The organism is Clostridium lacusfryxellense, assembly GCF_018861735.1.
Classification (GTDB): domain Bacteria; phylum Bacillota; class Clostridia; order Clostridiales; family Clostridiaceae; genus Clostridium_AD; species Clostridium_AD lacusfryxellense.
In genome coordinates this window covers 173,015-230,685 of the sequence record NZ_JAHLEB010000002.1, presented here as the reverse complement: position 1 = coordinate 230,685, position 57,671 = coordinate 173,015, and the positions used below count along the sequence as shown (strand labels likewise).

The 57,671-nt window shown below is 31.0% G+C and carries 62 protein-coding genes (1 of these 62 cut by a window edge); 3 read left to right on the top strand and 59 right to left on the bottom strand.

The window, feature by feature from the left end:
- Positions 1 to 111: 111 nt before the first annotated feature.
- The 18 genes from KPL55_RS02780 to gpr all read right to left on the bottom strand — a co-directional run bounded on the left by KPL55_RS02780 (position 112) and on the right by gpr (position 18,939).
- On the bottom strand, positions 112 to 810 hold the full coding sequence (locus KPL55_RS02780) for a diacylglycerol kinase (RefSeq protein ID WP_216305186.1): 699 nt from the start codon (positions 808 to 810) through the stop codon (positions 112 to 114).
- Between the two features lie 63 nt (positions 811 to 873).
- On the bottom strand, positions 874 to 1,374 hold the full coding sequence (gene ybeY / locus KPL55_RS02775) for an rRNA maturation RNase YbeY (protein WP_216305185.1): 501 nt from the start codon (positions 1,372 to 1,374) through the stop codon (positions 874 to 876).
- 47 nt (positions 1,375 to 1,421) lie between these two features.
- Positions 1,422 to 3,545, bottom strand: coding sequence for an HD family phosphohydrolase (locus tag KPL55_RS02770; RefSeq protein WP_216305184.1), 2,124 nt, complete (start codon positions 3,543 to 3,545; stop codon positions 1,422 to 1,424).
- A 70-nt stretch (positions 3,546 to 3,615) separates the two neighbouring features.
- The gene (yqfD, locus tag KPL55_RS02765) at positions 3,616 to 4,767 is read right to left on the bottom strand and encodes a sporulation protein YqfD (protein ID WP_216305183.1); all 1,152 of its coding nucleotides are present in this window, start codon (positions 4,765 to 4,767) and stop codon (positions 3,616 to 3,618) included.
- Positions 4,760 to 5,044: a sporulation protein YqfC gene (gene yqfC, locus KPL55_RS02760; protein ID WP_216305182.1), complete on the bottom strand. Its 285-nt coding sequence runs from the start codon at positions 5,042 to 5,044 to the stop codon at positions 4,760 to 4,762. Before yqfC ends, yqfD begins: the two co-directional genes overlap by 8 nt.
- 346 nt (positions 5,045 to 5,390) lie before the next feature.
- The gene (gene rpsU, locus KPL55_RS02755) at positions 5,391 to 5,567 is read right to left on the bottom strand and encodes a 30S ribosomal protein S21 (protein WP_216305181.1); all 177 of its coding nucleotides are present in this window, start codon (positions 5,565 to 5,567) and stop codon (positions 5,391 to 5,393) included.
- 170 nt (positions 5,568 to 5,737) lie between these two features.
- Positions 5,738 to 6,088: a histidine triad nucleotide-binding protein gene (locus KPL55_RS02750; protein ID WP_216305180.1), complete on the bottom strand. Its 351-nt coding sequence runs from the start codon at positions 6,086 to 6,088 to the stop codon at positions 5,738 to 5,740.
- Between the two features lie 143 nt (positions 6,089 to 6,231).
- Entirely contained in the window at positions 6,232 to 6,984 is a 753-nt protein-coding gene (locus KPL55_RS02745; RefSeq protein WP_216305179.1) for a 16S rRNA (uracil(1498)-N(3))-methyltransferase, read from the bottom strand.
- 29 nt (positions 6,985 to 7,013) lie between these two features.
- Positions 7,014 to 7,949, bottom strand: a complete 936-nt coding sequence (gene prmA, locus KPL55_RS02740) for a 50S ribosomal protein L11 methyltransferase (RefSeq protein ID WP_216305178.1) — start codon at positions 7,947 to 7,949, stop codon at positions 7,014 to 7,016.
- Positions 7,950 to 8,007: 58 nt separating this feature from the next.
- Complete coding sequence (gene dnaJ / locus KPL55_RS02735) at positions 8,008 to 9,132, bottom strand: molecular chaperone DnaJ (protein ID WP_216305177.1); 1,125 nt, start codon at positions 9,130 to 9,132, stop codon at positions 8,008 to 8,010.
- 100 nt (positions 9,133 to 9,232) lie between these two features.
- Positions 9,233 to 11,086 (bottom strand): molecular chaperone DnaK, encoded by a 1,854-nt coding sequence (gene dnaK / locus KPL55_RS02730; RefSeq protein ID WP_216305176.1) that lies wholly within the window; start codon positions 11,084 to 11,086, stop codon positions 9,233 to 9,235.
- Between the two features lie 68 nt (positions 11,087 to 11,154).
- Positions 11,155 to 11,781: a nucleotide exchange factor GrpE gene (grpE, locus tag KPL55_RS02725; RefSeq protein WP_281418795.1), complete on the bottom strand. Its 627-nt coding sequence runs from the start codon at positions 11,779 to 11,781 to the stop codon at positions 11,155 to 11,157.
- A 122-nt stretch (positions 11,782 to 11,903) separates the two neighbouring features.
- Positions 11,904 to 12,947, bottom strand: a complete 1,044-nt coding sequence (gene hrcA / locus KPL55_RS02720; protein ID WP_216305174.1) for a heat-inducible transcriptional repressor HrcA — start codon at positions 12,945 to 12,947, stop codon at positions 11,904 to 11,906.
- A 247-nt stretch (positions 12,948 to 13,194) separates the two neighbouring features.
- Complete coding sequence (gene hemW, locus KPL55_RS02715; RefSeq protein ID WP_216305173.1) at positions 13,195 to 14,316, bottom strand: radical SAM family heme chaperone HemW; 1,122 nt, start codon at positions 14,314 to 14,316, stop codon at positions 13,195 to 13,197.
- 18 nt (positions 14,317 to 14,334) lie between these two features.
- Positions 14,335 to 16,140 (bottom strand): translation elongation factor 4, encoded by a 1,806-nt coding sequence (lepA, locus tag KPL55_RS02710; protein ID WP_216305172.1) that lies wholly within the window; start codon positions 16,138 to 16,140, stop codon positions 14,335 to 14,337.
- A gap of 182 nt (positions 16,141 to 16,322) precedes the next feature.
- Positions 16,323 to 16,601, bottom strand: coding sequence for a hypothetical protein (locus KPL55_RS02705; RefSeq protein WP_216305171.1), 279 nt, complete (start codon positions 16,599 to 16,601; stop codon positions 16,323 to 16,325).
- A gap of 90 nt (positions 16,602 to 16,691) precedes the next feature.
- Positions 16,692 to 17,858, bottom strand: coding sequence for a stage II sporulation protein P (locus KPL55_RS02700; RefSeq protein ID WP_216305170.1), 1,167 nt, complete (start codon positions 17,856 to 17,858; stop codon positions 16,692 to 16,694).
- A 106-nt stretch (positions 17,859 to 17,964) separates the two neighbouring features.
- Positions 17,965 to 18,939, bottom strand: a complete 975-nt coding sequence (gene gpr, locus KPL55_RS02695) for a GPR endopeptidase (protein WP_216305169.1) — start codon at positions 18,937 to 18,939, stop codon at positions 17,965 to 17,967.
- Between the two features lie 215 nt (positions 18,940 to 19,154).
- On the opposite strand from gpr, the gene rpsT reads away from it, so the two are divergent.
- Positions 19,155 to 19,427 carry a 30S ribosomal protein S20 gene (gene rpsT, locus KPL55_RS02690; RefSeq protein ID WP_216305168.1) on the top strand — a complete coding sequence of 91 codons (273 nt, stop codon included), beginning with the start codon at positions 19,155 to 19,157 and terminating at the stop codon, positions 19,425 to 19,427.
- A 58-nt stretch (positions 19,428 to 19,485) separates the two neighbouring features.
- On the opposite strand, the gene holA is transcribed toward rpsT, so the two are convergent.
- From holA to KPL55_RS02615, 15 genes are all read right to left on the bottom strand, one after another.
- Positions 19,486 to 20,520 (bottom strand): DNA polymerase III subunit delta, encoded by a 1,035-nt coding sequence (gene holA / locus KPL55_RS02685; protein ID WP_216305167.1) that lies wholly within the window; start codon positions 20,518 to 20,520, stop codon positions 19,486 to 19,488.
- On the bottom strand, positions 20,517 to 22,304 hold the full coding sequence (locus KPL55_RS02680) for a ComEC/Rec2 family competence protein (RefSeq protein ID WP_216305166.1): 1,788 nt from the start codon (positions 22,302 to 22,304) through the stop codon (positions 20,517 to 20,519). Before KPL55_RS02680 ends, holA begins: the two co-directional genes overlap by 4 nt.
- Before the next feature lie 154 nt (positions 22,305 to 22,458).
- On the bottom strand, positions 22,459 to 22,611 hold the full coding sequence (locus KPL55_RS02675; protein WP_216305165.1) for a hypothetical protein: 153 nt from the start codon (positions 22,609 to 22,611) through the stop codon (positions 22,459 to 22,461).
- A gap of 213 nt (positions 22,612 to 22,824) precedes the next feature.
- Positions 22,825 to 23,397, bottom strand: coding sequence for an MORN repeat-containing protein (locus tag KPL55_RS02670; protein ID WP_216305164.1), 573 nt, complete (start codon positions 23,395 to 23,397; stop codon positions 22,825 to 22,827).
- A gap of 163 nt (positions 23,398 to 23,560) precedes the next feature.
- On the bottom strand, positions 23,561 to 23,725 hold the full coding sequence (locus tag KPL55_RS02665; RefSeq protein ID WP_165413721.1) for a zinc-ribbon domain-containing protein: 165 nt from the start codon (positions 23,723 to 23,725) through the stop codon (positions 23,561 to 23,563).
- Positions 23,726 to 23,915: 190 nt separating this feature from the next.
- Positions 23,916 to 24,098 (bottom strand): hypothetical protein, encoded by a 183-nt coding sequence (locus KPL55_RS02660; RefSeq protein WP_216305163.1) that lies wholly within the window; start codon positions 24,096 to 24,098, stop codon positions 23,916 to 23,918.
- Between the two features lie 206 nt (positions 24,099 to 24,304).
- Positions 24,305 to 24,925 (bottom strand): V-type ATP synthase subunit D, encoded by a 621-nt coding sequence (locus KPL55_RS02655; protein WP_216305162.1) that lies wholly within the window; start codon positions 24,923 to 24,925, stop codon positions 24,305 to 24,307.
- A 1-nt stretch (position 24,926) separates the two neighbouring features.
- On the bottom strand, positions 24,927 to 26,309 hold the full coding sequence (locus KPL55_RS02650; protein WP_216305161.1) for a V-type ATP synthase subunit B: 1,383 nt from the start codon (positions 26,307 to 26,309) through the stop codon (positions 24,927 to 24,929).
- Between the two features lie 42 nt (positions 26,310 to 26,351).
- Positions 26,352 to 28,118, bottom strand: coding sequence for a V-type ATP synthase subunit A (locus tag KPL55_RS02645; RefSeq protein WP_216305160.1), 1,767 nt, complete (start codon positions 28,116 to 28,118; stop codon positions 26,352 to 26,354).
- 47 nt (positions 28,119 to 28,165) lie between these two features.
- On the bottom strand, positions 28,166 to 28,777 hold the full coding sequence (locus KPL55_RS02640) for a V-type ATP synthase subunit E (RefSeq protein WP_216305159.1): 612 nt from the start codon (positions 28,775 to 28,777) through the stop codon (positions 28,166 to 28,168).
- A gap of 39 nt (positions 28,778 to 28,816) precedes the next feature.
- Entirely contained in the window at positions 28,817 to 29,125 is a 309-nt protein-coding gene (locus KPL55_RS02635) for a V-type ATP synthase subunit F (RefSeq protein ID WP_216305158.1), read from the bottom strand.
- A gap of 19 nt (positions 29,126 to 29,144) precedes the next feature.
- Positions 29,145 to 29,570: an ATP synthase subunit C gene (locus KPL55_RS02630; protein ID WP_216305157.1), complete on the bottom strand. Its 426-nt coding sequence runs from the start codon at positions 29,568 to 29,570 to the stop codon at positions 29,145 to 29,147.
- A 41-nt stretch (positions 29,571 to 29,611) separates the two neighbouring features.
- Positions 29,612 to 31,579 carry a V-type ATP synthase subunit I gene (locus KPL55_RS02625; RefSeq protein WP_216305156.1) on the bottom strand — a complete coding sequence of 656 codons (1,968 nt, stop codon included), beginning with the start codon at positions 31,577 to 31,579 and terminating at the stop codon, positions 29,612 to 29,614.
- 36 nt (positions 31,580 to 31,615) lie between these two features.
- A complete protein-coding gene (locus tag KPL55_RS02620) occupies positions 31,616 to 32,656 on the bottom strand; it encodes a V-type ATPase subunit (protein ID WP_216305155.1) in 1,041 nt (346 codons plus the stop codon).
- Between the two features lie 11 nt (positions 32,657 to 32,667).
- Positions 32,668 to 32,982 (bottom strand): hypothetical protein, encoded by a 315-nt coding sequence (locus KPL55_RS02615; RefSeq protein WP_216305154.1) that lies wholly within the window; start codon positions 32,980 to 32,982, stop codon positions 32,668 to 32,670.
- Between the two features lie 221 nt (positions 32,983 to 33,203).
- On the opposite strand from KPL55_RS02615, the gene KPL55_RS02610 reads away from it, so the two are divergent.
- On the top strand, positions 33,204 to 33,464 hold the full coding sequence (locus tag KPL55_RS02610) for a hypothetical protein (RefSeq protein ID WP_216305153.1): 261 nt from the start codon (positions 33,204 to 33,206) through the stop codon (positions 33,462 to 33,464).
- Positions 33,465 to 33,840: 376 nt separating this feature from the next.
- Here KPL55_RS02610 and KPL55_RS02605 read toward each other — a convergent pair whose 3' ends face one another.
- On the bottom strand, positions 33,841 to 34,542 hold the full coding sequence (locus tag KPL55_RS02605; protein WP_216305152.1) for a helix-hairpin-helix domain-containing protein: 702 nt from the start codon (positions 34,540 to 34,542) through the stop codon (positions 33,841 to 33,843).
- Positions 34,543 to 34,691: 149 nt separating this feature from the next.
- Here KPL55_RS02605 and KPL55_RS02600 point away from each other — a divergent pair, with 149 nt between their 5' ends.
- Positions 34,692 to 35,972 carry a D-alanyl-D-alanine carboxypeptidase family protein gene (locus KPL55_RS02600; RefSeq protein WP_216305151.1) on the top strand — a complete coding sequence of 427 codons (1,281 nt, stop codon included), beginning with the start codon at positions 34,692 to 34,694 and terminating at the stop codon, positions 35,970 to 35,972.
- 57 nt (positions 35,973 to 36,029) lie between these two features.
- Here KPL55_RS02600 and KPL55_RS02595 read toward each other — a convergent pair whose 3' ends face one another.
- From KPL55_RS02595 to KPL55_RS02475, 25 genes are all read right to left on the bottom strand, one after another.
- The gene (locus KPL55_RS02595; RefSeq protein WP_216305150.1) at positions 36,030 to 36,986 is read right to left on the bottom strand and encodes an RluA family pseudouridine synthase; all 957 of its coding nucleotides are present in this window, start codon (positions 36,984 to 36,986) and stop codon (positions 36,030 to 36,032) included.
- Complete coding sequence (locus KPL55_RS02590) at positions 36,979 to 37,359, bottom strand: RidA family protein (protein WP_216305149.1); 381 nt, start codon at positions 37,357 to 37,359, stop codon at positions 36,979 to 36,981. The genes KPL55_RS02595 and KPL55_RS02590 overlap by 8 nt, the downstream gene beginning before the upstream one ends.
- Before the next feature lie 41 nt (positions 37,360 to 37,400).
- Positions 37,401 to 38,681 (bottom strand): LCP family protein, encoded by a 1,281-nt coding sequence (locus KPL55_RS02585; RefSeq protein WP_216305148.1) that lies wholly within the window; start codon positions 38,679 to 38,681, stop codon positions 37,401 to 37,403.
- A gap of 4 nt (positions 38,682 to 38,685) precedes the next feature.
- Positions 38,686 to 39,264 (bottom strand): bis(5'-nucleosyl)-tetraphosphatase (symmetrical) YqeK, encoded by a 579-nt coding sequence (gene yqeK, locus KPL55_RS02580; RefSeq protein ID WP_216305147.1) that lies wholly within the window; start codon positions 39,262 to 39,264, stop codon positions 38,686 to 38,688.
- A 54-nt stretch (positions 39,265 to 39,318) separates the two neighbouring features.
- Positions 39,319 to 39,921 carry a nicotinate-nucleotide adenylyltransferase gene (gene nadD / locus KPL55_RS02575; protein WP_216305202.1) on the bottom strand — a complete coding sequence of 201 codons (603 nt, stop codon included), beginning with the start codon at positions 39,919 to 39,921 and terminating at the stop codon, positions 39,319 to 39,321.
- 91 nt (positions 39,922 to 40,012) lie between these two features.
- The gene (locus KPL55_RS02570) at positions 40,013 to 40,303 is read right to left on the bottom strand and encodes a YhbY family RNA-binding protein (protein WP_216305146.1); all 291 of its coding nucleotides are present in this window, start codon (positions 40,301 to 40,303) and stop codon (positions 40,013 to 40,015) included.
- Between the two features lie 107 nt (positions 40,304 to 40,410).
- Positions 40,411 to 41,694: a GTPase ObgE gene (obgE, locus tag KPL55_RS02565; protein ID WP_216305145.1), complete on the bottom strand. Its 1,284-nt coding sequence runs from the start codon at positions 41,692 to 41,694 to the stop codon at positions 40,411 to 40,413.
- Positions 41,695 to 41,779: 85 nt separating this feature from the next.
- The gene (locus tag KPL55_RS02560) at positions 41,780 to 42,391 is read right to left on the bottom strand and encodes a Spo0B domain-containing protein (protein ID WP_216305144.1); all 612 of its coding nucleotides are present in this window, start codon (positions 42,389 to 42,391) and stop codon (positions 41,780 to 41,782) included.
- Positions 42,392 to 42,443: 52 nt separating this feature from the next.
- Entirely contained in the window at positions 42,444 to 42,746 is a 303-nt protein-coding gene (rpmA, locus tag KPL55_RS02555) for a 50S ribosomal protein L27 (RefSeq protein ID WP_216305143.1), read from the bottom strand.
- Between the two features lie 4 nt (positions 42,747 to 42,750).
- On the bottom strand, positions 42,751 to 43,083 hold the full coding sequence (locus KPL55_RS02550) for a ribosomal-processing cysteine protease Prp (protein ID WP_216305142.1): 333 nt from the start codon (positions 43,081 to 43,083) through the stop codon (positions 42,751 to 42,753).
- Positions 43,084 to 43,085: 2 nt separating this feature from the next.
- Positions 43,086 to 43,397: a 50S ribosomal protein L21 gene (rplU, locus tag KPL55_RS02545; RefSeq protein WP_216305141.1), complete on the bottom strand. Its 312-nt coding sequence runs from the start codon at positions 43,395 to 43,397 to the stop codon at positions 43,086 to 43,088.
- 141 nt (positions 43,398 to 43,538) lie between these two features.
- Positions 43,539 to 44,981: an Rne/Rng family ribonuclease gene (locus tag KPL55_RS02540; protein WP_216305140.1), complete on the bottom strand. Its 1,443-nt coding sequence runs from the start codon at positions 44,979 to 44,981 to the stop codon at positions 43,539 to 43,541.
- Between the two features lie 12 nt (positions 44,982 to 44,993).
- Positions 44,994 to 45,743, bottom strand: a complete 750-nt coding sequence (locus KPL55_RS02535) for a TIGR03936 family radical SAM-associated protein (RefSeq protein WP_216305139.1) — start codon at positions 45,741 to 45,743, stop codon at positions 44,994 to 44,996.
- Complete coding sequence (locus KPL55_RS02530) at positions 45,731 to 47,575, bottom strand: TIGR03960 family B12-binding radical SAM protein (RefSeq protein WP_216305138.1); 1,845 nt, start codon at positions 47,573 to 47,575, stop codon at positions 45,731 to 45,733. The genes KPL55_RS02535 and KPL55_RS02530 overlap by 13 nt, the downstream gene beginning before the upstream one ends.
- Before the next feature lie 183 nt (positions 47,576 to 47,758).
- On the bottom strand, positions 47,759 to 48,619 hold the full coding sequence (locus KPL55_RS02525) for a M50 family metallopeptidase (RefSeq protein ID WP_216305137.1): 861 nt from the start codon (positions 48,617 to 48,619) through the stop codon (positions 47,759 to 47,761).
- Between the two features lie 61 nt (positions 48,620 to 48,680).
- Positions 48,681 to 49,070 (bottom strand): hypothetical protein, encoded by a 390-nt coding sequence (locus KPL55_RS02520; RefSeq protein ID WP_216305136.1) that lies wholly within the window; start codon positions 49,068 to 49,070, stop codon positions 48,681 to 48,683.
- Between the two features lie 133 nt (positions 49,071 to 49,203).
- Positions 49,204 to 49,578 carry a methylglyoxal synthase gene (gene mgsA / locus KPL55_RS02515; protein WP_216305135.1) on the bottom strand — a complete coding sequence of 125 codons (375 nt, stop codon included), beginning with the start codon at positions 49,576 to 49,578 and terminating at the stop codon, positions 49,204 to 49,206.
- 69 nt (positions 49,579 to 49,647) lie between these two features.
- Positions 49,648 to 50,760 (bottom strand): rod shape-determining protein RodA, encoded by a 1,113-nt coding sequence (gene rodA / locus KPL55_RS02510; protein WP_376770422.1) that lies wholly within the window; start codon positions 50,758 to 50,760, stop codon positions 49,648 to 49,650.
- A 98-nt stretch (positions 50,761 to 50,858) separates the two neighbouring features.
- The gene (gene minE / locus KPL55_RS02505) at positions 50,859 to 51,122 is read right to left on the bottom strand and encodes a cell division topological specificity factor MinE (protein ID WP_216305134.1); all 264 of its coding nucleotides are present in this window, start codon (positions 51,120 to 51,122) and stop codon (positions 50,859 to 50,861) included.
- Positions 51,123 to 51,137: 15 nt separating this feature from the next.
- The gene (minD, locus tag KPL55_RS02500; RefSeq protein ID WP_216305133.1) at positions 51,138 to 51,944 is read right to left on the bottom strand and encodes a septum site-determining protein MinD; all 807 of its coding nucleotides are present in this window, start codon (positions 51,942 to 51,944) and stop codon (positions 51,138 to 51,140) included.
- Between the two features lie 15 nt (positions 51,945 to 51,959).
- Positions 51,960 to 52,592: a septum site-determining protein MinC gene (gene minC / locus KPL55_RS02495; RefSeq protein ID WP_216305132.1), complete on the bottom strand. Its 633-nt coding sequence runs from the start codon at positions 52,590 to 52,592 to the stop codon at positions 51,960 to 51,962.
- 288 nt (positions 52,593 to 52,880) lie between these two features.
- Complete coding sequence (locus KPL55_RS02490; RefSeq protein ID WP_312887197.1) at positions 52,881 to 55,760, bottom strand: penicillin-binding transpeptidase domain-containing protein; 2,880 nt, start codon at positions 55,758 to 55,760, stop codon at positions 52,881 to 52,883.
- Between the two features lie 40 nt (positions 55,761 to 55,800).
- On the bottom strand, positions 55,801 to 56,292 hold the full coding sequence (gene mreD, locus KPL55_RS02485) for a rod shape-determining protein MreD (RefSeq protein WP_216305131.1): 492 nt from the start codon (positions 56,290 to 56,292) through the stop codon (positions 55,801 to 55,803).
- Between the two features lie 10 nt (positions 56,293 to 56,302).
- Positions 56,303 to 57,148 (bottom strand): rod shape-determining protein MreC, encoded by an 846-nt coding sequence (gene mreC / locus KPL55_RS02480; RefSeq protein ID WP_216305130.1) that lies wholly within the window; start codon positions 57,146 to 57,148, stop codon positions 56,303 to 56,305.
- 1 nt (position 57,149) lies between these two features.
- Positions 57,150 to 57,671: the 3' portion of a rod shape-determining protein gene (locus KPL55_RS02475; protein WP_216305129.1), read on the bottom strand. It continues 486 nt past the right edge of the window; 522 of the gene's 1,008 nt are visible here — the last part of the coding sequence; its start codon lies beyond the right edge, outside the window; it ends in the stop codon at positions 57,150 to 57,152.

Genomic DNA, 57,671 nt, shown 5'->3' with positions numbered 1-57,671 from the left:
TTTCTATGTGATTTTGCGCGTATAATAATTATATCACTAAATATTAGTATTTCAATAATATTATAATTATATTTAGAATCTTAGATATCCAAAATATAAAAATGGTTTAATTTATCCCAAAACCTTGAATAATAGTAATGTTAATAAAGTTCCAAAAACAGCACCAAAGACCACTTCTAAAGTAGAATGAATCTCTGAGTCAACCCTACTTTGCGCTACAATTGCAGCTATAAAATAGGATAAAACCATAATTAAAGGCTCGTTAGATAATAATGTTATTGTTGTTGCAAGAGAAAAAGCTATTGTGCTGTGACCACTTGGCATTCCACCCCTAAGCGGCGTTCCTTCCCCATAAATCGCCTTAACCACTACGGTTGCAATACAAACTATAACTAGTATAAAAAATATCATGTCAGGATCAGATTTTTTAAGTTTTAGCATTACTGACCTATTAAATGGAGTTACTCTATCCCAAAATATAACATAAGCCACTAAAACTGAATTTATAGCAGTTACAAGCACTGCACCAGCAGCCACATTTTTAGCAATTTTAGCCAACGGATGATAAAAATTCGTCGTAGCATCTATGGCACATTCTACAGCGGTGTTTATCATCTCGGCCACAATAACCAATGTTATAGTTATTGTAATGATTAATAGCTCTATCTTTGACAAGTCATAAAAAAATGTAGCAGTAAGCACTAATAGTGTAGTAAACATATGTATCTTCATATTTCTTTGTGTTCTAATCGAATAAATAATTCCTTCAATAGCATAATTAAAACTGTCAACTAATTTCTTAACCTTCATACTTAACCACCTCTAAAAATATTACCAAGCAATGTATCGCATTGGGATGACCATAATTATATTTCATCTAGATATATTAAAATTGTTCAATATTTCTTCTTCTCTTTTTCTCATAATATTTTTGGGACCTTCCTCCATGTGGTCATACCCTAGCAGATGTAAAATTGAATGCACTGTAAGATATGCACATTCTCGAATAAACGAATGCCCAAACTCTTCACTTTGCTGCTGAGATTTTTCAAGTGATAAAGCAACATCACCAATTACTAACATATTATCATACAGATCACTTTGATCAAAATCATAATTTATATACACATCTTTAAAAACCTTATTTTCCGGATAATGTAACATAGGAAATGATAACACATCTGTCACTTTATCTATTCCCCTATGTTCTAAATTTATTTTCCTAATTTCTTCGTTGTCTATAAAAATAACACTCACTTCATTTTTTATAGTAAGTTGTTCTTCTTTTAGTGTATACTCTATGACATCTTTTATAGCGGTTTCAAGTTGCTCTGTAACTTCAATCTTATCTTGCCTATTATCAATAAAAATCATACTTACTTCACCTCTTCCTAATAACACGAAGATAAATTACAATTAAATTATTTGTTTTCGTGTTCTTTATCCTTTTGCCATTTCTCTGATGGGTATTCTATTCTCTCGTGATATATTCCTGAAAAAACTTTCAGAAATGCTTTTCTTATTTTTTCTAAATCTTTTAAAGTTAAATCACAATTATTTAATTGCCCATCATTAAGCCTAGCTTTTATTAAATTATTAACCATTTCCTCAATTTTACCTTTTGTAGGATTATGGATTGATCTTACAGCTGCTTCCACTGCATCTGAAAGCATTATAATTGCAACTTCCTTGCTTTCAGGATTTGGTCCTTGATATCTAAAATCCTCTTCTTTAATTTCATCTGGATTTTCGCTAGAGTTTTTCATAGTTACATAAAAATATTTAACTAAGGTTGTACCATGATGTTGAACAATCGCATCTTGAATAACCTTAGGTATCTTAAATTCTTTTGCAAGCTCGAGCCCATCCTTTACATGCGAAATAATTATCAATGTACTTAAATTTGGTGTTATTTTATCATGCGGATTATCGTTCCCTAATTGATTTTCTTTAAAGAAATAAGGTCTCTTTATCTTGCCAATATCATGATAATACGCAGAAGCCCTAGCAAGAACTGGATTTGCACCAACTGTTTCTGCCGCAACCTCTGCTAGGTTAGCCACAAGAACAGAGTGATGATAACTTCCCGGCGCTTCTAAAAGTAGTCGTTTTAATAATGGGTGATTTGGGTTTGATAATTCTAATAGTTTTACTGTAGTGACTATATCAAAGAAACTTTCGAAAAACGGTAAAAACCCGATAGTTAATACCCCTGATATAATACTTGCAAGTGATACAAGCCCCGCTCTTTTTAAAACGTCAATTATGCTGTTGCTTAGCAAAAAACCCATAGATAGATATACCATAAGATTTATAATTGCAATATATATAGATGAATATAGTATATCATTTCTTTGTTGCATTTTTTTGAGGAGCATAACGCCCCCAATAGAGTTCAAAACAGCAAGCATTGTAATTTCGAAATTAAAATTAACTGCAACACTGATAAGAATACAATTAAATATATTTAAAGCAATTGATACTTCTTCATTAACTAAAATTGTCATAAGCATTGGTATGCACGCTAGCGGAATTACAAACAAGGATATTATGCCAAGAGATCTAGATAATAATATAGCTATTATACTAAGGATATTAATCATAATTAACTTTTTAGTGTCATTAAATATTTCTATATGGTACTTATATAAATAATACCATTGAAGCAATATCACAAGACATACAAGAGCCGCTAAACTTAAGTATAATGACCATTCAAAATTATTTGTATTATCTAAAAGCCCTAGAGCCTCTAGAAGTTCCATTTGTTGAGGGGTTACTGGTTCCCCCTCTTTAACAATAATTTGATCCTTCTTTATCATGACAGGCTTAACATTTTTTATTGCTTTTTCAATTAATGCATCTGTACTTTCCTTGTCATAAATTGTATTAGGAATAACCTGTGAATTTGCAATAGCCATTCCTATATCCCTTTTATCCTTAGAAAAATTAGAATTATTAAAGTTTGTTACAATGAGACTCTGTGCCATCGTGATTTCTTCAGGTTTGTTTTCATTTATTGTAGCTACATCATATAAAGTCGTCATTGTTTCTTCAAGAAATTTCTCTAAGTCATTAGCTTCATTGCTTTTTAAGTTTATGAGTCCTTGATACTTCTCATATGTAAAATTAGCAATTGGATTTTTCTCTTTTAATGAGGCTATCTTTTCCTTTTCTGATAATATCTTTTCTGGAGAATCAACATTAGTATTTGTTGGAGATTCACTAGTTCCGATAATATTTAGCTGACTCACCGTTGAAAATATTCTTTTAATATTACTTACAACTTGCTCATTTACTGGAATCTTAATTGTCTTTTTTCCTACACTCTCTATTGCCTTTGCCTTATTGCTTTCTGTGGATATTTCATTTTCTACTTCTCTAGGCGATTTTATATCTACCTTTGCGATGTCGCCAAGGCTTACCGTATACTGTTTTGGAACTAGAGCCGTTACTAAAATTGAATACATTATGATTACTGTAATAATAAAAATCAAGTATGGTTTCGCTTTATTTATATTTAAAAGTTTTCTAATTTTATCCATGCCCCATCCCCGCCTTTTTTCTTGAGTAAACTAAAAAAATATATATTATTTTTCTTCATATACACTATTTTCACTTAGGTAAATCGTCTTTCTCAGGTTCAATATTACCTTCCACGGCAACATTTTCCTCAGCAACAACTACCACTCGTATTAAATACTTATCTTTCTCCTTTATCACTTCTTGAATTTTGTCAATAACCTTTATGCTTTTATCTAAATTTTTCAATATACCTAAATACATCTCTTCTTCTGCTTTAACTGAATTACCAGGTATATTTTTTTGCACGATCTCATTATAGGTTTCTTTTTTTATAAAATTATTGTTATTTTCTATTTTATCATAATTACTATATGGATTTACGCTATTTTTGAGATATATTTTTTTATTTGCAATTTTAATGTATAAATTACTTAAACTGTTTCCTGTTTTCACCTTTGATATATTATTTATCAACACTTCTTTTTTCTCCTCATAAAAAGTTTTCACTATAACCTCACCCTTAGCATGTACAGGGTAAAGACCTTCTTCCTTCCCTTGTTCTCCCTTAACTAATATGTCACCCTTTTGCACTGCGTCACCAGCAGCAACTATTGCTGTACCCTCAGTAGTAAATATTCTACTTACTATACCATCTTTAGTTGCAACTAAATTACAAGGCGTTTGGTTACTTACTATTACAGGCGGTGATTGCCTCTCTATTATATCAATTTTTAGCTTAACACCATCAATTCTTGCTTTTATCCACATTATTTCATCATTACTTCTCATAATTTTATTTTCAAGTTCGTAAACATCAATATTTTTCTTTCTAAGTCCTGGCTTTATTCCAAAAGTTTTTATTTGATTTCGCAGTTCATATGGACTTATATAATTTTCAGTATTAATTTCTATATTCCATACAAATGTGGACAAATAATATATTATGCCTACAAATAACACTACTCCAAGTATAAGTGAAGATCTACCCTTTAGTTTCATTAAAAAAAACGACATTCCACTTCTCCCTATAATTTTAACCCTAGTATTGGTTCGTTTTGCCACCTTACTAATTTCGCCATAATCACTTAAGCTCACTTCTAAAACTACAGTTGTTATGTTTATCTTTTTTATATTTTTGGCTACAATTCCATTTTTCCATAATAAATTTATAAACCTTTCTGGTATTAATGATTGAATTTCCATTGTGATAATACCCTTCTTATATTTTTTAAAATTATTCATGGCTTTCATACACAACAGACTTAAAGTTTCCACTTAAAGTTATTGTGTTACCTCCTATAAATAATATTTTGAAATTTTTACCATATATTGATATTGGACCCACATTAGAATTTATCTTTATTTCCTCTTCTTCAAAAATCACGACACCCTTATGGTTTTCTATATTTATTTCATTATTAGATAAAATAGTAATTTTAGGTAAATCTAATATGATATCTCTTGGTAATTCTAACTTACTTGCTATAACCTCTTTTGCCTTATAAAATTTATTATCCATAATACCCACCTCACAAAATACTTCATATTAAATTTATGAAAAAAAGCCATGAGAAATTACAGTTTTTATATTTTATAATTTTTAAGCATAAAAAAAAAGACCCCGCAAATGCTGAGTCTTTTATTTATTCAAATATTATTTACTTTTTCAATAACAAGCTTGCCATAATTTTATGCAATAAGGCAAACATTATTTTTTCATGTACTCAATGCCACTATTTCCCGATTCTAATGCTATTTTTCTGAATAGCTCTATAATTTCTGATCCAGTCAACTGCTGAGGAAGGTATTCTACAAGAGTTCACTTTTATAAATAAAATAAGTCTTGTCTCTTTCCATTTTAAATTCTATTTAAATTTTCTCTTTCTTGCAGCTTCTGATTTCAACTTCTTCTTAACACTTGGTTTTTCATAGTGCTCTCTTTTTCTAACTTCTCCAAGCACTCCACTTCTTGCGCATTTCTTTTTGAACCTTCTTAAGGCATTTTCTATTGTCTCATCTGATCCAACTTTAATTTCTGACATTATTATCCCTCCCTCCGCTAGCTTAATTCAATTTAAAAACAGCTAATGCGGGACCTAAATAGCACATTTTTTATTATACAACACAATTTTACATAATGTCAACATTTTCATTGCTATTTTGTTATTTATTATACCCTTCCTCGTAGAATCTGCAATATAATTATTATATGTTAACCAGGTGGCCATTTAAGCATTCTGCCTCCCAATAAATGAAAATGTAGATGGTCAACAGTTTGACCGCCTTGCTCTCCACAATTGTTAACAATCCTATATCCATTCTCAGCAATCCCTAAAGATCTTGTTATTTTTTTTGCAACTATAAATATATGTCCTATTATTTCTGATTCATCTTCCCTTAAACAATTCAAATCAGAAATATGTTGCTTCGGAATAATGACAATATGAACAGGTGCCTCTGGACTTATGTCTTTAAACCCTATAACCTTGTCATCCTCATAAACAATATCACTTGGAATTTGCTTATTAATGATTTTGCAGAAAATGCATTCATCTTTTCCCACATGATCACCCCCTTTTCAACTTAAATAAAATTTTCTCATGTAATATAGTATTCAACATTAAATCTCATTTTCCTGTGTATTTATAAAGTAACTATTAAATATTTAAATATTTTTTACAGTATACCTAGCAAATGAGACTTTCATTATTCATTTCCTCCTAGATCCCCTAGTTCATACATTATGAGGCTTAAACATACAAAACCTGCAGTCTCAGTCCTGAGTATGCGTGGTCCTAAAGTTACAATTTGCGCTCCTATTTCTTTGAGTTTTAATATTTCGCTTTCTTCGAATCCACCCTCAGGTCCTATAATAATACCAATTTTATTAATATTATTTTTCTCTATGTTTTGGATTAATTTCTTAACACCATAACCTTCCTGATTTTCATATGGAACTATAACTAAATCTAGTTTTTTTAATTCTTCTAATAATAACTCAAAATCTATAGGAACATTAATTTGAGGAACCAAACTTCTCTTGCTTTGTTTAGATGCTTCAAGAGCTATTTTATTCCATCTATCTACCTTCTTAAATTCCTTAAGTTCAGTTTTAACTATTACTCGCTTGGTAATTATAGGTGTTATTTCTTTAACTCCTAGCTCAGTATTTTTTTGTACAATCAAATCCATTTTTGTTGATTTAGGCAAACCCTGGAATAGGTATACTTCAACAGGACTTTCGTTATTTATAGGATTTTCTTCTATTAGGTTTATATGAACTTCCTTTTTATCTATAGATATTATTTCGCCTATATATTCTTCACCTTCAGAGTTGTTAACACTGACTTTATCACCAATTTGAAGCCTCAATACCCTGTATATATGTTTTACATCTTCACCATCGATTATAGCATTATTACCATCTATATTACTTTTAGGTACAAAAAATTTATGCATACTACATTCTCCTTAAGCTCTGGCATTAATTATAATTTTGCAACTATACAAACCCATTCTCCTTCTATGTTTATCTCTTCAATATTAAAACCACACTGGGTTAACTTATTTATTACTTCATCTTTTTTAGAAAGGATTATTCCTGAAGATATAAAATATCCACCGCCCTCTATAACCGATTTAACTTGATCCGTTAAAAACATAATTATATCGGCCATAATGTTTGCTACAACTATATCTGCCTTACCTTTAACAACATCTAACAAGTCTCCGTATAGAATTTCAATGTTGCTTATATCATTATAACTAACATTTTGTTTTGCAGAATCTACTGCAACTGGATCCAAATCAACACCTATAGTCTTTTTAGCCCCTAATTTAGCCGCAGCAATAGCTAATATCCCTGAGCCTGTTCCTATATCAAAAACTGTTGAACTAACGTCCACATGGCGTTCAAGTGCTTTTATACACATCCTAGTAGTCTCATGAGAACCAGTTCCAAAAGCCATACCTGGGTCTAGTTCAACAATTATTTCATTTGGCTTTTTATTATACTTTTCCCATATAGGTTTTATAACTATCTTTTCGCCAACTTTAATTGGTTTATAATATTTCTTCCAGTTATTTTCCCAATCCTCTTCATTTACCTTTTCTGCCGTAACCGAACCTACACCCTTGTCTAGCCCAAATTTAGGTAAATTATCTACCCCTTTTTTAACTTTTTCTAGGTAATCTTCAAATTTATCATCTTTTTTATAGTATCCCTTAATTACAACACCACTATTTGTATCTATAATAGTTTCATCAAAATAATCCCAGTCTGTAGTGTGATCTCTTCTAAAAATTAAATCCAAGGGATCCAAAATAGAAACACCTTCGACTCCTGTATTGTATAACATTGCTGATACCGCCTCAACTGCTTCACTGCTAGTTATTATAGTTACTTCAATCCAATCTTTATTCATTGTTATTCTCCTTATTTATAATAAAAAACTCCGTTTTACAAAACGGAGTTTTTTATTATTATTTTCCTAGTATTTTATCAACAAAAGATTTTTTAGTATCTTCAAAAGAATCTACATTTTCACCGCTTGCTTCCATAAATAATTTTAAGGCTTCCTTTTGTTTATCATTTAATGATTTTGGAATATCAACAAGAACCTTTACGTATTGATCTCCTCTTCCATGTCCGTTTACTCTAGGTATACCCTTACCCTTAAGTCTAAATACAGTTCCAGATTGTGTTCCTCCTGGCACTTTATACTTGACATCTCCATCTACTGTTGGAACTTTAATTTCAGTTCCCATAGATGCGTTTCCAAAACTTATATGTGATTCTATATGAATATCAATTCCATTCCTCTTAAAATTCTTATGAGGAGCTACTCTAATATTTATATATAAATCTCCTGCTGGACCACCTTTTTCACCTTGTTCTCCTTGACCCCTTAGAGGCATAACATTTCCAGTGTCAACTCCACCTGGAATATTAACTTTAATTTTTCTGTTTTTCCTCTGTTTTCCAGACCCATGACATGTTTTACATGGTTCAGAAATTATTTGACCGTGACCTCCACACTTATCACAAGTGCTCATGCTAGCAAAACTTCCAAAAGCAGTATTTCTCTGAACTTTTATCTGTCCACTTCCACCACACTTATCACATGTTTTAGGAGTAGTACCAGCTTTAGCACCGTTACCACCACAATCATTACATTTCTCATTTCTAGTAATAGATACTTCTTTTTCTATACCAAAAACAGCCTCTTCAAAAGTAAGATTTATATTATATTCTAAATCTGCACCTTTTTTAGGTCCATTCTGATTTCTAGAAGAAAAGCCACCACCACCAAATATGTCACCAAATATATCTCCAAAGCCACCAAAACCTGAAAAGTCAGAGCTACCACCAAATCCTGCTCCATTATCATCAGCAGATCCATATTGATCATATCTTGCCTTTTTCTCTGGGCTCGACAAAACTTGATATGCTTCATTCATTTCCTTAAACTTTTCTTCAGCTTCTTTATTATCTGGATTTCTATCAGGATGATTTTTTAATGCACCCTTTCTAAAAGCCTTCTTAATTTCTTCTTCACTAGCATCTCTTTCAATGCCTAGGGTTTCATAATAATCTTTGTTTGCCATGCTACTATCCACCACCTAAAATATATATGCTCTAATAATACTACATTACTTAAAATAAGGGAAGGGTAGTTACCCATCCCTTATTCTATAATTTTATTTATTATTTATCTTCTGTTTTCTCATCTTCATCTACTTTAAAGTCAGCATCTACTACATTGTCATCTTGTGGCTCTTTAGCATCTCCTTGAGCTGCTCCCTCGGTACCTTGTGCAGCTTCTGCTTCTGCTTGATATATTTTTGTAGTTACTGCGTAGAAAGCTTCTGTTAATTCTTCAGTAGATTTCTTTGTAGCAGCTGTATCTTCGCCATCTTTAACTTTTTTAAGAGCTTCTAATTTAGCTTCAATATCTTTTTTATCTTCTTCTGATACTTTTTCTCCAAGATCAGTTAAGCTTTTTTCTGTTTGATATATTAACTGCTCAGCATTGTTCTTAACTTCAATTTCTTCTTTTCTTGTTTTATCTTCTTCAGCAAATTTCTCTGCTTCTTTTACTGCCTTATCAATTTCATCATCACTTAAATTAGTTGATGCTGTAATTGTAATCTTAGCTTCTTTTCCTGTTCCTTTATCTTTAGCTGATACATTTACAATACCGTTAGCATCTATATCAAAAGTAACCTCTATTTGAGGGATTCCTCTTGGTGCTGCAGCAATTCCTGAAAGAGTAACTCTTCCTAAGCTCTTGTTTCCTGCTGCCATTTGACGTTCACCTTGTACAATGTTAATTTCAACTGATGTTTGACCATCTGCAGCTGTTGAGAATACTTGACTCTTTTTAGCAGGAATAGTAGTATTTCTCTCAATTAGAGGAGTAGCTATTCCACCTAAAGTTTCAATTCCAAGGGTTAATGGAGTTACATCAAGAAGTAAAACATCCTTAACTTCTCCACTTAATACTCCGGCTTGAATTGCAGCACCAAGTGCAACACATTCATCTGGGTTAACGCCCTTTGAAGGTTCTTTTCCAGTAAAGTTTTTAACTGCATCTTGTACTGCTGGTGTTCTAGTTGATCCACCTACAAGTACAACTTTATCTATTTCACTAAGTGATAATCCTGCATCTGCAAGTGCTTTTTTCATTGGTTCTATTGTAGAAGCAACTAAATCGTGAGTCAATTCGTTAAATTTAGCTCTTGTTAAATTCATTTCTATATGCTTAGGGCCTGTTGCATCAGCAGTAATAAATGGAAGATTAATAGTTGTTTGCATTGATGATGATAATTCTATTTTAGCTTTTTCAGCAGCTTCTTTTAATCTTTGAAGTGCCATTTTATCATTTCTTAAATCTATTCCATTGTCTGATTTAAAAGTTTCAGCTATGTGATTAACAACTTTTTCATCAAAGTCATCTCCACCTAGTTTAGTGTTACCATTAGTTGATTTAACTTCGAATAATCCATCACCAAGTTCTAATATAGATACATCAAATGTACCGCCACCTAAATCATATACTAATATCTTTTGGTTAACGTCCATTTTGTCGAGTCCATAAGCAAGTGCTGCTGCTGTTGGCTCATTTATTATTCTCTTAACTTCAAGTCCTGCTATCTTTCCTGCGTCTTTTGTTGCTTGTCTTTGACTATCATTGAAGTATGCAGGCACTGTTATTACAGCTTCGGTAACTGCTTCTCCTAAGTAAGCCTCAGCATCAGCTTTGATTTTCTGTAATATATAAGCTGAAATTTCTTGTGGAGTATGTGATTTTCCATCAACATTTACTTTATGATCAGTACCCATTTCTCTTTTGATTGACATTATTGTTTTGTCTGGATTTGTGATTGCTTGTCTCTTAGCTACTTGACCCACTAGTCTTTCTCCGTTTGCTTGGAATGAAACTACAGATGGTGTAGTTCTTGCACCTTCTGAATTAGAAATTACTACTGGTTCTCCACCCTCCATAACTGCTACACATGAATTTGTTGTACCTAAATCTATTCCTATAATTTTTCCCATTATTATTTTCCTCCTATATTCCTTTTTATTATAATAATTATTATTTTATATTTTATATATATTAATTATTAATTTGCAACCTTAACCATGCTGTGTCTTAATACCTTATTCGCTCTTTTGTACCCCTTTTGGAATACCTCGACTATTTCATTAGGTCCATACTGTTCATCTTCAACATGCATTACTGCATTATGAAGATTTGGGTCAAATGCGCCATCTAAAGCTAATTCTTCCACGCCTAATTTATTAAATGCATCATTAAATAGTCTTACTGTCATTTCAACGCCAGTTCTTAACTCATCCCCGCATCCTTCAACAGAAAGTGCTCTTTCTAAGTTATCTAAGACCGGCAGAACCTCTTTTAGTACATCTGCGCAGGCATCGGTATATATGCCTTCTTTTTCTTTTATCGTTCTTTTTCTAAAGTTCTCATATTCAGCAGCTGTCCTTAGATATTTGTCTTTAAAATCATCTATCTCACTGCGTAATTTCGTATTTTCTTCTACTAGTTTTTTCGTTTTTTTATTCATCTTTTTCTCTTTTTCACTTTCTAAAAGTTCTTCAGACTGTTCGCCCGTTAACTCTTCTTCTACTATCTGAGCATCAACCGTTTCAGTTTCTTCCACTTCATTTCCTTTTATACAACCTTCTGCCATGTCTATTTCTACCTCAGTTTCATTGGTTTCATCGTCCAAATTTAAAGTCTCATTATTAGGTATTGATGCATTTTCGTCTTCTAAAATTTCTTCATTACTTGTATTCACTGAATTTTTCCTCCATTTCTGGCTCAAAATAAATTTGTTAATTTAAAATTTAATCAATGATCATTATAAATTTGAGCTATATTATCATTTAATTCTTTAACTATTTCAGTTAAAACAGAAATAACTTTTCCATAAGGTATTCTTGTAGGCCCTATAACGCCGATAGATCCAAGCGGTATACCTGATGCGCTATAAACAGCAGTTATAATACTACATTCACGAGCGCACTCTACAAAATTTTCTCCTCCAATTTTGATTGTAATATTACGATTAGTATCGTTAACGCCTAGCAAACTACTTATACTTTCTTTATTATCTACTAAAACTAAGAACTCTCGAGCTTTAGTAATATTGTTATATTCCGGGTAGTTAAATATATTTGCAGCACCCTGAATATAGACCTCTGAAGCTTCAACATCAGATAAACTATCATATAAAGCTGGAATAATACCGTCAAAAATTTCTTGATAAAAAGCTAAATCACTTTTTAAATTATTAATGACTTCCAAGTTTATTTGCTGAATTGTAAGCTTTCCTAGTCTAAAATTAAGTATATTGGTAAGTTTTTCTATTATAGCACTCGTAATAGGTTTGCTAATCTTAATAACATTGTTTTTGATGATACCACTATCAGTAATAATTACGAACAAAATGCTTCCAGCATCTAGGCTCATTAGCTGAATATATTTTATACAGCTTTTCTGAACTGACGGCGCCTTTACTATAGATGTAAGATTAGTAAGAAGCGAAAGCATTTGTGTTGCTTGCTTAACAATTTTATCAACCTCATATAGTGCAGCATTAATAAGATGATTTTTGATCATATATTCTTCCTGAGTAGATAATTTTGTAAGTTCCATCAACCTATCAACATATAACCTATAACCCTTGTCTGATGGTTTTCTTCCGGATGAGGTATGCAAATGTTCTATATATCCCATCTCTTCAAGGTCTGACATTTCATTTCTAATAGTAGCTGAACTAATACCTAAATCATACTTTTTAGCTATGGTTCTGGATCCAACAGGCTCACCATTATTTATATAATCTGTAATTATAGCCTGAAGTATTTTAATCTTTCTTTCATCCATTTCCATAATATCACCTCTTTTATTAGCACTCACTACCGTTGAGTGCTAACGAGTATGTAATAAAAGTATCATTTACTATTGAATTTGTCAATAACCTTCATTTTTCAATATAGGCATTTTATGCTCATAATTTAAAATTACCTCTCATATACTCCATATTGCTTTTATTTCCTAATGCTGCCCTCTAAAAATAAAGTGCCCCACATATTTCATGTTTTTAATATTTTATTTAGCCTATTTATTCTGCCTTACATTACAGGATAAATTCCGACATAATCACATTAGACACTTCAATGCCTTCATATGTTAGAGAAATAGCCTCTTCATCTTCCTTCATAAACCCTGTGTCTACGTATTTATTTATTACTTCACTATAGACTTCGTTTATGTTTTTATTAAACCTTCGAAAGAATTCACTTTTACTTATTCCTACATTTTTTCTAAGCCCCATAAACATAAACTCTTCCATATCGTCATTAAATGAATTTTTTTTGTTTTCTACTATTGCGGAATTACCTACATTAATTTTTTCAATATATTTTTCTATATTTTCTTCATTTCTATATCTAAATCCATCACTATAAGAATGAGATGCTGCTCCACATCCAATATAATCGTCCATTTCCCAATATACTAAATTGTGCCTACATTCTTTATTATCTTTTGCAAAGTTAGATATTTCATATTGAATATACCCTTTTCCACCTAAATATTCTATTGTCTTTGCGTACATAGTTCTCTCTAATTCCTCATCTGGGAGTTCAAGTGTACCTTTCTCAAATCTTTTATAAAATTCTGTTCCCTCTTCGACTATTAGGCTATAACAAGATAAGTGTTCCGGATTAAGGTCCGTTACTTTTTGAAGCGTCTCCATCCATTGCTCAAGTGTTTGACTAGGCAGCCCAAACATTAAATCTACATTAATATTTTCAAAACCTATATCCCTCGCTAACTTGAAACTTTTTTCAAAATCGTTAGTAGTGTGAATTCTCCCAATTTCTTTTAAAAGCGAGTCTTGCCAAGCTTGAAGTCCTATACTTAATCTGTTTACTCCCAAACTTTTTAAAAATTTTAATATTTCCCTTGTAAATGTTCCTGGGTTTCCTTCTACTGTAAACTCTAGACCTTCACATGTATCTAATCTATCAATACTTCTCTTTATTATTTCCCATCCCTCTAAAGATAAATAGGTGGGAGTTCCCCCACCTATAAATATAGTTTTTATACTTTTATCTTTTATACTATCTATTTCCTTTGCGAGAGCTGAGGCATAATCAAGCATACAATCCTCTTTACCAGCTAGTGACGGAAAATCACAATATAGGCACTTTTGCTTGCAAAAAGGTATATGTATATACAAAGCTACATTCTTCATATTTTATCCTGCCTTCTCTTAGTCTACTTTAAGTATAGCCATAAATGCTTCTTGTGGAACTTCTACACTTCCAACTTGTCTCATTCTTTTTTTACCTTCTTTTTGTTTAGATAATAATTTTTTCTTTCTTGAAATATCTCCGCCATAACATTTAGCTAAAACATCTTTTCTAAGTGCCTTAACAGTTTCTCTTGCAATTACCTTTGCGTTTATAGATGCTTGTATTGGAATCTCAAACATTTGTCTTGGTATATGTTCCTTTAGTTTTTCAGCCATAACTCTTCCTCTATGGGCAGCTGACTCCTCGGGAACAATCATTGACAAAGCATCTACTTTTTCTCCTTTTAATAAAATATCCAGTTTTACAAGATTTGCAGTTATATATCCCTTTATTTCATAATCAAAAGATGCATAACCTTTCGTTCTTGATTTTAATGCATCAAAAAAATCGTATACTATTTCATTAAGAGGCAAGTCATAATTAACAACCACTCTAGTTGTTTCTATATATTGCATATCAATGTATATACCTCTTTTTTGTTGACATAACTCCATAACCGATCCTAGATACTCTGATGGCGTTATTATAGAAGCTTTAACTATTGGTTCTTCCATATAGCTAATTTCTGTAGGTTCTGGTAGATTTGTAGGATTTGTTATTTCTATTAATTCTCCACTAGTTTTCATTACTTTATATATAACCGATGGAGCTGTAGTAATAATATCCAAATTAAATTCTCTTTCAATTCTTTCTTGTATTATTTCCATATGAAGAAGACCTAAAAACCCACATCTAAATCCAAAACCTAATGCAATAGAAGTTTCTGGTTCAAAACTAAGTGCTGCATCATTTAATTGAAGTCTTTCTAGCGACTCTTTTAACTCTGCATATCTTGCACCATCTATAGGGTATATTCCACTAAACACCATAGGTACAGCTGGTTTATATCCCTTAAGTGGTTTTAATGCAGGCCTTGCAGCTTCTGTTATAGTATCACCAACTCGAGCGTCCCTAACATTTTTTATAGAAGCCGTTATATATCCAACATCTCCAGCCATTAACTGCGGTACTGGAAGATAATTTGGAACAAAAACTCCAACTTCTACTACTTCATATATTTTATTAGTGTTCATCAGTTTAATCTTCGTTCCCGATTTAACTATGCCATCTTTGATTCTTACGTAACATACAACACCTTTATAACTATCATAAGAAGAGTCAAAAATCAAAGCTTTGAGTGGGGCTTCTTCATCTCCACTAGGTGGTGAAATCTTTTTTACTACAGCTTCAAGAACATCTTCTATATTAAGTCCAGTTTTAGCTGATATTAACGGTGCATCTTGAGCTTCAATTCCTATTACATCCTCAATTTCTTGAATTACCTCACTTGGCCTTGCACTAGGAAGATCTATTTTGTTAATAACAGGTGCAATATCAAGGTTGTTATCTAGTGCTAGGTAGCAATTAGCAAGAGTCTGAGCTTGAATCCCTTGTGATGCATCAACTACAAGCACTGCCCCTTCACAAGCAGCTAAACTCCTTGAAACCTCATAGTTAAAATCCACATGACCTGGAGTATCTATAAGATTGAATATGTATTCTTCTCCATTTTCTCTTTTATAAACTAACCTTGCTGGTTGAGATTTAATTGTAATACCTCTTTCTCTTTCCAGATCCATATTATCAAGTACTTGTTCTTCCATTTCTCTCTTAGTTAATGTACCAGTCTTTTCTAATAATCTGTCTGCAAGAGTAGACTTGCCGTGATCAATATGTGCAACTATTGAAAAGTTTCTTATAAATTTTTGTCTATTGCTCTGCATTATTTTTTACCCCCGTTATTCTGAACTATATTTAAATCATTTTTACATAATCTAGATATACTTTATCTTAAAAGTATTAGTTTTTATACATCAAATTAAATTATATCATAAATATATCTAGTTTTGTACGTGGATTGTGATTTTAAATGATACTTTATTTCAGTTACGGGATTAATTTAATATTATTTAGTAAAAATACCATTGTAAACAGCATTGCATTTTTCTTTAACATTAAAATATTTTTCTTTAATGTTATAAATAGTTTTATTATTTACATAAAAAACATATCCATTTGTCTCAATTCTGAAATCAACAGGCTTTAATTTAAACGTTATTATAAATCTTGACTTATCCTTAACTAGTTCTGACTTACTAATATTAATCTTTAAAAATCCATACAAAAATATAAGAAACCAAATAACAATCACAAGAATATACTTATTTCTACCTCTTTTACGCATAAAAGGTGCCCCCCACATTCTCCTTAATATATAGAATTACTTTTTTGTAACTCTCTCCTTAATAAGGATGCACTTTTTAAAACAAATTATTCACTTTTTACCATTTAATTGTTCTGCAATAACTCTAGATAAATACTTACCCGTATTTTTTACTTCTTGTACAGTATTGGTATATGTCCCAACTTCAATTAGCAATGCATTATCACTTCTATTTTGATTATAAAATCCCATTCCCCAGTGGTAAGCATAAATAGGATTGCTTTTCGCAAGACCCGGATATAATTTATTTGATTTTGCTACTAAAGAATTTATTAATTTCTTTTGCTGTCCATATTTAGGGTTTTTATCAGTTACCACAAACATAAACTTAGCAACATTTTCACCATTTATTTTAGTTGTTACTGAATTTTTATTTTCTACACTGTCTCTATGTAAATCTATTATTAAATCAAATTTTTCATATACCTTTAAGTACTTGTCTAAAGTAACTCCTGATTTTTTATAAGCATTATTATAATCTCCTTTATCATGAACAGTTTTATCATGTATTACTGCAATACCATATTTACTCTCAAGTTCTGACTTTATTACATCACCAACGATACATACATTTCTTGTTTGATCAGTGCTACTCTTAGTTTTAGCTAGATCATTTCCAGATAGTGCATATGCCTCACAAGTATGAGAATGATATATTAGAACCCTAGGCTTTGCATTATTTAAAGCTGTTTTTAAAGCAGGATTATCAAGGGTTGCTACCAAATTAGAATCATCACTTTTTGAGTCAGTTTTGCTTATCTGGTTATCTCCTAACTTGAAGGGATTTAGACTAAATACTTTTGAATCATCTTCCTGAGTATTATTATCGTTTTTATCTAAATATGCAATTTCTTTTACTACTATAGATATAGGGTTCATTAAATCTACTCCTATAAACGATAATGCTGCTAGCTTCATGCTATCTTCACTGTTAGTACTTTGCTCTTTATTATTTGATATCTTAATTACCGATAATGCATTATTTATAACATTAACATAAAAGTAATTTCTATATTCACCTTCACTATTTGCTTTAGCACTAATAGGCAAAATAATACCTATTAAAAAAATAATGAGTAATGCGAAAACACTAAAAAATATTCTCACATTACTTTTTTTTCTTATATTATATTTAGAGAAGTTTGTCTTTTTACTAGGTCTATTTTTATATTCCCCTATAAAATTTATAACTTTGCAACTCTTTATTTTATAATTCACTTTTATCCCTCCTGCTTAGGAATCTTAAAAAATGACTAATTATAAAGTTAGCCTACTTTTTAAATCTACCTATACCATACATATGAGGAAAGTGTCCAAGTTATTACTAGTTTAGATACTTGTTTATATCTTCTAAATCTAGTGCTGGTTGCAACGCTATATTAATGCCATTGGCAATGATTTTCGAGACAGAATTTATAACAATATCAATCTCTTTTGGAGTAACCACTAAATTACCAACATAAGGATTTAATATTTCAGAAATCATTTTTTGTTTTTCTACCTTATCAATAGACTTTAACATATTGTAGAATTCTTTGCCTTCACTAGCCGATTTAATCATCTCATCTAGCACTAAATCAATAGTATCATTAGCAAGTGTTGCTGCATCAACTACCGTTGGAACACCTATTGCAATAACTGGTACCCCTAAGGTTTTTTCGCTAATTTCCATCCTACGATTTCCAATTCCCGCTCCTGGTGATATTCCCGATGTCCCTATTTGTATAGTTCTATTTACCCTATCCATTTTTCTAGAAGCTAATGCATCAATACAAATTACTAAATTAGGTTTGATCCTTTCCACAATACCACGTATAATTTCACCAGTTTCCATACCGGTTATTCCAAGTACTCCAGGTGATATGGCACATACTGGTCTAATTCCTTCATCTATTGAGTCTGGTACTAATTCCTTTAGATGCCTAGTCACCATTATCTTTGAAACTACTTTTGGACCTACGGCGTCAGGTGTAACGTTCCAATTTCCAAGCCCAACTACTAATGCCGTCATGCTATCATCAAGTTTTATAAGTGGCGTTAAGACTTTTCCCATTACAACACTTACTCTGTCCATAGCATCACCATCATAATGAACAAATTCTGGGATATCAATAGTTATATATGTACCTTTTGGTTTTCCCATCATTTTTTCACCAATATCACTTACTATTTGTACATTAGTAATTTTAATATCACCCTCACTATACTCATCTACATCAACACCAGGCATCTCTCCATTATTTTCTGCTTTGTATATCTCTTTAGCTTCAACAGCTAAATCCGTTCGTACATTTATCATAACTTCACCTCAACTAAATTTTTAATATTATCTTTTCCTAATAGTCATTTCCTATTCTTTGAATAATATTTATTTTATAATTTGATTTTATATTAAATTCACTTGAAGTACTTAAATTTTAATGCTATAATACCAGTTGATTGATTAAATAGACTCGTATGCAGTTTTCCCCAAAACTGTTGATCGTTATTAAATATAAAGGGGGGTGAAAATGAATGGCAAATATAAAATCTGCAAAAAAGAGAATTAAAGTTACTGCAGTTAAAACACTTAGAAATACAATGATTAAAACTGCTTTAAAAACTAAGGTAAAGAAATTTGAGACAGCTATCGTTACTGGTAATGTTGAAGATGCTAAGGTTACATACGCAACCGTTGTTAAAGCTTTAGATATGGCTGTAACAAAAGGAATTCTTCACATTAACAAGGCAGCAAGAAGAAAATCAAGACTAGCTGCAAAATTAAACACTTTAAGTTTAACAGCATAATTAAAAACCGGTGATTTACACCGGTTTTTTACTTTTTTGTTCTACAAATAATTTTATACTACATCACAGTCTTTATCATAAAAACTTCAATATTTATCTTATCGTCAGTAGAAGTGCTTTTCAATATTTTTTCTGTATCAACACATAACTCAATATTTCTTTTTAGCGCCTTAATTGTAAATTTCATGCTTTGCGAAATCATTTTTTCACATATATATGGGTGAAGCCTTAATTCATTTGCCAAAACTTCTTTTGATTTCCCACTATCTATACCTAACTTAATATTAAATAAAAGATTAAATTGTCTTGCTATCATAAATAATATAAGCGGAATTTTTTCCCCCTTAAATATAAGTTCATTTAAAACATCTAGAGCTTTCTTAATATTTTTTTGGGACAAATAATCAACTAAATTAAAAATATCATTTTCACTTTTTTGAGGAAGCATTTTCAAAATATCTTCTTTAGTTATACCTCTTCCATTTGTGAATGAAACCAATTTTTGTATTTCATTTTCTATGATATCCATGTTATTGTCTACATGAGCACAAAACAAGGTAAGTTCTGCTTTCTCTATTTTTGTACCTGCACTTTCAAATAAGCTCCTACATTTTTTTTGTAGTAATTCCCCTCTTAATTTATCAACTTTTATTACACAAGCTTTTTTATCTAATTTTTTAATTTTGTTACTAGGTTTTTCTCTATCACTTAAGAACGTATAATATATAATCAAAATGCAATGAGGTGACGGATTGCTTAAATACTCATTTAACATGGTGAAATTCTTACTTTTTAAATCTCCAGATTTTTTATTTCCAGATGTATCATCTAAAAACGAGGCTCTATATACAACTACCACCTTTTTATTACTCATAAATGGCATGGTTTCACACGCATCGCTAATTGTCTCAAAGTAAGTTTTACTACCATCAAATTTAGAATAATTTAAGTCTTTAAAATCCTCACTTAGTACATTTTTAGTTATAAATGATACATACTCTTTTATTAATTTTTCATCCGACCCACAAAATATGTAACAATTATCTAAATCACGTTTATTTATCTTTTTTTCAAGTTCAACATAGTTTATCAAAGTATATCCTCCAACCCCTGCGCAAATTTCAAGATTTTATTTCCTACAATTATGTATTTATTTATTATTGTTCCTGTTGGCACATATATTTCATCATTTTTAAGCACTACGTTCTCTTTAGATAGTGTGCTTCCTTTTACATGACTAGTGGTTACCGTATTATCATTATAATTTCCTATACTATGTTTTATATCTTTTTCATTCAAAAAGCAAACTGATGCTTCTAGTTTATTACCTCTACTAATCAACCTGATAGAATATCTATCTGTAAGTCTTACAGTTGAGTCACCAGAAAAACCTTGAACAATTTTATCTATAGTCACAGGAATTTTTATGTCCTTAACATCAACATTACCTGTGGTTACTGCAATTGTTGTTTTTTTATATTGCAATAGAACTATATTATTTTTATTTATACATATATAGCTAATTTCAGGAAAAATTTTATAATTTTGAAATGTGATAACACATACTACTAAAAAGGGAATATAGCTAAATTGCCTATATCCTTTTTTAATTCCAAGATAACATAAATATAGCGCAAATACAACTAAACCCTCTATATACGAAAAGTAAATCATTTCAGGAAGCATTTCCGAAAGCATTTCTTGAATATATTCTATAATCATTAAAACAGTATATAATCCAAAATTTATTAAATTAAACAATCCAGAAATAGCACTACACACGAGTCCTATATTCCCAAGCACCACAACCACAGTATAAAACGGCAACAACACAAAATTACTAAAAAGGAATCCCAAACTAAAAGTTTTAAGTGCAACAACTGCATATGGCATAGAAAATATTTGAGAACTTAAGCTTAAACTAAAGGATTCATTTAATTTAGATGGTATTTTATATAACACCTTTTTCATTTTCTTATTATACACTACAATTCCCAGAACACAAAGAAAAGACAACATAAATCCTATATCAAGAATATAAAACGGTCTAATCATTAATAGTATAATTGCTGCAAGACTAAGTGATGACAAGCTATCATATTTTTTATAAACCTTATTCGATATCTTCAATATAAAAATCATTATAAAAGCCCTTATTGTAGATGCTTGCCCCCCAGTAAATATCATATAGCCAAATGAAAATACTATGGCAATTTTATACCCTATAATCTGCTCTAAAACTTTATATACTATTGACATATGTAGTCCCGATACACTTATAACATGACTAATACCTAACTTTTTAAAATCATCTTTCTGTGTTTTTTCTATGTACCCACTATCACCAAAACATACACCCATAACTAATGCCGCTTTTTCTTCTCCTAATATTTTCAAAAATTTATCATATAAACCACTTCTGAAACCTTCAATATTTGATATTAAATCATCATTACAAATATCATATTTTTTAACTATATATGTCCCAACTATACCTCTCTCATATTCAGGCTCTTTTTTAAAACTTCCATTTATCCAAACTCTTTTCCCTCGCTTTAACTCAGCAATATCCCCTTCCAAAACAATTATCTTATTATCACATTTAGCAGTGCAATAATATGTACTCTTTTGTGCAATTCTCACTTTCACCTTTTGTGATCTCGGTAAATTAATATTAAAATAGCAATAATAATTTATTACTCCAATAATAAAAAAACAAACTATTAAATAAAAAAACTTTATATTTACTGTAAAATACATCACAAATAAAAATAATACTGCTATAAGAAAACCTAAAATAGTATTGTTTATTAAAATCAAACAAGTAAGACATCCCACAAATATTGTTACTGCATAATATACCAAAGGCCTAGCCATAATAATTACCCCCTTTGATTTCATTTTATCCAATAAATATTTAAAATAATCAGCTTGTTCATATTTGTATATATATTACTATTAATAGTAGTATAACTATATTTTTGTTGATAAATAAAGGACTTTAGCATAAACGCCTAAAGTCCTCTTAATTTTAACAACCACATATATTTTTATTTTTTCTTTTTTTCTTATGGCATTTCCTTTTATTTATAATAATAGTATTACAACCGCCATTATTGCCACAATTGTTACCGCAATCATCAACATCAACCAGTAGTAATAATATTATCCACCAACAACACATATATTTCCCCCCTCTCTGAAGGCAAATATTTTAATTTAATGTAATTTTTCATAAGTTATCCTTCCTACTTCTTTTGTTAGTATATAGTATTATGCTTGTACCAAAAGTGTTCCTGTTAAATCATTAACCCTACTTATATGATCTAAAGCTATAGAAGCATAGTTAATATTAGGCAATAAAAAATAACAGATTTTAATCTGTTATTTTAATTTTTTATATTAATTTGTTATTCTTAGATTCTCCTATTTCTATTTTGCCATCAGAATAAATATACATCCCTTGTCCTTCTCTTTCATCATTTTGCCACTGACCTATATATTTTTCTCCTGTGGACCAGGTATGTGTTCCCACCCCATGGCGTAATCCATCCTTTAAGTCACCTATGTATGTATCCCCACATGGCCATGTACAAATGCCTTGACCTGATTTTTCACCATTGTCCCAGGCTCCTATATATTTCTCACCATCTATCCAAGTATAAATTCCATCTCCATGTTTTTCATCATTATTCCACTCACCTATATATTTTTCTCCACCTGAAAAAGTAAGTGTGCCTTGTCCATGCATTTTATTATTCTTCCATTGGCCCTCGTATTTACTACCATCAGTATAAGTAAAAGTTCCCTCTCCATTTTTCATTCCATCAGCTCTTTCACCTTCGTAAATTCCACCATGAACATGTATGGGTCCAGCACCTATAACGCTATCTTTATTCTTCTTATTAAAGGTCTTATTATGTATTTTAATTTTATCCAGATTAGATATATTAAATTTTATATTTTTCAAATTTAAATCACTCCTTTTACACAAATACAATTAACTACTATTTTATTTCATATAATTATCTTTTATATACTATACCATAATATTAAAAAAATTATGCAATAAATTTCTACAAAAATAAAACCTATAGGAATTAATTCCTATAGGTAATTTTTCTTAGATAATATTATCTTTGAAATCCTCTATTGTTTTGTTGTTTTTTAGCTCTTCTACAATCAGGACATCTTTGTGGTTCATTTTCGAATCCTTTTTCTTTATAAAATTCTTGTTCACCCTCAGTGAATACGAATTCTTGTGAACAATCTTTACATACAATAGTTTTATCTGCCATTTTAAACATTTCTCCTTTTTATTTATATTAAGATTTAAGATCTGATTTACTTTATATGCCTAAAAAGGTAATGTTTTAATCATATCAAATCTTGTTGTTGTTGATTTTGCAATCCCAACTCGTTAAGAATAACATAAATATTAATATTATGCAATACTTTTCTCAAAATAGTTTCACCTACACCAATGGCTTATTGTTTACTGTTTCTAGCTATTGCTAAGTTTATGGTTCCCTTTACAAGATCAATAACTTGCAGCTTACTATAGCCTTTGTGCTTTATTTGTTCTTCCTCTTTTCTTGCTATCGCTTTATATGGATATTCTTTCTCATTATTTTCTAAAACCTCTATTACGTAACCCCTGTACTCTTCCATACTCCACCTCTTTTATTTATTTAAATGTTGTTCGCAATTATATATTTGACATATATTATTTAAAACTAAACACTAATCTTATCTAACTTAAACCTTTACAGCGTGCCATATCATTACTTAACTCTGAATGTGGTCATAACTTCCTTTTTTCATATCCTCCTCTTCTAAAATCATTATAACACATTTTGAATACTTTGAATATTCTTTTAATATTCTTTTCTATGTTTCTTTTTTACAACTTTTAACCTAAAAAAGTCCTCTCTTTCTTTTTCTTCTAAAACTTCTGTAACAAACTTTACAATTTCTTCAAACTTAGGAATCTGTATATTTTGAAGTGCATTTGCTCTTTTTTGAGTTTTCTTTACTTCCATTGCTAATCTATAAACTGCATTTTCTACTTCTGCCAGCTCATAGGTTAAATATTTCACTTTATTAAACCCTTCCATTGCTTCATCAATTGCAGCGCTTGTTCTATAAAATCCATATTTAGGCTTTATTCCTTTAGTATCAAAAATAATTTTAGGTACTTCTACCCCCATAACACTTTTATATAGGATTTCATAATCCTTAGCTTCCTCTACCGACATTGCTATGTCCTGCGTTATACTTATTCCCGAATTTATATTTGCAGCTTCTAGGGCCTTATAAGCCTTTGAAAAGGTTACATTCACCTCATTCTGAAGAAGACGCGCCTTAGCTACATAAGACATCATTTCTCTTATTAGTACATTTCTCTTTTTATCTAATAATTCAAATCCCTTTTGAGAAAAGTCTAGTGAGCTTTTAGCATCCATTAATGTAGATTTGGTTGGTGCAAATGTTTCCATATTACTTCACCACCGCTAAATAATATTTCTCTAAAATCTTAGGTGAAACCCTATCTAACTCATTTTTAGGTAATACACTTAGGATTTCCCAGGCTAGATCCAAAGTTTCTACCATATCCCTATTTTCATCATAATCCTGTTTCAAAAATTTTTCTTCAAACAACCTACCAAAGTCCATATATATCTTATCTATTTCAGATAGCTCATCTTCTCCTATAACCTGCGCTAATGCTATTACATCTTGCACTCTAGAATATGCTGCAAATATTTGGTTTGAAACGTCCCCATGATCTTCCCTTGTAAACCCTTCACCAATACCATCCTTCATAAGCCTTGAAAGAGAAGGAAGTATATTTACTGGTGGATAATATCCCCTTTGCGCAATTCCCCGACTTAAAACAATCTGTCCTTCGGTTATAAATCCTGTAAGATCTGGTACTGGATGAGTTATATCATCATTGGGCATAGTTAATATGGGTATTTGAGTTATACTACCTGTTTTGCCTTTCATCATTCCAGCTCTTTCGTACAATGAGGCCAGGTCTGAATATAAATATCCAGGATAACCTTTTCTACTAGGAACCTCTTCTTTTAATGAGGAAAGTTCTCTTAATGCCTCACAATAATTTGTCATATCCGTTAGTATTACGAGTACATGCATATCCTCTTCAAAAGCTAAGTATTCTGCAGCACTTAGTGCGCATCTTGGAGTTATTATTCTCTCAACTATAGGATCATCTGCTAAATTAGTAAACATAACTACTTTTTCAAGCACTCCAGCCTCCTCGAAGCTTTTTTTAAAGAAGTTAGCATCATCATACTTTATACCCATAGCTCCAAATACTATGCAGAAATTTTCCGATGATTCACTAGAGATTTTTGCTTGGCGTACAATTTGCGCTGCTAATTCATTATGCGCCATACCATTGCCAGAGAATATAGGTAACTTTTGTCCCCTAATTAAAGTAGCAAGACAATCTATAGATGATATTCCCGTTTGTATATAATCTCTAGGGTATTTTCTAGCTACAGGATTTATAGGCCGTCCATTTACATCGTATTTCTTTGTAGAATAAATCTCTCCACCATTATCTTTTGGATCACCGATTCCATTAAATTCTCTTCCTAATATATCTTTTGTAAGTGCTATTTTAAATGACTCCCCTCTAAAATGCACCGAAGTATTATCAACAGCCATTCCGGTTGTTGTTTCAAAAACTTGAATTATTGCCTTGTCTTTATATATTTGAACAACCTTCCCCTTTTTTCTATCCTTTCCATCAACTAATATGTCAACGATCTCATCGTAAGCCACATCCTCAACCCCAGACAGTATAATTAAAGGTCCTTGAATTTTATTTAACATTAAATATTCCTTTTTCATATTGGGCCTCCCCTCTTGTACAATTAAGGTAGATAATAATTATTATCTACCTTTCTTATATTTCACTATAAGTTCTTTAAAATAATTTTCTAATTCTTTATCTAACTCATCTATTATCGAAAGCTTATCATTTGGAACATTGTATTTCATTTTATAGAGTTTCTCCATTAATTCCTTGTTTATTATAATAGATATTGGTATTTGGGCTTTGACAGCGTTGCTTCCATAATCATAAAATGATTCTATAACTTTAAGCATCTTATATTGTTTATCGAGTGGTGCATAGGTATCTACGTCATTATAGGCATTTTGCTGAAGAAATGCGATTTTAAGGCATTTAGACACTTCTATAATTAACCGTTGCGAATCAGGAAGTACATCCTCACCTACCAGCTTAACTATTTCTAAAAGTTTACTTTCCTCATATAAAAGCTTAAGCATTTTTGCTCTTAAATCCATTATGCCCTCAGCCACATTTTCCTCATACCAGTCTTTTAAAAGTGTAAGATATCCACTATAACTATTTAACCAATTTATTGCTGGATAATGCCTTGCATATGCTAATTTTTTATCAAGGCCTAAAAAAACTGATACAAATCTCTTAGTATTTTGGGTAACAGGTTCTGAAAAATCACCTCCAGCTGGTGACACAGCCCCAATTACAGTAACGGAACCTTCACTTCCGTTCAAATTTTCTACATAACCTGCCCTTTCATAGAACTCCGCAATTCTAGATGGAAGATACGCTGGGTATCCCTCTTCAGCAGGCATCTCCTCAAGTCTTCCTGAAATTTCGCGCAAAGCCTCTGCCCATCTTGATGTGGAATCTGCCATTATAGCAACATGATATCCCATATCCCTAAAATATTCTGCTATAGTTATACCCGTATAAATACTCGCTTCTCTTGCAGCTACGGGCATGTTAGACGTGTTTGCTATAAGCACAGTCCTATTCATAAGTGGCAGGTTTGTTCTAGGATCTATAAGTTTCGGGAAATCTTCTAAAACTTCTGTCATTTCATTTCCTCGCTCGCCACACCCTATGTATACTATAATATCTGCATCAGACCACTTTGCTAGCTGATGTTGAGTTATAGTCTTACCAGTTCCAAACCCACCTGGAATTGCGCAAGTACCTCCTTTAGCTAAAGGAAAAAATATATCTATTATTCTTTGTCCTGTAATAAGAGGTTTAAATATAGTTTTTTTATCTTTTACTGGTCTTGGTCTTCTGCAAGGCCAAGTTTGGTAAAGTTTAAGTTCATATTCCTTCTCGCCTTGGGTTAATTTAACTACTGTAGTTTCTATATTGTATTCTCCATTTTCGTTTGCCCAGGTTACAGTACCTGATACACCTGGTGGAACCATTAATTTATGTTTAATTGATTCAGTTTCTTGAATACTCGCATATATATATCCTTCTTCTAATTCATCACCAATCTTTACATTAACATCTACTCCCCAAAGTTTTTCTTCATCAAGAGAAATTAGCCCTATGCCCTCTGGTAAAAACCCATGAGACATTTCATTTATCTTTTCAAGTGGTCTCTCAATTCCATCAAATATATTACCAAGTATTCCTGGCCCAAGTTTAAGTGACAACGGACTCCCCGTTGAGATTACAACCTCACCTATTTTAAGACCACTAGTCTCTTCATAAACTTGTATTGTTGCGTTGTCTTCCTCTAGTATTATGATTTCTCCAATAAGTTTTTTAGAGCCTACCATAACCATTTCTCTCATTTTAAAGCCACGCATATGTTCTGCTTTTATAACTGGTCCATTTACTCCAATTATTCTTCCTTCCATATTTCCCTCCCCTTGAACTTCAACAGCCATTACTGATTCTTATATACTTAAGCTAGCATCTCCATAACTCTAACACCAATTAGTTCTTTACTCTCGTGTAATGTAGAATATATGCTGCTATCCATTCTAAATCTTCCATCAAAGTCTTTTAACAAGTGGCCACCTATAAAGTCATCTTCTGATATCTTGATTTGAATATTATAATCAGTGTACTCCTTTAAAACATCTTCAATTTCACTCTTAAATTTATCATAATCCCTTTTCAGTACTAAAATATAGTAACTTCCTTTATCTATCGCTTTTAAATTTCTTTGAATGCCACTTATGAAGTACGACTTATATTCATCAAGACAAACAAAGTCTAAGAGTCTTTGGTGTACACTTTCTAGAGCATCCTCAATCAGCTTGTCTTTAAGCAATAACACTTCTCTTTGCTTATTAAGTTTTTCTTTTGCAATTAAAGCATTCGATTTAATGCTAGACTTTTTTTGAGATTCACTTTGAAGTTTTAGACTTAAATCTTTTATTTTTTCTTTTTCTGTACTTATTTTCCTTTGCGCTTCTATATTAAATAAATCTAGTCTTTCCTTTTTTTCTTCGTTTACTTTGTCATATATGATTTTAGAAAACAAACTTATTTTATCTTCAATAGTTGTCATAACTAAACCTCCTGCAATTCTTTTCCTCTAATATGATTCTTATATTTTAAGCCCTATAGCCTCTTTAACATACTTTAATATAGAGTCATCACCCTTGCGCCAGCCATGTCTATCAGGTATTTCCACTAAGAGTGGCCCATCCTTTGATAATTTTATAATGTCAACTTCGCCTGGTATTAGAAGAGCTATTGCTTCTGTTATTATTATTATTCCTATTCCCTTATCTTTTCTTATTTGTCCAATTTTCTCTATTATTTCTTCTTTTTCATGAAGAACAATGCTTTCTATTCCTGCCATTTGCATTCCTACAAATGTATCCACATTATCACTTATTAAATAACTTCTCATAACCCTCGCTCCTAAAAAATTATAATTTTGAAAGAATCATTATAGATATAATAAGACCATATATAGCAATTCCCTCTCCAAGACCAACAAATATAAGAGTTTTTCCTAGAATTTTAGGGTTTTCAGATACTGCTCCAAGTGCAGAAGAACCAACGGAACCTACAGCAAACCCTGCTCCAATAGTTGCGAGCCCTGTAGAAAGTCCAGCGGCTAAATATCCAAGTCCAGCGGCCGGATTTGCTGATGCCTCTACTGCGCCACGTGCTACACTTGGAATATTTACAATGAGCGCACCCATCATAACTGGTATGAATACACCCAAATTTATTTTTAAGGCTTTTTTAATTTTTTGTTTTCCTAGCAATTCGATTTTACTTTCAGCTATAACACCATAAGTAATAGTAGCTATAACAACGCAAAATGTTAATATTAATATTATAGTCATAATTGTTATTCCTCCTTAAATATCTGTAGTAATAATATGTGTTACTTAAATTTAACCTTTACAGGTTCAAAGCTAACTCCACTACCTTCATAATATTTACTAAATAATTCATAATACTGAAGTCTTAATCCTTGTATAAACACAATCAAGCCTTCAAGGGCTATTATTACTATATTTCCAAGTATTAATATCAATACTGATGCTACCCCATTTTTAGTCATAGATGCCATAGACGCAAATGCTACAAATAAACCCACGTGATTTAAAGCAAACGCTCCTACCCTTATAAATGAGAGCGTATTTGAAAACATAGATAATAGCGTTTCTACTACCTCAAACCCAGATTCTATAAAATAATCCTTAGCACCCTCTTCAAATAATATTTTATTTCCTTTTATACTATTAGCTAATGGTTGTTTTAACAGTATTAACAGTAAACAGAAAATAAAATATATTACCCAAATAACTATTGGTAATAATGGTTTCTTATAGACTATAGATATTATTAGTATTATAGCTCCAATATAAAACATAAACCCTGCGAGACCCTCTTTTCCAAAAAGACCACGTTCTATATCTTTTCTTCTTAAGCTGTTAGTAATTCCTAATATAAAACCTAAAATTAAAAAACCACATCCAAATATTATTGCTCCAATAAGCACATCGTTAATATTTTCCATAGGTCTAATTAATAAAGCATTAATTACAAGTTCAGATCCAAATACACTTCCGTATAAAAAACCAAATATAATAGAACTTATACCAAGTGTTTCTAGCACTCCTCCTAAATTAACTCTACCTTGCTTATTCTTTAGAACATAACCTGCTAGAAGCAGTACTAATCCTTGTCCTGCATCTCCAAACATAGCCCCAAACATTAAAGTATACGTTATCGCCAAAAATATAGTTGGGTCTATTTCATTATAACTAGGTACCCCATACATTAAAACCATACTCTGAAAAGGTTTGAAGAATTTATTATTTATCATCATCGTTGGTGGAGTTATATCTTTATTAGTTATTTCATTAGCATCCTTACTAATAGTCAATATTCTATCATCAAAACTCAGTAATAGAGTTTTAAGGCTCTCCATAAAACTTTTAGGTATCCATCCAGAAAGATAAAAGAATTCATTTGTACAAGCAGCACTCTTTTTAATTTCCTCAGACTTTTGCTCTAGTTCATAACTATTTTCTATATTCTTTATAGTTTTATATTTCTCCCTTAAAAATACATTAAGATCAATTTGAATTTTTAGCAATGATTGTTGTATTTCATTTATTTCCTTTCGAACAACTACTGACACGTCCTTTGGAATACCTGCATAATGATTTGGAATTAATATCTTTTCACAGTTTGCAGATTTAAAAATTCTTGCTGTTTCTGTTAGCAAAAGTAAAGGAGTAAATGATATAAATGTAACAAAATCATTTTCAGTGAATACAGATTCTATTATCGAAGGAATATTTTCATAATTAGCTTTTAATTTTAGCATGTTTTGCACTGGCACCTTGTACAAACCCACTTGGAAATTTTTCATAGCTGTAAATTCCTCTATGGGAACATTTACATCCTTTAAACACCTCAATGCCTCATATGTGTTTTTAAGATCCCCATCTTTTTTCTGTAAATCGTCAATTTTTTTATTTATAATCATATACTCATCATAAACCTTCGCTAATTCTTTTTGAGAATCATCAAAATCAAAATACAGTTCTTTACTGTATTCACTATTTATGCCATTAAGTTTTTGAGCTTCAACAAGTACTTTAATATGTTTATTGCTTATATTATAATCTTTATCAGATAAGTAAGGCCTTATATAATTTACGTCCATTAGAGCCTCTATATTATCATTAGAGGTTTTCAATACAAAATCAGACGAATTTATTTCCTGCAAAGCACTTACCGGCTGCATACATCCATCTATTGCAAGCATTTTAGTTAACTTATCAAAATCAGACATTACACCTACTAAATTAATCATTTGCATTTTTTCTATAGACACAAAATCACCTCCTAAAATTAGATTGTAAGTAACAGGTTATAATGTGAGAGATATATATTTAATACCTTCTTTCAAATCAATGGAATACCTCTTTTGCTCTATTATTGAAATGATATCCTTTATTTCAATTCTATAAATCATAAAATAACTCATAAGCACGCTAATATTAGTTTCATTTTCTCTAATAATTTTTTTGAAGTATTTTTTTTGATATTCACGTTCGTGTTTTTCAATAATCACCGAATCATCTTTTTCATATATATATGCATATGGCGTTTTTTCTATTAAATTGTGAAAATCTACCATATCATTTACATAACATAGTTTTCTAATCTTTTCCTTTGGAAGTTTATATCCATTATATATAGTATAATTAAATAGTTCCTCAGGCCGTATTTTGTAGAAAGTCTTTCCCCTGTATATCCATCCTAAATTTAAAAGATCAACCTCCATACCTATTATACTTTGCACTGCTTCTTTATTCTCAGTACTTAAATGCTTAAGTTCTTTTTTAATTGACGTGAAATATAAAAAATCAAGTTCTGTCTCAATCCTAAACAAACCTTTTTCACTAGCATCTTTAGCTAAGTTTTTTAGATTCTTATAATATATGCTCTTCTTTAATCCATATATTACATCTTCTACATTTTTAAATGCTAATAAATAATCATAATTTATTGTATTTAACGAACATCTTGCAATTAACCGATTTTCTATTTCATCTAAGCTTCGCCCTAGGTATTTACCTCTAATAATTACTTTTAAATCTTCTATCTCCCACCTTAAAAACAAAACCTTCATAAGATTCCTATATTCGCCATTAAAATACTTTATAAATTTACTATATGTACTTATGTAGTGCATATGTAAAATATTTTCCAAGTTACCACGATGTATTTTTTCTAAATTATATGATTCTAAAAATTCACTATAACTTGTTTCTTCTTTTAAGACTTTAACAGTGCTTATAAAGTCTTTGCAATTTAATAATTTAATATATTGATCTTGACTTAACATCTTCCCAATTAATGCCTTTACTTTAGAATTTACAGCGCTAAACTTAACGATATCTCCCATATATTACACCCCTATAATAGCTTTATTACTCTATTAAATACTGCATCTACTAATTCTAATTTATTAGCTTGATATCTGTCATTAATGCTGTGTAAATTTTCCTCTTTCTCTTTTCTTATATTTTTAGCCGTATTCTCAGCTTCCAAGATTTTTTCATTACTTATATCCCTCTTGATATTTTTACATTCTTCTTCAAATCTAGCCATTAAATCATTTATTATATTCTCAAGTTCATTTTGTTTTTCACTCAATAGTTCATCAATGTTCTTTCTATAGTTTTGCGCGTCTTTATCTATACTCATTATTTTGTTCATTACAAATTTCAAAGCATCACCCCCAACATTTTAGAAATAATATATAATACTGATTTTTACTTATAGTTCTAGATAATAAGTATTATCTTATTATATTACCCTTATAGGATAATGTCGAACGCGATTTTCGACATTATATACGCATTAGTAATAAATGTTTTTCCTTTTTTTTCTCTAACTCATGTAGTATACTTATATTTCATGATTAAATATATTATTAAAGGAGGATTCCTATGAAAGATGACATAAAAGAAATTGAAGATAGCATATTTAAATATCTTTATGAAAATAGATCTTCATCACCACAAAGCATAGCAAAAATAAAACTCGCGATTAATTTAGGAAATGGTAAAGGCAATATTAGATTGTTAAAATCTTCTCTTGAATCTCTAATGAAAAAAAGATTTATAACTAAACAAGCAGTTAGAGGAAATTATAAAATTGAACCTAGTGGAATAGAATTTATTGAAAAAGATGAAGAAACAGAAAAATAAAAAAGAGCTAAAAGCTCTTTTTTTTAATTGAATATAAAAAGCGACTCAGATAACATAAAAGTATGTATCTAAGCCGCAATATGTCTATTTAATTGATGGGAATATGTGTTACTAAACTTTACACCGATTGTACATTTAAAATAATAAAGGTCTATAACTACTAACCATAATGTTACTTATTCATGTCCAATGTACAATAGTTATTATACCATATTATAATGCTGTATTCAATGTTAATATGTTTGATTTTGTCGAATTGTTTTATTCTAATCTACATACTTTAAACTTTTCTTGTACATTTATATATCCTACCCTTAAATTATATAAATATACATTTATCCCATATTATTTTACGGGTTATTATTTATATGAGTTGTTACTTTATGTCTATTTTATCTTTAAATTTACCTAACGTCTTTTCCCCGATACCACCAACCTCTGTTAATTCGTCCACAGATTTAAATCCTCCATTCTGCTCCCTATATTCAATTATAACACCAGCTTTAGCCTCTCCTATTCCTGTAAGTGTCATAAGTTCTTCTTTGCTTGCAGTATTTATGTTAACAATAGAGTCTTTGTCACCTGCCCCTGCACTTGAAGTAGTCGAGCCTTGAGGGTTAATCTGAGTGATTTGTGTTTTACCTTCCTCACCCTTTTTATTAATAACAATGCAGTCCTCATCATTTAATTTTGCAGAAAGATTTGTAGCATCAAGATCAGCATCACTAGTTCCCCCACCAGCAAGTTTTATAAGGTCAGTTACCCTACTTCCTTTTTTTATTTCATAAACACCAGGTTCTTTAACAGCACCCTTTATATCTACTTTGATATTACTATCTTCTATTTTAGTATCCACTTCTACTTTTGCATTGCTGACAGCTGCTTTATTTGATTCAGGCTGAGTAGGATCCGTTACAACCTTTTTTTCTGATGTTTTACCAGTTTCTACAAACATATTTTCATAATCTGTAACATTAACATTTTCTTTTGGTCTTGATAAAACGTAACCAGAAATTATACAGACAACGCTTATAACCAAAATAACCATAGATCCAATTATCTTTTCCTTATTTTTCATAATTCCTCCTAACCAACTTCGAGAATGTTATACAATTATTAGTTATTTTCCCTTTATATATAGAATTATTGACAACTTTTCGTAAATACTATCGCTAAGAAATGATTTTTTTGATATACTATAAATATTGAAAAACTGGGAGGTAATCTATGAAAAGGTTAATCACAATAATAATAACATCATTTTTTTTACTGTTTAATACATTCCCAGCAGTTAAAGCGCTGTCTTCTCCACCAGAGGTATCCGCTGATAGTGTTGTTTTAATGGATGCTACTACTGGTAAACTGCTTTATCAAAAAAATAAAGATTCTGCTTACCCTCCAGCTTCCACCACTAAAATAATGACAGTACTTTTAGTCTTAGAAAATACTAAGTTAGACGATATTGTAACTGTAAGCAAAAATGCTGAGATGACTGATGGTTCAAAAATATATCTAATTGCAGGTGAAAAAATCTCCATAAAAGAATTGTTATATGGATTAATATTAGCCTCAGCCAATGATTGCGCTGTAGCACTCGCTGAACACATAAGCGGTTCAACAGAAAATTTCGCTGAACTTATGAACAAAAAAGCAAACTCTTTAGGTTGTAAGAATACTAATTTTGTAAATCCCAATGGACTATATGATGTTAATCATAAAACTTCAGCCTACGGTTTATCATTAATTATGCAGGAACTTATTAAACATCCCGAGTACAAAGTAATAGCAACTACTCCTTCATATTTAATGGCAGTAACAAATAAATCCAAAGCTAAGCGGCCTCTTTGGAATGAGAATAGATTAATACAAAAAGCCGACCAATACTATTATCCTGGTAGCGAAGGTGGAAAAACAGGGTACACTATTCAATCAAAACATTCTTATATTGCCACAGCCAATAGAAATGGCCACAAGCTTATAGTTGCACTTGTACATGACCCTGTAAAAACGTTTTTTCCAGATAGTATAAAGTTATTAAATTATGGTTTTGATAATTTTGAGCTTTCGGAGCAGTTTAAAAAGGATGATGTAGTCTCAAACTTAACGTTAGATGATGGAACAGCACTTCCACTCCTTGCGACAAAAGATCTATATGTTGTTAAAGAAAAAAAGGCAAATTTAACTCCAACTATTAAGACTGAGCAAACTAAACCAAATTTATCTTCTATAAAAAAAGGTGATTTAGTAAGTAAAGCCATAATTACTTTAGGAAAGGATTCCTACAATTTAGAATTATCTAGTGGAATAGACTATTCTAAAAAAATAGTACCCCTAACTAATACATTCACGAAAAACTCAAAAATATCCCCATCCATTGTAAATATACTCAAATACCTTGTGCCTATCTTAATAATATTACTTTTCATAAGACGTGGAATAAAGAAAAAAAGAAGAAGAAAAAAAAGACTTAATAGATTTGTAAATAACTTAAATAATAGAAAACAATAAAAAGAAACTAGTGCAAACTAAATTTAGTTTATACTAGTTTCTTTTTCATTTTAATTTCTAAATTTCACTTTCTGCCTTTAATTTGCTTACCAAATTCTCTATATCCTCCGGGAGCTTAGACTTAAGTATAAGTTGTTCCCCAGTCCTCGGATGTGGAATAATTAATTTATAAGCATGAAGTGCCTGCCTATCTATATATTCACTTTCACAAGTACCATAAAGGCTATCCCCATAGAGTGGATGACCGATATGACTTAGATGAACACGGATTTGATGTGTTCTACCAGTTTCCAAAGTCACTTTTAGCAAATCTCCATTTTTAAAAGATTCGATAACTTCATAATGAGTTACACTCCTTTGTCCATCTTCCCAAACTTCTCTTTTTGCACTGTCTTCATTAGGGTTCCCAATAGGCAAGTCGATAGTTCCTGTCTTCTTCTCCATATTACCATGCACAACAGCCATATAACTTTTCTCAAAAGTTTTGACGAGCTCACTCTGTTTTTTCAAGTCACTCTTAAGTACATCATTTCCATGCATGTCCCTAGCTAATGCCATATGTGAAAACTGATTTTTAGCAATTATAATAAGTCCCGAGGTATCCCTATCTAATCTACTAACTAATCTAACAATGCAATTTTCACCTTTTTCCTTAAAATAATATAAGACACCATTAGCAAGAGTTCCATATGGATACCCACGAGTAGGATGAACTACTATACCAGGGCTTTTATTTATAACAATGAGATCTATATCCTCATATACTACATCTAGCTCCATTTTCTCCGGTTCAATGTTTTGATGTTCATCCCGCTTCATATCAATTTCTATTTTATCATCTGTTTTTACTCTATGGTTTAGCTTTGCTACCTTATCATTTACACTTATTTTCCCAGTTAGGCCAGAACTTTTTATAAATCTACCAGACAATTTCTCTGAATGTTTTAGATAATCCCTTATTTTTACGTCAACAACATCTGCTCCAACTACATAGGTTAATCTATCATTAAGCAATAGCAATTACTTCTATTTCTATTAATGCATCCTTAGGAAGTTTTGCTACTTGTACGCAAGATCTAGCTGGAGGATTTGTACTAAAATACAAAGAGTATACTTCATTCATAAGATCAAAATCACTAATGTCCTTTAAAAATACTAAAGTTTTCACTACCTTATCCATAGATGTTCCAGCCTCTTCTAATATAGCTTTTACATTATCTAAAGATTGTTTAGTAGCCTTCTTTATATCATCATTAATAAATTCTCCTGTTACAACATTTATTGCTAGTTGCCCTGATGTATATAGCAAATTACCTACTTTTACAGCTTGAGAATATGGTCCAAGAGCTGCTGGTGCATTATTTGTGTTTATTATTATTTTTTCCATTTTTTCTCCCCCTTGTAAATTTATAATATTGATAACTTAAATTAATGCATAAGCTTATGATCGTCACCTAACACAACTACTATATCAAATTCTCCATCACTTGAAGATAAGAATTCGATATTGTCTATTTTGAAGTCCTTTTTCAGTTGAGTTTTCATATTCTCGTCACCATTATATACTGAAATTTTACTTTTACTAGCTGCGTCACCATTACCTGTTACTGCTTTATTATAGCCGTTTTCTACAAGATATGATGAATAATCACTTGCGAGTCCCACTGTTTTTGTGCCATTAATTATCTTTATTTTAAGCTTTGACTTATCTACGTTTAACACGTCACCATTATTTAATTCCGAAATAATCTTTTCATTTTGAGCGTCACTATATACTACATATGATATACCTTTTACATCCTTTAAATCGCCCTTAATTGTGTCCATAGAAAGTTTTCCATCCTCAATAGTTGCAAATATATAGCCATACTTAAGTATCTCATTAGCATCCATATTGGTTTCTACAGAACTTTTAACTGCAGATAAAATGCTTGGAATTTTAATTAATATAATAGGACTTTTTACTTTTTCCATAACTTTTGAAATAAATATATGCTGATTTTGTATTCTTCCAAGGTCTCCGTTTTCAAAACCAGAAAGATCATTATTTTTTCTCCACCTAAAAAACTCCTCAGCTTTTTTACCATCTAAGTGAACTGATGTACCCTTGTCAAAATGAATGCTTAAATCTTGCGTAGGATCATCATAATCCATCTGCCTTGTTATATCCATATCTACTCCACCAATAGCATTAATTACCTTATCAAAGCCTTCATAGTTAATTTTGCCATAGTAGTCAATTTGAATATCAAGTAGCGTTTCTACGGCAGCCACAGCGTATTTCACACCACCAATAGCATGGGCAGCATTAATTTTTTGGTTTTTCCCATTTACTTGAATTAAAGTATCTCTAGGTATAGAAATCAAATTAATCTTTTTATTCTCCGCATTATAATGTGCGAGTATTAGTGTGTCTGTTCTCTTAGGATCATTAACATTTGTAGCACCAGGAGTCCCTACATCCACTCCCATAACCAGTATGTTGCATGATTTTCCATCTTTTTTAATTCTTTCAACATCATCTGCATTAAGTCCAGTTGATACTCTATTTTCTGATAAATCTGTTGCGCTATTATTAAACTTAGCTAAATAGAAATAAAAACATCCGAAAACTAGTACAAGAGCCGTCACTACAACGGTAATTGTAACAATCGCAAATCTTTTATAATTTATTATCTTTTTGCGTTTATTATCACTATTATTATTCATGCTCTCACTCACACCTACTATTCTTACTTAATAAATAATTTCTTGCATCAATTGTATCCGTATGTAACATTCCATTTTTACTTATAACATAATTTATACTATTATCAAATGATTTTAATATCGCGCTATCTAAATCTATTTCAATTAAACATCTTAGTTCATCTACACCACTGAATTGCCTTAATGGTTCAATATAATCTGCGATGTAAATTATCTTCTCTAAAATACTCATGTTTTTTCTACCAGTAGTGTGATATCGAATAGACATTAAAATATTCTCATCACATATCCCCATTTCTTCTTTAGCTATTAGACTTCCAACAAGGCCATGCAAAATAGATGGATTTTGCCTCTCAGTCTCATTAATTACTATTCCGTGGTCTGTTACCACTTTTATAAATTGTACATCTGTCAAATTCTTAGCACAATCATGTATTAATCCTGCAATTCGTGCCTTTTCTATATTTTGATCATATTGGGCAGCAAGTAACTCTGCCGTTTTACTAACACTTAAACTATGTCTAAGTCGAGCTTCTTTTAAATTCTTTTCTAAATAATTATACATTTTTTGCTCATTCCACATTAAAATCCTCCTCCATTTCTATATCTCAGAAACTAATTACGGATTATCTTACATCTATTTATATAAATCACGTTTATCGATAATTTCATTAACACCACCAGGAAGAAGATAATCAACATTTCTACCTTCTTTTATACTCTTTCTAATATTAGTTGATGATATATCTATAATTGGCATATTTAAAAATATTATTTCTTTATTAAACTTTTGTTCCAAATATTTTTTTTGTTTTAGCACTTCTTCTACTTCGAACCCTGCCCTATTGTAAACTACTAGCTTACAATTATTAAATATTCTATCGACATTTTTCCAGTTATCTAGGTCCATTAGGCTATCTGCACCTATTAAAAAATACCACTTAGTATCACTTTGTATATCATTAAAAAGTTCAATTGTTTCGTAGGTATAACTGTTTTCTTTTTTATTTATTTCATAATCACTTATTTCAAAGTCATTTTCGTTCTCTACTGCCTTTTCAACTAAATCATATCTAATTTGAGCATCTGTAATGTTTTTATTGATTTTATTAGGTGGATTTCCCGCTGGCATGAATAAGATTTTGTCCAAATGTAGATTGTATAAAGCTTCATATGCTATGTGAACGTGACCTATGTGAATAGGATCAAACGTTCCTCCAAAAATGGCCTTTTTCACTATAACACCTCTTTATATTATATATATAATCATACAAACAAAACAATATAAATTGTGATTTAAATAGAGGAAAAGCATGTAAGATTACATGCTTTTATGGTAATTCAATTCTAGGCTTATTTATTGACCTTTTGTATAATACACATTTACTACCGATAGATTGAACTCCCTCTGCTCCTATTGCTTCACAAATTATATCTGAAGCTTCTCTTGCAGTTATACCACTATTATTTAGCACTTTAATTTTTATAATTTCTCTAGATTCTAGTGCATCCACTAACTGCTTTAAAAAATTTTCTTCTATCCCTGCTTTTCCAAGCTGAAATATAGGCTGTAATGGGTTTGCAATAGTTCTTAAGTAACTTCTTTGCTTACTTGTAATCATAATATCCTCCTAACTACATGTTTGGGGACATGAAAATAAATATTACAACTCTCATACTATTTTGTTTTCATGTTCCGTGTAAAATAGTAATTTTTAGTCTTTATCTATTATAATAAGAATTCAAATTCAAATTTCTGTAGTCTTACTAAATCTCCGTCTTGAATTCCTTTTGAAACTAGTGTATCAAATACTCCCTTATTTTTCAATACTTTATGGAAATATTTGAGAGAGTCTGGTTCGTTTATATTAACTGCACTAAGCAATCTTTCAACAAAACTTCCTTCAACAACATAAGTTCCTTGATCATCCACCTCAACAGTGTATGTAAATCTTTTTTCTTCAACTATAAATTTATCTTCATCGTTAATTACAAGTTCTGTAACTGGGATAGTTGATAACATTCTTGCTGCTTCTTTCATCAAATCTTCAACACCTTGATTTGTAGCTGCAGATATTTTGAATATTTTACTATCATCGAATCCTAATTCATTTAATTTTTTCTTGAAATTTTCAAAGACTTCATCATCAAATAGTAAATCGCTTTTATTCGCAGCTATTATTTGAGGCCTATCCCACAACTTAACACTATATTTTCGTAGTTCTTCATTTATTTTCATAAAATCTTCTACAGGATCTCTGCCTTCAATTCCTGAAATATCAACCACATGAATAAGCATTCTAGTTCTTTCGATATGTCTTAGAAAACCTATTCCAAGACCTACTCCCTCAGCGGCTCCTTCAATTATACCTGGTATATCAGCCATAACAAAATGATTTGCACCCTTAACACTTACTACTCCTAAATTTGGTTTTAATGTAGTAAAATGATAATTAGCAATTTTAGGTCTTGCTTTTGACACTACTGAAAGTAGTGTTGACTTACCTACATTTGGAAAACCTAATAACCCAACATCAGCTAAGATCTTAAGTTCAAGTTTAATCCATCTCTCTTCTCCAGGCATTCCTGGTTCAGCAAAGTTTGGTGCTTGCCTTGTAGGCGTACAGAATTTAACATTACCTTTTCCGCCTTGTCCAGCCCTGCAAACTCTATAAGTTTCACCATCATGAGCTAAATCGTACATAACCTTATCTGATTCCAAATCACGTACAATAGTACCCATTGGAACCTTAACATACAGATCCTCTCCAGCTTTTCCATAACACTTAGAACCAGAACCTGCTATTCCATTTTTTGCTACGAATTTTCTTGCATATGAAAAATCTAATAAAGTTGTCATACTTGCATCAACTACAAATATTACATCTCCACCATCTCCGCCATCTCCACCATCTGGTCCACCTAATGGTATATACTTCTCTGTTCTAAACGAAACGGCTCCATTTCCACCATTCCCCGATTTAACAAAAATCCTTGCTGTATCAATAAACATATATTTCACCTTACCTTAGCGCATTTTCTATTTTTAAATTTTTGATTCATTAGAATACAATTAATTTGATTAGAATATAATTTGATTAAAATATAAACCGATAAGCTATATTATTATCAAAACTGCATTTATAAATTTTAAGATTATCTATATCTCCATCTATTTGTTGCCATTCTTCCATCCAACTTAATTCACCTAGCATGGTTTCATTATTAGCAATAAGTAGACTTTCACCAAGTTCATCTTCAAATATGTAAATATAAATAAAATTTTGATTAGTATCTTCTAGTTCCATAAATATAGTATTAACTAAATTATTTTTTTTATTGTATTGATCTTCGAAAATTTTACCTTTAAAATTATCAATCTCTATATCTATTTCTACTTTCACTTCATTTAGCCATAATCTTTTAAGGTTACTTTCAATGCATAATGAAAATCTATTATCTTGCAATTTATAAATTTCACTAATAATTATGTTTTGCTTAGCTAATTTATCTATATATTCTAAAGCACCCTCAGGCCGCTTCATTTGCAAATATCCAGATATAACTTGCAGATCGTTCATAAAATCGTGTCTTTGTTTTCTAAGTAAAAGTATATAATTTTCTAATTCGTCTTTTCCTACTTCATTTCTTTCTGATCCATTTTCTTTTAACCCATCTTCTTCTAATCTAACTTTTTCTATTCCAATCATTATATCCTCCAAAAGAGAATTTTAAAAAAGCACCCTTTAAGGGTGCCTTAAATTATTCAGCGATTGACATTTCTACTGCAACAGGATAAACGCTTGCTTTTTTCTTCATTTTTCCCATTCTTTCGAATTTTACAATTCCATCAATTTTAGCAAAAAGAGTGTCATCTCCACCGATTCCAACGTTGTTTCCTGGATGAATTTTTGTTCCTCTTTGTCTTACTAAAATATTACCTGAAAGAACAAATTGTCCATCTGCACGTTTAGTACCAAGTCTTTTAGACTCACTATCTCTACCATTTCTTGAGCTACCTACTCCTTTTTTATGAGCAAATAACTGAAGGTTCATAACTAACATAGTATTACACCTCCTCTATTTCTACATTTATATATTTACCATAAGTAATTTCTATACTCTTGAGTCCAAGTATCATTGTTTCAAGTAAAACTTGACATCTTTCGATATCTTCTAGAGTTTGACCTTTTAAATTTAAATTTAAAAATCCATCATCTATAACATACTTAACCTTAATTTTCAAAACTTCCTCAATCCCAATAACTGTAGTTTGAGAAATTACTGAAATAGAATTACAAATTAAATCTACATCTAATTGTTTTTCTTTAGGCTGAGCATGACCTTTAATTTTAAAAGAAATTATTTTACCAGAACTTCGGACAAATTTAACTTTGACCATAATTAAGCCTGTATCTTCTCAATTTGAATCTTAGTATATGCTTGTCTGTGTCCTTGTTTCTTTCTGTAATCTAACTTTCTCTTAAACTTGAAAACTACAACTTTTTTAGCTTTTCCTTGTGCTAATACCTTAGCAACAATAGAAGCTCCTTCAACTAAAGGTTTACCAACTACTAAACCATCTTCCTTGCCTACTGCAAGAATTTCATTAAATTCAACAGTTGTTTCAACTTCAGCATTCAATTTCTCAACGAATAAAACGTCTCCTTCTTGAACTCTGTATTGTTTTCCACCTGTAACTAAAACTGCGTACATAAAATACACCTCCTTGATCCAGTCTCGCCATCCCAGGTACATACTTTTATTGTAACTTTTAAAGCAAGTATGTTTCATAACCTTGTGTGTGCGGCCTACAAAAGCCATTTTATCATATATTCGTATGTTTGTAAAGTACATTTATCCATATATCTTAAATGCTAACAAATCCCGTATTTGATTTGCAAAAATTAATGATTCAACTTTGAATTTTTCCAGATGTGTTGTAAAATCCACATAAACACTACTTTCAAGTGCCCCTATTTGTTTTACAAATTCTAAAACATCCTCCATAACATCCTTTTTGTAAATCAAATCAAGCTCTAGATATATGTCTTTTATTCCCTGTTCCTTTTGAATCTTAAATATTTCATTTTTAATTAAGAATTCGATGTAGGATAGTCTAACCCTAGTACTTTTACCATCACAATGTTTGCATGGTTCTTCAATAAACTCATATATAGATTTTCCACGTCTACGCCTTGCAATTTGAACCAGATTAAGCTGTGTAAAAGGATAAATTACTGTCTTATTTTTATCATCTGCAAAACCCTCTCTTAGGGCATCTAATATTTTTCTTCTCACATCTAAGTCCTCAATATCAATAAAATCTATTATAATGATTCCACTTAAATTTCTGAGCCTTATCTGCCTTGCTATTTCTGTCGCCGCCTCTATATTAGTACTTTGCGCCGTCTTTTGTAGTGAATGGCTTTTTACATTTTTTCCTGAATTAACATCAATTACATACATTGCCTCTGTTTTATCAATTACAATATTCCCTCCACATTTCAGAGAAATTCTATGATTACGAAGGCTTAGTATTTCTTTTTCTATTCCATAATAATCGAGAAGCATTCTACTTTCATTATGCAGTTCAACTTTTACATCTATATCAGATCTATTTTGAGTATATTTTTTAGCATATGCAAAATCACTTTCATTATTTAATACTATTTTAAATGTATTTTTATCCAATATATCACGAAGGGTTCTGTTTAATGCTCCAGCATCACTAAATAGTAAAATGGGATTTAAGGAATACTTAGCGCGATTTATAATATCTTTATATATTTCATATAAATCAGACACTTCGTCATTTAACACTTCAATATTTACATCAAATGCATTAGTCCTAATCATTACGCCTATGTCGCTAGGTTTGTCTAATGAACTTCGCACCATTGCTTCAAAAGCTTTATTGTTTATTTTCTTAGAAAAATTTATATCTTTATTAATATTAACAATTACGCAGTATGTGCCGGGAATACCAAAAGCACTAGTAACTTTCGCTCCCTTTTTATCTATCGCTTCTTTTAAAACCTCAACTATTATTTCATCGCCCTTTTTTATCTTGGTATTATTAAATCGCTCGTCAAGATACATGTAGCAATCTTTATTATGCCCAATATCTACAAAAGCACACTTAATTGCTGGGACAATATTTTTTATAACGCCCTTATATATTTCTCCTGGAATTGGACCACTATACTCCTCTTCTATGAAGCATTCCTTTAACTTATTATTTTCCTTTATAGCTATTCTTAAAAACTTTTCTTGTCTTTCAATATATATTTCTTTCACTTTTACCTACTCCTATTGTCCTATTTTAAAAAATTCACTAAGAGTGACTAATTTTTCTTCTTTATATGCATACATTTCTTCCCTTGTTATATCAACGAAAGACTCTTTATTAATTGACTCTATATTCTCGCTCATGTAATCTGCAAGTAGCCTAGCAGATAAATTATCACGACTTCCACATGTAATAAGAGTTGATATGCTAAGAATATAGTTATCAACATTATAATCAAATTTTAGAACTAAAGGTTTTATATTAACCATTTTTTCTCCACTTTTAGTCTTCTTAATGATGTTCCACTCATTGCTTTCACTAATACTATTTATTGCTTTCAAAACATCCTCTTCAATAGTGCTTTTTAAATCAGTTGTGTTTTCTATATCAATCATGCATTTTAGATTAATTGTGTATTTCGCTGCATCAATAATTGCCATAGCCTGTGCAGGTTTCTTTAAACCTTCTACAGGGATAACTTTTACCACATCTAAAATTTTAATTCCACGTGGCGTGTTTTCATTCATTTTCGCCATAATATATTCTTCATCTAGCTCTCGTGCTAAAACTACGTCCATGTATTCACCATTTGAATGTACCCCCACAGATAAAGGTTGTGCAATGGATACTGCCATATGAGGATTAAATCCTTTTGAATATTCTATTGGAAGCTCAGATCTTTTAATTATTTTTTGAAGAGTTCTCATTAGATCTAGATGAGCAACAAATTTAATTTCATTATCTTTAGTGTACTTAATTAAATAACGCAACCTTTAAAACACGTCCCTTCTTTAAAATTAACATTAACTCCGCATTCCGTACAGCCTAACATACAATTTTGTGTTAATTCTACTTTTTTAGCTTTTTCATTTTCAAGGATTAAATACTCTTTATTAACTCCAATATCTATGAAATCCCAAGGAAGTATTTCATCATAACTTCTTTCTCTATAAGCATAAAATTCTCCTAAAACGCCACATTCATCAAGTGCTTCTTTCCATATTTCAAAATTAAAATACTCAGACCAACCATCAAATTTTGCACCTTTTTCAAACGCCTTGATTATAACATCACAAACTCTTCTGTCTCCTCTAGCAATTACTGCTTCTAAAAACGATACTACAGATTCATGATAATTATATATAACTGCCTTACTAGTTATTGCATACTTAACAGCTTTTATTTTTTCAACTACTTCCTCCATTGTTGCTTGTGGTGCCCATTGGAATGGAGTAAATGGTTTTGGAACAAATATAGCTGAACTTGAAGTAACCCGAAGGCCTCTTTTTCGTGTTTCCTTAGGAATCTTAAAGTATTCTGCTACAACTTTATCTGAAAGCTCTGCAATTCCTCGTACATCATCCATAGTCTCATAAGGAAGCCCCACCATGAAATAAAGCTTAATAGTTGACCAACCTGAAGCAAAAACGCTGCTAGCAGCTTCTAATATTTGTTCCTCTGTAACGCCCTTATTTATAATGTCACGCATTCTTTGAGTTCCAGCTTCCGGCGCAAAAGTTATGCCGGTTTTTTTAACCTTTTGTATTTCCTTAATTAAGTCTACTGAGAAGGAATTTATTCTAATCGAAGGAAGAGATACACTAACGTGATCTTCTTTATGTTTTTCAATTAGTGTAGTTATAAGGTTTCGTATATCTGAATAATCACATATACTTAAAGAACTTAAAGATATTTCTCTATACCCTGTACTCTTTAATAATTTATCCGCAGCATCAATAAGACTCGCAGTGCTCTTTTCTCTGACTGGCCTATATATCATTCCTGCTTGGCAAAATCTACATCCATTGGTGCATCCCCTAAATGTCTCCAGGATTACCCTATCATGTACTATCTCTGTATACGGAACTACCATTTTTTCTGGAAAAGCAACTTCATCAAGATTAACTACAAATCTTTTTTTAACTCTGCTCGGAACATCATCATATTTAGGTTTAAATTCCTTAATAGTATTATCCTCGTTGTAAGAAACCTCATACAATGAAGGCACATATATTCCTCTTATCTTAGATATTTCTCTTAAAAACTCTTTTTTGCGACCTTTAAAATTTTTATAAACATCTAGAACATCATTCATTATTTCTTCGCCTTCACCAAGCTCAAAGAAATCCACTATATCATGCAGAGGTTCAGGATTATAAGCACATGGGCCCCCAGCCATAACTATAGGTTCGTTTTCGCCTCTCTCTGAGGCTCTTATAGTAATGCCTGACATATCAAGCATGTTGAGTATATTAGTGTAGCTCATCTCATATTGCAGAGTAAACCCTAAAATATCAAATTCCTTCAAAGAATCCTTACTCTCAAGAGCATATAATTCTATATTGTTTTCTCTCATTTGTTTTTCCATATCTGGCCAAGGAGCAAAAGCTCTTTCGCAGTAAGTATCGCTTCTTTCATTTAATACATGATAAAGTATTCTGCTACCCAAATGCGACATTCCCACTTCATACACATCAGGAAAGCAAAAAGCAAATCTTATATCAATTTTGTCTAAATCTTTATAACAACAATTAAGTTCTCCACCTATATATCTAGCAGGTTTTTCGACCTTAAATAAGATATCATCTGAAATTTTATTCACAAAAACCACTCCTCGTTTTTTTCATCTAGGGTAAACAATAATTCTTTATAATATTTACCCTCGTAAATACCACATTATTTTATTTTAACACATGAACATTAAATTTCAAAATGAAAAATTTCTTTAATTAAATAAACAAAATAACCAGCCCGCATTAGGCTGGTCATTCCGAAATGTATTTTCTCATAAAGTACCTTTTAATTTTTTAATTTCTATATATTCACTTAAACTTATATTACCATATGCTTTTATTGCCTCTATTATTTCTTCCTCATACAAAGTTTCTATCAAACTCATGTTCTCATCAAGTATAGTAAATAAATTATATTTATTCTTATCAATTATTCCTAGGACAGATAATAAATTTTTATCACAAAAAATAGATATACTTCTATTTTCTACATATCCTCTTTTTATAAACCTGTATTTCTTCTTAATAATATAACCCATAATCAAATATACTATCCTTTCCTTCTCTTTAATTGAAGATATCAAAATAAATATCGTTATTAAACCTAAAGTAAAATTGTTTCTATTTGCATAGACACTTACAAAATATATAAACATGAAAACACTTCCAATGACCATACTAACTTTTATAGATATTTCATTTGCCTTTCTATATATAGTTTTGATGCTAAGGATATCACGAAATGCCCTTCCCCCATCTAGTGGAAATGCTGGTATAAGATTAAAAATACCTAAAGCTAAATTGCTTCTATAAATCAAATGAAAATAAGGTATATTATATAATATAAATAAAGTATAAAAGATAGCTGCTATTACTAAGTTGAATATTGGACCCGCTAAAGAAATTATCAAGTCCTCTTTAGCACTTGCTTCATCTAAGTCTTTTACCTTAAGTACTGCCCCAATAGGAAGTATTTCTATATCAAAACCCGAAAAGCCTAAAATTCTCGCAGTTAAATAATGCATTAGCTCATGTAAAAATACAAAAACAAAAGATATTACAAGCTCCCCTTTGAAGCCTAATATTATTAACAAAATAATGTACGGTATAAATAACTTGCTTATTCTTATCAATTAATCCCCCAAAGCCATTACTAAGTTGCTCTAAATTATAAAAGTAATTAAATTTGTTTGATTATTTAAAATCCTTATCTGTACTATTTATCCCACCTACACTCGAAATTGTGTTTTTAACTTTTTCAAATAAATTACCGGTAAGAACTCCCACATTCTTAAATTTAACACTCTTAGCTTTAACTAGTAATCCACTGTAGTTATATTGTTTATTAATTGCTTGCTTAGAATAATTATAGGCATATTGAGTTTTAGGCGTACCTACGCTCTTCAAAATCAAAACAACAATAAACAATACTAAGACACCAACTAATTCCCTAGTTAGTCTCTTTATATAAAAATTTGAAAAACCACCTTGTTTCTTACTCTCACTAGAAAAATTATTTGAACCTCTATGTTTTTTTGTTAAATTATTATAATAGCTTTGATATTGCGTATTATAATTGCCCATTTTTTCCCTCCTATGCATTCTTTCACTATTTATATATATTTAATTTTCCTTGAATTTATTACATATCACAAGAAAAAAGTATCCATTATGCGTAAAAAAGCACCGCATATTCTGCAGTGCTTTCTTGAGTATATTAGTATTCACGGTCTTTTAGACTTCTCATCAAAACTTCAGCCGTTCCTAAATTTGTAGCAAGTGGTACACAATGCACATCACATAATCTAAGAAGTGCCGAGATATCTGGCTCATGAGGTTGAGGGGTAAGTGGATCTCTTAGGAAAATTATCATGTCCATTTCCCCTTGTGCAAGCTTCGCACCTATTTGTTGATCGCCTCCAAGAGGTCCTGATAAAAATCTAGTAACAGTCAGTCCTACCTTTTCATTTATTAATTTTCCTGTTGTTCCTGTTCCATATAAATCATGTTTTTCTAAAATTTCTTTATAACGCGTTGCAAAATCGATTATATCATCCTTCTTTTTATCATGTGCTACTAATGCTATTCTCATTTTTTCTCCCCCTATGTAATAACTAAATTCATTATACCCTTTAATCTATATGTTTAAAAATCTATGTGTTTAAAAATTTATTTTTTTTCTTCTCATACCTACATTAAGCACTAGTCCTAGTGCCATAAAGCTTGTTAACAAGGAACTTCCCCCATAACTCATAAATGGCAAAGTTATTCCAGTAATGGGCATAAGTCCCATTGTCATCCCTACATTTTGCATTATTGAAAATAGTAAATTAGAAACAAATCCAACACAAAGCACAGTTCCAAAAATATCTTTAGACTCTTTTGCAATTTTTACTAACCTGTATATAAGCAGTCCATACAATAATAATAAAACTAGTGCACCAATAAGTCCCCATTCTTCTGCTAAAACAGCAAAAATAAAATCTGTATGATTTTCTGGAACAGAATTAAATTGAACTCCCTTTCCAAATCCTCTTCCAAAAATGCCTCCTGAGCCTATTGCAAGTTTTGATTGAATAAGTTGAAGTCCAGAAGTTAAATCATATTTCTCAGGGTCTAAGAAGGCTGTGAGTCTACCCTTCTGGTACGGTTCAATAATTCCAGAATTCCATATTCCTACAACTAAAAGCAAAACCGAAGTAAGTCCACCAATTATAATTTTGTAATTTAGTCCCATACAATAAAATATTCCGAGTACTATAAAAAAGCTTACCATAGTCATTCCCATATCCGGTTGAATAACAATTAAAATCATTGGCACCGCTGCGTAAAACAACAACTCGAGTAGATTCCTTACATCATTAATTTTCCCTTCCATACCATCTATCTTCTTAGCAAGCATGATTATCATACCAATTTTAGCAAATTCCGATGGTTGTATCCCTATACCGCCAAATCTTATCCAAGAATTAGCACCATTTGTAACTTGCCCTGATATATTTCCAAATATTAATAACATAATTCCTGCCCAATATATTATCACGGCATAATTTTCTATTAACATATAATCAAATACTAAAAGAAGATACACAGTAATAAGACCTAATATCATAAACGCAATTTGCATTTTGGTTAAAGAAATTCCACTTGCCGTGCCTTTTTTTGCACTATAAATATTTAAACATCCAATAATAACAATACAAATTGCAAACACTATTGCGCTGTAATCTAGTTCCCTTAAAAGTTTTTTATTAAGTCTTAGGTTTTGTAAAATTTTCATGGTCATACCTACCTCCATCTCAAATATGATTATATCATATTAAGAAGAAAAAGCTATGTTTAACTTGTTAATTATACATAGCTTTTAACGCCTTATCTCTTTATTTTTTTTATTGGTATATTAGCAATGAGCGCTGGTGAGTGCCCCTCATATTCTTCCGTAGTTGTTAATCTAACTTCTATTTCCCCAGTTTCTACCTCAGCGTATTTTGAGATTACCTTTAATATATCAGCCTTTATCATTTCTAGAAAATCTGGTGAAAAGTCTGCTCTATCATGTATTAAAATTAACTTCAATCTATCACTTGCTATATCTTTAGAGAAAATTTTATTAGAAAACATTTTAAATAAATTCATTAATCTCTCCTCCTCCTATATTCCTTTAAACATTCTTTTTATAGAAGCAAAAAATCCTATGTCACTAGCCGATGACCCATCTAGTGTAGCGTAAGATACTTCTTCTCCCATTATTCTTCTTGCAATATTTTTAAAAGCTATACCTGCCAGTGCCTTCTCATCAAGAACAATTGGTTCCCCTTTATTTGTTGAAATTGTAACCCTTCTATCATTTGGGACAACCCCTATTAATTTAATTGCCAAACATTCTATAATGTCATCTACAGACAACATATCGCCATTTCTTGTCATTTCATAATCCATTCTATTCACTATAACCTCATGCCTATCAATACCTTTAGAGTCTAATTTGCCTATAACCCTATCTGCATCTCTAACAGAAGTAAGTTCTGGATTAACAACTATTATAGCTCTATCAGCTCCCACTATTGCATTTTCAAAACCTTGTTCAATACCTGCAGGACAATCTATAATAACGTAATCAAAATCTTCCTTTAACTCATTTACTACTAAAAGCATATCTTTTATATTAATGTCATTTTTATCTCTTGTTTGAGCTGTTGGCAATAAATATAAATTGCTAAATCTTTTGTCTTTAATTAATGCCTGCTTTAACCTGCATCTTTGTTCAATAACATCTACTAATGTAAATACTACTCTATTCTCAAGCCCCATCAAAACATCTAGGTTACGAAGTCCAGTATCACCATCGATAACTACCACTTTTTTATCCATAGATGCAAGCGCTGTTCCGATATTCGCGGTAGTAGTTGTTTTTCCAACCCCACCCTTACCTGATGTTATAACTATAGATTCTCCCATGTTGAATTCCCTCCATTATATATATTTATTCGGTAAATACGGCTCTACAATGATGTTACCATTTTTAATTTTAGCTACCTCAGGATATTGAGGTTTAATTTCATCTTCAGGAGACCGAGTAACTATGCTAGCAATCTGAAGTATTTGAGGTTCTAGCTTTACTGCCGCTATTATAGCCTTTTCATTACCATTCGTGCCTGCATGTGCAAGTCCTCTTAGATTGCCCATTACAATTATATTTCCTGTTGCATATATTTCAGCTCCCGGATTCACATCACCAATTATAACTACATTACCAGGGTAATTTATACTTTGTCCACTTCTTATGGTTTTTCTTAAAAATTTGGTTTTCCCCTCATATATTCCTGTAAACACTTTTGTAGTAGACTCCTCGGTGTTTTGAAAAATACAATCACTAATTAAAAACTCATCAAATAATACTTCTTTTAATTTTCTACTTTCCCGCTCATTTATGTATTTAAGTTCAGTAGTAATTTTAAGTGTGCTACCTTTGTAAAATTTTCTTCCTTGAGCAAGCTTTTCAATTAAAGATTCTAACATATCATCAAAATCACTAAAATGATTCATATTTATAACTACATTTAATCCCTCTTTATTTCCCTTAATGATTATTTTATCTGTAACCATTTTTTTACCTCCTAGCTCTCCTCTGGGTTGAAAAGCAATTATTAATTGTTTTGCTCCATAATTGAACCTAAGGCACCTTCAAATTAATAACATATAAAAATACAAGTATATTTATTTGAATGTGACTAAACTACTATTTCAACATATTATATGTAAATTCCTGCTTAATTTCAATATATTTTTTTTTATTTTCAAATTATTCTATAATAATCAAACAAACCCTAACAAATAACTTTGTCAGAGCTCACTTGAAAACCTCATTTATTTACTGTTCCAACCATTTTTTTACTAATCGTGAGCATTACCAGTAGTAGCTTTATTTAAGTCTATATTGCTAGTATTCTCCTCTGGATCAACCATAAATTTATATTCAGCGTCTATTTTAAGTAGTTCAGCTTTAAAGTATTGCTCATAAACTGCTTTAGCAACTGGTGCAACCCAGCCACCATGACCTCCATCAAAAACTACTGCACAAACAGCTATTTGAGGTTTATCATAGGGTGCAAACCCTATATAATATCCATATGAAGTTCTTCCTAGAGCACTTTGAGTAAGATCATTGAAAGTAGCCGAACCTGTTTTTCCTCCATTTTGAATAGGAAAATCTTTAAAGACATTATATGCAGTACCTTGAGAATCACTAGTAACTTCAAGCATTCCCTCTTTAATTATATCAATTGTACTAGCAGCTACGTTAGTTTTCTCTAAAACTACAAGCTTAGTTTCCTTAATTATATTTCCATCTGGATCTAACGTTTTATCAACCAAATGCAATTCATATCTATTTCCACCATTGACCATAGTAGATACATAATTGGCTAGTTGTAGAGGAGTAAACGCATTAAATCCTTGCCCTATGGCTGCATAATATGCACTAGCAGCAGAGTTCAATTCGGTGTTAGCTGAAGATATTTCTGTATTTATAGCATAAATTATAGCTGAAATGTCTTTATCAGTATAATTATTCTTTATTAGAACTGAAGAATCCTCAATGAGTTTCTTAATAGCACTATTCATACTTTTAGAAATTGAATCTTCGCTGCTCTTTTTCTCCTTTTTCATTTCGGTCTTAATTAAAGCAAGAAGCTTAACCTTGTTTTGATTTAATTCTTTAATTTCTTCTATCTCTTTTTTAGTGCCACTCTCTTTTTGTGAAACTAAGTCAAGAGGTTTAAATTTAACAAGTTTAGAATTCACTCCACTTTGTAGAGTTTCCACCAGACTGCTTCTATGAATATTGGATTGTATCTCTTTACTTGATTCATAATTGTATACCTGACCAAAGTTTTCAGGTATCTCTATCCCTGTAGAAGGTTTTTTATTACTCTTGGGTTCTATACCAAGACCGAATTTCCACGCATATTTGGATAATAAGTCTAAACCAGTTTTATTTTCTCCAGCGTGAGCATAAAGTTTATCAGCTACATCATAAAAATAGTAATTACAAGATTCTCTCATTGCCTTTTGAATATTTACCCATCCGTGGGAACCGTGATGTTCATTCCATATCCAACAAGCAGCAGTTACGCTTGGATAACGTTCATTGTACGGTCCAGAATCATATACCTGACTATCCTTAGTTATAACCCCTTCTTCTAGACCCGCTATAGCTGTCATTGGTTTAAATGTGGAACCAGGTGGTATTAAAGATTTAGTTGCATAATTGAAAGTTGCTTTAGGGAAAATATCACTATTATCTTTTCTTATTGTAGTATTTTCTTCTATGCTTTTATCAAGTGGAAACATATAATCAAGTATTATTTTTTCCTTTTCTTGTTTGGATTTAGCCATATCTGTATCCTTTAGCACACCTTCAATATTTGTTAGCCCTCTTTTTTGAATATACTCTAATCCCTTTTGCTCTGTAACTGGAGCAAACATTTTATTATACTCATCACTAGTTAAGCCGGTAGCAAAGATATTAGGATCGTATCCAGGTCTACTTGCCAGAGCTAATACCTTACCTGTGTTAACGTCAAGTACAACCACAGCACCTCTGTTTGCATTTGTTGTGTTTACACTTTGCGCTGTATTATTCCCTTGTTTTTGTAAATCAAGCATTACAGCATCTAAGGACTTCTCCGCAGCGTATTGCATATTTTTATCTATGTTAAGTTGCACTGTTTGCCCTGGATAAGTTTCAATTTCACCTAAGGTACTAACTTTACGGCCTTGCTTATTAACTGAAATACTTTCTTGCCCCTTAGTACCCTTTAAAACATCTTCAAACGCTGATTCAATTCCTGCCGTCCCTATATAATCAGAACTTATATCATAACCTTTTTCCTCATACTTATTTGCATCCCAAGGATTTATCTTAGAAATATATCCTAAAAAGGCAGACCCTAAATCCTTATTAGGATAAACTCTAACTGGCTGAGTTATAATACTAATACCTGGCATTTCTGGTTGCATTTGTTCAAAAATAAAGGCACAGTTTTCAAGTAAATTATCAGCAATAGTTACAGGCTTATATCCTGAAAAACTCTGCATCTTTATATTATCCTTAACTACCATATAATCTCTAAGTTCCTCTTTGCTTTTGGGATCCTTAATTTTATCAAGACCATAAAGCGTTACTAATTTATTAAAGACTTCAACCGGTGTAATCTTTAAAAGAGCTTCATCAACTTTTTTAAACTGAGCAGTAGTTAAGTCATCTTTCTTTTTATCTTTATAAAGCTCTTTAATAACTTTTTCTTCAAACCCTCGATCTTTCTTAAATCTAATCTCTAACCAATCCTGAGATACTTTGTCTGACGTCTTAAAATCAAAGCTATATTCTGTAAGTTTTGTATTACTATTAGTTTTCACTTTAAGCAAAAACTCATCTAGTAGTATTTGTTTGTTATCATCAAGAATTTTAAATACTTTGTCCAAAGTTGGAATTAAACTTACTTCGCTCTCATCAGTTGTAGTAAATATCAATGTATAACTTTGCTTGCTTGTAGCGAGTTTTGCACCGTTTCTATCAATTATTTCACCTCTTGGAGCTGCTGTAGATATTATCTTATGATTTTGTAGATTTGCTTTTTCCTTATAGACCTCACCATTTATAACTTGTATATTTATTAACCTTGAAATAATAACAACAAAAATTAATATCATAATCATAGATAAAGCATTAAACCTAGAAAACTCTTTGTCTTTTTTATTTTTCGGACTCACTATTTCACCAACCTTTTAAAAGTTAACTAGATGTACTATTTTAAAATTTCCAATCTGTCTTCATATACTCCTTTTGTGAAAGTTTATATGTAAATCTGTACATAAATATGCATACTATTAAATTGTATATTCCATAATAGAATATTACGCCTATATCTGTGTATTTTTTTATCAAAATCAATACACAAAATATTATAAAACCTTTTACTACGCTTAATATAAAAGATGATATTATAGGCAAAAATGATTTCTCAATAAATATATTTTTACCTATATATGAAGCTGCAACACACATAAGCATGTTACTTAACATATTGATTCCAAAACCATTAAAAAAATACACATCTTGAAGTGCACCAGTAAAAACGCCAATTATTACTGCGTCTTTTGGTGAACTAACAATTGAATAACACAGTGCAAATATAAATATTAGACTTGGATATGTTCCGTGCACCTTAAATAAGGGCATCAGAGTATTGTCTAGTATTAAAAATAGAATACTTAACAATACTACAGTTAATATTTTCTTCATAATACAACTCCTAATATTTTATTTGACTAGGGTCCTTTTGCACCAAAATAAAAACTTCCTCAATCTTTGAGAAGTCAACATAAGGCTCTATTATAGCAGTTTTCATTACTTCTCCTTTGTCCTCATGAACACTCAGCACCTTGCCTATTTTAATATCAGATGGGTATATACCTCCAAGACCTGATGTTAATATTACATCACCTTTTTTTATTTTGGAATCTAATGAAAGTCGCTCTATTTGTGCAAGCAATTTATTATTCTCATCTTTATATCCTTTAACAATGCCATTATTGTCTCTTGTACTTTTAACAAGCGCTGCCACTGCAATATTTTCATTAGATAAACAATAAACATTCGCCCAATTATCACCAACAGATGAAACCTGACCTACTATTCCATCTCCAGTTACAACTACCATCCCTTTTTTTATTCCTTTATTTTCTCCCTTATTTATGATAAACCCATCCATAAAGCTACTTCCAGTTAATCCTTTTATGTTAGCGCCTACATAATTATATTCATCTTTCTGCTTTGATAAATCAAAAACCTTTCTAAATCTTTCATTTTCTTTTATTGAGGTATCATATTCCAATTCCTTGCTTTTAAATTCACTATTAATTTTCTTAAGTTGCTCATTTTCAGCCTTGACATCTGAAATATTTGTTATAAATTGAAAAGAATTTCCTATTCTTGTAAATCCTTTATAAAATATACCTTGCACTGAATTTATTGTTGCACCCACGCCATTCTCCACGAAAGACATTTTTCCTCGATTTGCACTATACCCAATTAGTGATAAAAATGTAACTGACAGTATTATGATAACTACTGCCAGCTTATTTTTTAGAAATCCCATATTATCTTCTTTTACTCATAACGTCAATATTACTGAGTGCCTTGCCTGCTCCTATAGCGACACAATCAAGTGGATTTTCAGATATATGCACTGGCATATGTGTTTCACGGTTTATAAGTGCATCTATTCCTTTTAGAAGCGCTCCGCCTCCAGTTAACATAATTCCTTTTTCCATTATATCTGATGCAAGCTCTGGTGGAGTTTTTTCAAGGGTTGTTATTATCGCTTCAATTATTGCTTGAACTGGTTCACTTAATGCTTCTCTTACCTCTTTTTGTGTTACCTCTATAACTTTTGGTAACCCTGTTATTAAATCACGTCCTGTTATTTCCATGCTCATTTCATCATCTTCTAATACGAATACTGACCCAAGCTCCATTTTTATATTTTCTGCTGTTCTCTCACCTATCATTAGGCTGTGTTGCTTTTTAACAAAAGCTATTATTGATTGATCAAACTCATCCCCTGCTACCCTTAGAGACATACATGTTACAATACCACCTAGTGATATAATTGCAACCTC

Coding starts and splice junctions, on each gene's coding strand:
- rpsT (WP_216305168.1), top strand. CDS start 19,155: ATGGCAAATATAAAATCTGCAAAAAAGAGAATTAAAGTTACTGCAGTT.
- yqfC (WP_216305182.1), bottom strand. CDS start 5,044: ATGGATAATAAATTTTATAAGGCAAAAGAGGTTATAGCAAGTAAGTTA.
- KPL55_RS02570 (WP_216305146.1), bottom strand. CDS start 40,303: ATGATTACAAGTAAGCAAAGAAGTTACTTAAGAACTATTGCAAACCCA.
- gpr (WP_216305169.1), bottom strand. CDS start 18,939: ATGATAAATGTACGAACGGATTTAGCTGTTGAAGCTAAAGAGATATAC.
- KPL55_RS02705 (WP_216305171.1), bottom strand. CDS start 16,601: ATGCGTAAAAGAGGTAGAAATAAGTATATTCTTGTGATTGTTATTTGG.
- KPL55_RS02520 (WP_216305136.1), bottom strand. CDS start 49,070: ATGGGCAATTATAATACGCAATATCAAAGCTATTATAATAATTTAACA.
- dnaK (WP_216305176.1), bottom strand. CDS start 11,086: ATGGGAAAAATTATAGGAATAGATTTAGGTACAACAAATTCATGTGTA.
- hrcA (WP_216305174.1), bottom strand. CDS start 12,947: ATGGAAATGGATGAAAGAAAGATTAAAATACTTCAGGCTATAATTACA.
- KPL55_RS02680 (WP_216305166.1), bottom strand. CDS start 22,304: ATGGCTAGGCCTTTGGTATATTATGCAGTAACAATATTTGTGGGATGT.
- KPL55_RS02675 (WP_216305165.1), bottom strand. CDS start 22,611: ATGTGTTGTTGGTGGATAATATTATTACTACTGGTTGATGTTGATGAT.
- minC (WP_216305132.1), bottom strand. CDS start 52,592: ATGGTTACAGATAAAATAATCATTAAGGGAAATAAAGAGGGATTAAAT.
- yqfD (WP_216305183.1), bottom strand. CDS start 4,767: ATGAATAATTTTAAAAAATATAAGAAGGGTATTATCACAATGGAAATT.
- minD (WP_216305133.1), bottom strand. CDS start 51,944: ATGGGAGAATCTATAGTTATAACATCAGGTAAGGGTGGGGTTGGAAAA.
- KPL55_RS02635 (WP_216305158.1), bottom strand. CDS start 29,125: ATGAGAAGTTATTTAATAAGTGATAATGTGGATACATTTGTAGGAATG.
- KPL55_RS02745 (WP_216305179.1), bottom strand. CDS start 6,984: ATGCATAAATTTTTTGTACCTAAAAGTAATATAGATGGTAATAATGCT.
- KPL55_RS02665 (WP_165413721.1), bottom strand. CDS start 23,725: ATGGCAGATAAAACTATTGTATGTAAAGATTGTTCACAAGAATTCGTA.
- KPL55_RS02605 (WP_216305152.1), bottom strand. CDS start 34,542: ATGAAAAATAAGGAAAAGATAATTGGATCTATGGTTATTTTGGTTATA.
- rplU (WP_216305141.1), bottom strand. CDS start 43,397: ATGTACGCAGTTTTAGTTACAGGTGGAAAACAATACAGAGTTCAAGAA.
- ybeY (WP_216305185.1), bottom strand. CDS start 1,374: ATGATTTTTATTGATAATAGGCAAGATAAGATTGAAGTTACAGAGCAA.
- mgsA (WP_216305135.1), bottom strand. CDS start 49,578: ATGAGAATAGCATTAGTAGCACATGATAAAAAGAAGGATGATATAATC.
- KPL55_RS02770 (WP_216305184.1), bottom strand. CDS start 3,545: ATGGATAAAATTAGAAAACTTTTAAATATAAATAAAGCGAAACCATAC.
- KPL55_RS02645 (WP_216305160.1), bottom strand. CDS start 28,118: ATGGAAGGAAGAATAATTGGAGTAAATGGACCAGTTATAAAAGCAGAA.
- KPL55_RS02590 (WP_216305149.1), bottom strand. CDS start 37,359: ATGGAAAAAATAATAATAAACACAAATAATGCACCAGCAGCTCTTGGA.
- KPL55_RS02640 (WP_216305159.1), bottom strand. CDS start 28,777: ATGACAACTATTGAAGATAAAATAAGTTTGTTTTCTAAAATCATATAT.
- obgE (WP_216305145.1), bottom strand. CDS start 41,694: ATGTTTATTGATACAGCAAGGATTTTTGTTAAATCGGGGAATGGTGGA.
- KPL55_RS02630 (WP_216305157.1), bottom strand. CDS start 29,570: ATGACTATAATATTAATATTAACATTTTGCGTTGTTATAGCTACTATT.
- dnaJ (WP_216305177.1), bottom strand. CDS start 9,132: ATGGCAAACAAAGATTATTATGAAACCCTAGGCATTGAAAGAGATGCT.
- rpsU (WP_216305181.1), bottom strand. CDS start 5,567: ATGTCAGAAATTAAAGTTGGATCAGATGAGACAATAGAAAATGCCTTA.
- lepA (WP_216305172.1), bottom strand. CDS start 16,140: ATGCAGAGCAATAGACAAAAATTTATAAGAAACTTTTCAATAGTTGCA.
- rpmA (WP_216305143.1), bottom strand. CDS start 42,746: ATGTTAGTTATGAACCTTCAGTTATTTGCTCATAAAAAAGGAGTAGGT.
- KPL55_RS02780 (WP_216305186.1), bottom strand. CDS start 810: ATGAAGGTTAAGAAATTAGTTGACAGTTTTAATTATGCTATTGAAGGA.
- hemW (WP_216305173.1), bottom strand. CDS start 14,316: ATGAAGAATGTAGCTTTGTATATACATATACCTTTTTGCAAGCAAAAG.
- KPL55_RS02660 (WP_216305163.1), bottom strand. CDS start 24,098: ATGGAAGAGTACAGGGGTTACGTAATAGAGGTTTTAGAAAATAATGAG.
- minE (WP_216305134.1), bottom strand. CDS start 51,122: ATGAATTTATTTAAAATGTTTTCTAATAAAATTTTCTCTAAAGATATA.
- mreC (WP_216305130.1), bottom strand. CDS start 57,148: ATGGGATTTCTAAAAAATAAGCTGGCAGTAGTTATCATAATACTGTCA.
- KPL55_RS02650 (WP_216305161.1), bottom strand. CDS start 26,309: ATGAAAAAGGAATATTTAATGTTAAATAAAATTCAAGGACCTTTAATT.
- KPL55_RS02550 (WP_216305142.1), bottom strand. CDS start 43,083: ATGGTCAAAGTTAAATTTGTCCGAAGTTCTGGTAAAATAATTTCTTTT.
- KPL55_RS02600 (WP_216305151.1), top strand. CDS start 34,692: ATGAAAAGGTTAATCACAATAATAATAACATCATTTTTTTTACTGTTT.
- KPL55_RS02655 (WP_216305162.1), bottom strand. CDS start 24,925: ATGGAAACATTTGCACCAACCAAATCTACATTAATGGATGCTAAAAGC.
- KPL55_RS02585 (WP_216305148.1), bottom strand. CDS start 38,681: ATGAATAATAATAGTGATAATAAACGCAAAAAGATAATAAATTATAAA.
- yqeK (WP_216305147.1), bottom strand. CDS start 39,264: ATGTGGAATGAGCAAAAAATGTATAATTATTTAGAAAAGAATTTAAAA.
- KPL55_RS02610 (WP_216305153.1), top strand. CDS start 33,204: ATGAAAGATGACATAAAAGAAATTGAAGATAGCATATTTAAATATCTT.
- mreD (WP_216305131.1), bottom strand. CDS start 56,292: ATGAAGAAAATATTAACTGTAGTATTGTTAAGTATTCTATTTTTAATA.
- prmA (WP_216305178.1), bottom strand. CDS start 7,949: ATGAATAAAGATTGGATTGAAGTAACTATAATAACTAGCAGTGAAGCA.
- KPL55_RS02560 (WP_216305144.1), bottom strand. CDS start 42,391: ATGATTGGAATAGAAAAAGTTAGATTAGAAGAAGATGGGTTAAAAGAA.
- KPL55_RS02620 (WP_216305155.1), bottom strand. CDS start 32,656: ATGGGAGATATCGTTAAGTTTAGCGCTGTAAATTCTAAAGTAAAGGCA.